At 52.7% G+C, this 57671-nt stretch carries 47 protein-coding genes and 2 riboswitches (1 of these 49 only partly in view); of the genes, 19 read left to right on the top strand and 28 right to left on the bottom strand.

The annotated features are described in order from the left end of the window. Positions 1-438: 438 nt before the first annotated feature. Both gatA and IQ268_RS07405 read left to right on the top strand, forming a co-directional pair. On the top strand, positions 439-1899 hold the full coding sequence (gatA, locus tag IQ268_RS07410; RefSeq protein ID WP_193877066.1) for an Asp-tRNA(Asn)/Glu-tRNA(Gln) amidotransferase subunit GatA: 1461 nt from the start codon (positions 439-441) through the stop codon (positions 1897-1899). A 72-nt stretch (positions 1900-1971) separates the two neighbouring features. Next, entirely contained in the window at positions 1972-2871 is a 900-nt protein-coding gene (locus tag IQ268_RS07405; RefSeq protein WP_193877064.1) for an alpha/beta hydrolase, read from the top strand. On the opposite strand, the gene IQ268_RS07400 is transcribed toward IQ268_RS07405, so the two are convergent. The 4 genes from IQ268_RS07400 to IQ268_RS07385 form a co-directional block, all read right to left on the bottom strand. After that, positions 2857-3336 (bottom strand): hypothetical protein, encoded by a 480-nt coding sequence (locus IQ268_RS07400; protein ID WP_193877062.1) that lies wholly within the window; start codon positions 3334-3336, stop codon positions 2857-2859. The two genes, IQ268_RS07405 and IQ268_RS07400, sit on opposite strands and share 15 nt — an antisense overlap. Before the next feature lie 70 nt (positions 3337-3406). Beyond that, positions 3407-4957 carry a SagB/ThcOx family dehydrogenase gene (locus IQ268_RS07395; protein ID WP_193877230.1) on the bottom strand — a complete coding sequence of 517 codons (1551 nt, stop codon included), beginning with the start codon at positions 4955-4957 and terminating at the stop codon, positions 3407-3409. A 181-nt stretch (positions 4958-5138) separates the two neighbouring features. Continuing rightward, on the bottom strand, positions 5139-5699 hold the full coding sequence (locus tag IQ268_RS07390) for an NUDIX hydrolase (RefSeq protein ID WP_193877060.1): 561 nt from the start codon (positions 5697-5699) through the stop codon (positions 5139-5141). Between the two features lie 11 nt (positions 5700-5710). Then, positions 5711-6904 (bottom strand): GDSL-type esterase/lipase family protein, encoded by a 1194-nt coding sequence (locus IQ268_RS07385; RefSeq protein WP_193877058.1) that lies wholly within the window; start codon positions 6902-6904, stop codon positions 5711-5713. A gap of 268 nt (positions 6905-7172) precedes the next feature. Here IQ268_RS07385 and IQ268_RS07380 point away from each other — a divergent pair, with 268 nt between their 5' ends. Together IQ268_RS07380 and IQ268_RS07375 are read left to right on the top strand one after the other, a co-directional pair. Next, entirely contained in the window at positions 7173-7685 is a 513-nt protein-coding gene (locus tag IQ268_RS07380; protein ID WP_193877056.1) for a hypothetical protein, read from the top strand. 78 nt (positions 7686-7763) lie between these two features. Further along, positions 7764-8165 carry a BON domain-containing protein gene (locus IQ268_RS07375; protein ID WP_193877054.1) on the top strand — a complete coding sequence of 134 codons (402 nt, stop codon included), beginning with the start codon at positions 7764-7766 and terminating at the stop codon, positions 8163-8165. A gap of 39 nt (positions 8166-8204) precedes the next feature. Here the strand turns inward: IQ268_RS07375 and kaiC are convergent, their stop codons facing one another. The 3 genes from kaiC to IQ268_RS07360 all read right to left on the bottom strand — a co-directional run bounded on the left by kaiC (position 8205) and on the right by IQ268_RS07360 (position 11528). Then, positions 8205-9770 (bottom strand): circadian clock protein KaiC, encoded by a 1566-nt coding sequence (kaiC, locus tag IQ268_RS07370; protein WP_193877052.1) that lies wholly within the window; start codon positions 9768-9770, stop codon positions 8205-8207. 457 nt (positions 9771-10227) lie between these two features. Continuing rightward, the gene (gene kaiB, locus IQ268_RS07365; protein ID WP_193877051.1) at positions 10228-10542 is read right to left on the bottom strand and encodes a circadian clock protein KaiB; all 315 of its coding nucleotides are present in this window, start codon (positions 10540-10542) and stop codon (positions 10228-10230) included. 95 nt (positions 10543-10637) lie between these two features. After that, entirely contained in the window at positions 10638-11528 is an 891-nt protein-coding gene (locus IQ268_RS07360) for a circadian clock protein KaiA (RefSeq protein WP_193877050.1), read from the bottom strand. A gap of 362 nt (positions 11529-11890) precedes the next feature. On the opposite strand from IQ268_RS07360, the gene IQ268_RS07355 reads away from it, so the two are divergent. Next, positions 11891-15103: a hybrid sensor histidine kinase/response regulator gene (locus tag IQ268_RS07355; protein WP_193877049.1), complete on the top strand. Its 3213-nt coding sequence runs from the start codon at positions 11891-11893 to the stop codon at positions 15101-15103. 30 nt (positions 15104-15133) lie between these two features. Here the strand turns inward: IQ268_RS07355 and IQ268_RS07350 are convergent, their stop codons facing one another. Next, positions 15134-16927 (bottom strand): glycosyltransferase family 39 protein, encoded by a 1794-nt coding sequence (locus IQ268_RS07350; protein ID WP_193877048.1) that lies wholly within the window; start codon positions 16925-16927, stop codon positions 15134-15136. 285 nt (positions 16928-17212) lie between these two features. Beyond that, on the bottom strand, positions 17213-17809 hold the full coding sequence (locus IQ268_RS07345; protein ID WP_193877047.1) for a hypothetical protein: 597 nt from the start codon (positions 17807-17809) through the stop codon (positions 17213-17215). 240 nt (positions 17810-18049) lie between these two features. Here IQ268_RS07345 and IQ268_RS07340 point away from each other — a divergent pair, with 240 nt between their 5' ends. Together IQ268_RS07340 and IQ268_RS07335 are read left to right on the top strand one after the other, a co-directional pair. Continuing rightward, positions 18050-18403, top strand: coding sequence for a DUF565 domain-containing protein (locus IQ268_RS07340; RefSeq protein WP_193877046.1), 354 nt, complete (start codon positions 18050-18052; stop codon positions 18401-18403). A gap of 26 nt (positions 18404-18429) precedes the next feature. Next, on the top strand, positions 18430-19482 hold the full coding sequence (locus IQ268_RS07335) for a glycerate kinase (RefSeq protein WP_193877044.1): 1053 nt from the start codon (positions 18430-18432) through the stop codon (positions 19480-19482). Between the two features lie 10 nt (positions 19483-19492). On the opposite strand, the gene ftsY is transcribed toward IQ268_RS07335, so the two are convergent. The 4 genes from ftsY to IQ268_RS07315 all read right to left on the bottom strand — a co-directional run bounded on the left by ftsY (position 19493) and on the right by IQ268_RS07315 (position 24401). Then, a complete protein-coding gene (gene ftsY, locus IQ268_RS07330; RefSeq protein ID WP_193877042.1) occupies positions 19493-21241 on the bottom strand; it encodes a signal recognition particle-docking protein FtsY in 1749 nt (582 codons plus the stop codon). Positions 21242-21401: 160 nt separating this feature from the next. Continuing rightward, complete coding sequence (nusB, locus tag IQ268_RS07325) at positions 21402-22028, bottom strand: transcription antitermination factor NusB (RefSeq protein ID WP_193877040.1); 627 nt, start codon at positions 22026-22028, stop codon at positions 21402-21404. Between the two features lie 152 nt (positions 22029-22180). Then, positions 22181-22921, bottom strand: coding sequence for a DUF502 domain-containing protein (locus tag IQ268_RS07320; protein ID WP_193877028.1), 741 nt, complete (start codon positions 22919-22921; stop codon positions 22181-22183). A gap of 595 nt (positions 22922-23516) precedes the next feature. After that, complete coding sequence (locus IQ268_RS07315; protein ID WP_193877027.1) at positions 23517-24401, bottom strand: glycosyltransferase family 2 protein; 885 nt, start codon at positions 24399-24401, stop codon at positions 23517-23519. Between the two features lie 247 nt (positions 24402-24648). On the opposite strand from IQ268_RS07315, the gene IQ268_RS07310 reads away from it, so the two are divergent. Continuing rightward, positions 24649-25536 carry a ChaN family lipoprotein gene (locus tag IQ268_RS07310; RefSeq protein ID WP_193877026.1) on the top strand — a complete coding sequence of 296 codons (888 nt, stop codon included), beginning with the start codon at positions 24649-24651 and terminating at the stop codon, positions 25534-25536. Positions 25537-25589: 53 nt separating this feature from the next. Further along, entirely contained in the window at positions 25590-26258 is a 669-nt protein-coding gene (locus tag IQ268_RS07305) for a cadmium resistance transporter (RefSeq protein WP_193877025.1), read from the top strand. Positions 26259-26326: 68 nt separating this feature from the next. Here IQ268_RS07305 and IQ268_RS07300 read toward each other — a convergent pair whose 3' ends face one another. The 3 genes from IQ268_RS07300 to IQ268_RS07290 form a co-directional block, all read right to left on the bottom strand. Then, on the bottom strand, positions 26327-27061 hold the full coding sequence (locus IQ268_RS07300; RefSeq protein WP_193877024.1) for a gamma-glutamyl-gamma-aminobutyrate hydrolase family protein: 735 nt from the start codon (positions 27059-27061) through the stop codon (positions 26327-26329). Positions 27062-27128: 67 nt separating this feature from the next. After that, positions 27129-30140 (bottom strand): UPF0182 family protein, encoded by a 3012-nt coding sequence (locus IQ268_RS07295; protein ID WP_193877022.1) that lies wholly within the window; start codon positions 30138-30140, stop codon positions 27129-27131. Positions 30141-30365: 225 nt separating this feature from the next. Next, complete coding sequence (locus tag IQ268_RS07290; RefSeq protein WP_193877020.1) at positions 30366-33512, bottom strand: MFS transporter; 3147 nt, start codon at positions 33510-33512, stop codon at positions 30366-30368. 837 nt (positions 33513-34349) lie between these two features. Between IQ268_RS07290 and IQ268_RS07285 the strand changes: the two genes are divergently transcribed. After that, positions 34350-36245, top strand: a complete 1896-nt coding sequence (locus tag IQ268_RS07285; protein WP_193877018.1) for an NAD-binding protein — start codon at positions 34350-34352, stop codon at positions 36243-36245. 247 nt (positions 36246-36492) lie between these two features. On the opposite strand, the gene IQ268_RS07280 is transcribed toward IQ268_RS07285, so the two are convergent. Further along, on the bottom strand, positions 36493-37080 hold the full coding sequence (locus IQ268_RS07280) for a hypothetical protein (protein WP_193877016.1): 588 nt from the start codon (positions 37078-37080) through the stop codon (positions 36493-36495). 127 nt (positions 37081-37207) lie between these two features. Then, the gene (thiC, locus tag IQ268_RS07275) at positions 37208-38581 is read right to left on the bottom strand and encodes a phosphomethylpyrimidine synthase (RefSeq protein WP_193877014.1); all 1374 of its coding nucleotides are present in this window, start codon (positions 38579-38581) and stop codon (positions 37208-37210) included. 7 nt (positions 38582-38588) lie between these two features. Further along, positions 38589-38690: riboswitch (TPP riboswitch) on the bottom strand. Between the two features lie 165 nt (positions 38691-38855). Between thiC and IQ268_RS07270 the strand changes: the two genes are divergently transcribed. From IQ268_RS07270 to IQ268_RS07260, 3 genes are all read left to right on the top strand, one after another. Then, the gene (locus IQ268_RS07270) at positions 38856-39299 is read left to right on the top strand and encodes a cupin domain-containing protein (protein WP_193877012.1); all 444 of its coding nucleotides are present in this window, start codon (positions 38856-38858) and stop codon (positions 39297-39299) included. Between the two features lie 87 nt (positions 39300-39386). Further along, positions 39387-39731: a hypothetical protein gene (locus IQ268_RS07265; protein WP_193877010.1), complete on the top strand. Its 345-nt coding sequence runs from the start codon at positions 39387-39389 to the stop codon at positions 39729-39731. 202 nt (positions 39732-39933) lie between these two features. Beyond that, positions 39934-41034: a DUF4394 domain-containing protein gene (locus IQ268_RS07260; RefSeq protein WP_193877008.1), complete on the top strand. Its 1101-nt coding sequence runs from the start codon at positions 39934-39936 to the stop codon at positions 41032-41034. 122 nt (positions 41035-41156) lie between these two features. Here the strand turns inward: IQ268_RS07260 and IQ268_RS07255 are convergent, their stop codons facing one another. From IQ268_RS07255 to IQ268_RS07245, 3 genes are all read right to left on the bottom strand, one after another. Continuing rightward, on the bottom strand, positions 41157-41807 hold the full coding sequence (locus IQ268_RS07255; RefSeq protein WP_193877006.1) for a Uma2 family endonuclease: 651 nt from the start codon (positions 41805-41807) through the stop codon (positions 41157-41159). Between the two features lie 77 nt (positions 41808-41884). Next, positions 41885-43387 (bottom strand): Na+/proline symporter, encoded by a 1503-nt coding sequence (locus tag IQ268_RS07250; protein ID WP_193877004.1) that lies wholly within the window; start codon positions 43385-43387, stop codon positions 41885-41887. Positions 43388-43603: 216 nt separating this feature from the next. After that, positions 43604-43700, bottom strand: a riboswitch (TPP riboswitch). A gap of 62 nt (positions 43701-43762) precedes the next feature. Continuing rightward, on the bottom strand, positions 43763-44287 hold the full coding sequence (locus tag IQ268_RS07245; RefSeq protein WP_193877002.1) for a hypothetical protein: 525 nt from the start codon (positions 44285-44287) through the stop codon (positions 43763-43765). Positions 44288-44617: 330 nt separating this feature from the next. On the opposite strand from IQ268_RS07245, the gene IQ268_RS07240 reads away from it, so the two are divergent. Both IQ268_RS07240 and IQ268_RS07235 read left to right on the top strand, forming a co-directional pair. After that, the gene (locus IQ268_RS07240; RefSeq protein ID WP_193877000.1) at positions 44618-45667 is read left to right on the top strand and encodes a catalase family protein; all 1050 of its coding nucleotides are present in this window, start codon (positions 44618-44620) and stop codon (positions 45665-45667) included. 197 nt (positions 45668-45864) lie between these two features. Further along, positions 45865-46872, top strand: a complete 1008-nt coding sequence (locus tag IQ268_RS07235) for a DUF389 domain-containing protein (RefSeq protein ID WP_193877228.1) — start codon at positions 45865-45867, stop codon at positions 46870-46872. Positions 46873-46887: 15 nt separating this feature from the next. On the opposite strand, the gene IQ268_RS07230 is transcribed toward IQ268_RS07235, so the two are convergent. Both IQ268_RS07230 and IQ268_RS07225 read right to left on the bottom strand, forming a co-directional pair. Beyond that, positions 46888-48147, bottom strand: coding sequence for a competence/damage-inducible protein A (locus IQ268_RS07230; RefSeq protein ID WP_193876998.1), 1260 nt, complete (start codon positions 48145-48147; stop codon positions 46888-46890). A gap of 49 nt (positions 48148-48196) precedes the next feature. Beyond that, positions 48197-49240 carry a glycosyltransferase family 4 protein gene (locus tag IQ268_RS07225; protein WP_193876996.1) on the bottom strand — a complete coding sequence of 348 codons (1044 nt, stop codon included), beginning with the start codon at positions 49238-49240 and terminating at the stop codon, positions 48197-48199. A gap of 206 nt (positions 49241-49446) precedes the next feature. On the opposite strand from IQ268_RS07225, the gene IQ268_RS07220 reads away from it, so the two are divergent. The 3 genes from IQ268_RS07220 to IQ268_RS07210 all read left to right on the top strand — a co-directional run bounded on the left by IQ268_RS07220 (position 49447) and on the right by IQ268_RS07210 (position 51567). Then, positions 49447-49833 (top strand): DUF2358 domain-containing protein, encoded by a 387-nt coding sequence (locus IQ268_RS07220; protein ID WP_193876994.1) that lies wholly within the window; start codon positions 49447-49449, stop codon positions 49831-49833. Positions 49834-49923: 90 nt separating this feature from the next. Beyond that, on the top strand, positions 49924-51111 hold the full coding sequence (locus IQ268_RS07215) for a TRC40/GET3/ArsA family transport-energizing ATPase (RefSeq protein WP_193876992.1): 1188 nt from the start codon (positions 49924-49926) through the stop codon (positions 51109-51111). A gap of 96 nt (positions 51112-51207) precedes the next feature. Then, positions 51208-51567: a helix-turn-helix transcriptional regulator gene (locus tag IQ268_RS07210; protein WP_193876991.1), complete on the top strand. Its 360-nt coding sequence runs from the start codon at positions 51208-51210 to the stop codon at positions 51565-51567. 34 nt (positions 51568-51601) lie between these two features. On the opposite strand, the gene IQ268_RS07205 is transcribed toward IQ268_RS07210, so the two are convergent. The 5 genes from IQ268_RS07205 to IQ268_RS07185 all read right to left on the bottom strand — a co-directional run bounded on the left by IQ268_RS07205 (position 51602) and on the right by IQ268_RS07185 (position 56861). After that, complete coding sequence (locus IQ268_RS07205; RefSeq protein WP_228035164.1) at positions 51602-52270, bottom strand: GerMN domain-containing protein; 669 nt, start codon at positions 52268-52270, stop codon at positions 51602-51604. 377 nt (positions 52271-52647) lie between these two features. Then, complete coding sequence (locus tag IQ268_RS07200) at positions 52648-53454, bottom strand: DUF2993 domain-containing protein (RefSeq protein ID WP_193876989.1); 807 nt, start codon at positions 53452-53454, stop codon at positions 52648-52650. Positions 53455-53482: 28 nt separating this feature from the next. Further along, the gene (locus IQ268_RS07195) at positions 53483-55288 is read right to left on the bottom strand and encodes a proline--tRNA ligase (RefSeq protein ID WP_193876987.1); all 1806 of its coding nucleotides are present in this window, start codon (positions 55286-55288) and stop codon (positions 53483-53485) included. Positions 55289-55367: 79 nt separating this feature from the next. After that, positions 55368-56180 carry a 16S rRNA (guanine(527)-N(7))-methyltransferase RsmG gene (rsmG, locus tag IQ268_RS07190; RefSeq protein WP_193876985.1) on the bottom strand — a complete coding sequence of 271 codons (813 nt, stop codon included), beginning with the start codon at positions 56178-56180 and terminating at the stop codon, positions 55368-55370. Positions 56181-56183: 3 nt separating this feature from the next. Beyond that, a complete protein-coding gene (locus IQ268_RS07185; protein WP_193876983.1) occupies positions 56184-56861 on the bottom strand; it encodes an ABC transporter ATP-binding protein in 678 nt (225 codons plus the stop codon). Positions 56862-57436: 575 nt separating this feature from the next. On the opposite strand from IQ268_RS07185, the gene IQ268_RS07180 reads away from it, so the two are divergent. After that, on the top strand, positions 57437-57671 hold the beginning of the coding sequence (locus IQ268_RS07180; RefSeq protein ID WP_228035163.1) for a Sll0314/Alr1548 family TPR repeat-containing protein. 716 nt of this gene lie beyond the right edge of the window; only the first 235 of its 951 coding nucleotides appear in the window; it begins with the start codon at positions 57437-57439; its stop codon lies beyond the right edge, outside the window.

Here is a 57671-nt window from a genome sequence, read left to right as displayed (position 1 = left end):
CTTGCGATAGACCACGCGATAGACCGCCAGATCGGCTAAAGAATTCTCCAGGCGATCGCTCGTCTATCGCCAGATGAAAATAGGCCAGGTCTTAATCTTGCGATCGCTCGTTGGGATGCTTTAAACGTCTCAGTTGTAGCCTTACCCCGTAAGGTATGGCATTTCGGCAATCCGTTTGAGTTTATTTAAGGGCAATCTGCCGAATGCTCCCCCCTAACAGGAGACTTTTAATCTGTTTCAAACAGCCCCGTTAGTCTTGATCTAATGCGCTAAAAAATCTACTAGAGTAGTGAGACTTAGACTCGACTGTTTGAGGAAGCGAGTCCAGCGCTACCGCCATCACGCTGATTCGTCGCAGTGGCCAGCGCTAACGGTGAGTTGCAGCGATCGGCTCAACGTTTCATCCCGTACTGTTCTAGACCATTAAGAGGTGATTGAATGGCATCCATTCGCGAGTTGCACCGCCAGCTCATTAACAAAGAACGCTCTGCTGTGGAAATTGCACAGGAAACCTTGGAGCGAATTCAGGCGTTGGAGCCGAAACTGCACAGCTTTTTGCATGTCACCGCCGAGCGGGCGTTAGAGCAGGCGCAACAGGTTGATGCCAAAATTGCGGCGGGCGAAGCAATTGGCATGTTAGCCGGAATTCCCATCGGCATTAAAGACAATCTGTGTACCCAGGGAATTCCAACCACCTGCGGCTCTCGCATGTTAGAAAATTTTGTGCCCCCTTATGAATCGACCGTGACTCAGCGACTGCTTGAGGCCGGAGCGGTGACGGTGGGCAAAACCAATCTGGATGAGTTTGCGATGGGCGGCTCTACCGAAAATTCTGCCTTTCATCTCACGGCAAACCCCTGGGATTTGGAACGGGTGCCCGGTGGCTCTAGTGGCGGTTCGGCGGCGGCAGTGGCGGCTGAAGAATGTGTGGTTGCCCTCGGTTCCGATACGGGTGGCTCCATCCGGCAGCCCGCCTCTTTATGCGGCGTGGTGGGGATGAAGCCCACCTATGGTCTGGTGTCGCGCTATGGCCTGGTGGCGTTTGCGTCATCGTTGGATCAAATTGGCCCGTTTGGTCGATCGGTTGAAGATGCGGCAATCCTGTTGGGGGCGATCGCAGGGCACGATCCCAAAGATTCCACCAGCCTTGACGTAGCGATTCCAAACTATGTCAGCAAGCTGAAGCCCGACTTAAAGCCGCGCAAAAAACTGACAATAGGCGTGATTAAGGAAACCTTTGGAGAAGGGTTAAATCCGCAGGTAGAAGCCACCGTTACCAAGGCGATCGAACAGCTACAGGAACTGGGTGCTGAAATTCAAGTCGTGTCGTGCCCTCAGTTTCGCTATGGAGTGCCAACCTATTACATCATCGCGCCATCGGAAGCATCTGCCAATTTGGCACGCTACGATGGCGTGCGCTACGGTTTCCGCACCGACGATCCAGACAATCTGCTGGCAATGTATACCCAAACCCGCGCTGCTGGCTTTGGGGCAGAGGTGAAGCGTCGAATTATGATTGGCACCTATGCGCTGTCGGCTGGCTATTACGATGCCTACTACCTCAAAGCGCAAAAAGTACGGACGTTAATTAAGCAGGATTTTGAGCGGGCCTTTGCTCAGGTGGATATTTTGGTGTGCCCAACCAGCCCAACCACAGCATTCAAAGCGGGAGCGAATGCAGACGACCCGTTGAGCATGTACCTGCTCGACCTGATGACGATTCCGGCCAACCTGGCGGGGTTGCCTGCCATCAGCTTGCCCTGTGGGTTTGATGACAAGGGGCTGCCCATTGGCATCCAGATGATTGCCAATGTTTTACGAGAAGACTTGCTGTTTGAAGCAGCTTACGCCTACGAGCAAGCTACCTCGTGGCACCACCAGAAACCACCATTGCGGTAAATTCTGATGGGCTAAGCTGGTTTGGCTTGCGGGTTATGATCTGACGAACGATACGAACGGCAACTCATCACAATGCTAAGAAGTGCGCTGGTTACAAAATTGCCGCTCACTGTTATTGGAGTGGGGGCGATCGCTTATTTTGGGATTTGTCTGCTGCTGTTTCTGCGCCAGACGCGCCTCATTTTCTTTCCTTCTGCGGCAATTACCACCACGCCTGCCGACCTCAGCCTGGCCTATGAGGATGTTTGGCTACCCATATCCAGCGGCGATCGCGTTGAACGGTTGCACGGTTGGTGGATTCCCGCGCAGCCAGAGGCGGGTGTGGTGCTATACCTGCACGGCAATGGAGTCAATATTGGTGCCAATGCTTACCATGCCAGTCGATTTCACCAGATGGGCTTCTCGGTGCTGTTGATTGATTATCGAGGCTACGGGCAAAGTGAAGGCCGCTTTCCGAGCGAACAGGCGGTTTATCAGGATGCCGAAGCCGCCTGGACTTACTTAACCCGCGATCGCCAGATTCCAGCAGAGCGAATCTTAATCTACGGGCATTCCCTGGGCGGTGCGATCGCCATAGACCTGGCGCTAAAAGCCCCAAACGCGGCTGGATTGATTGTACAAAGCTCGTTTACATCCATCCGCGACATGGTCAATCGGGTGAAGCTGTATCGGCTGTTTCCGGCTGATGTGCTGCTGCATCAACGGTTTGACTCGATTCGCAAAGTGCGATCGCTGCAACTGCCCGTGCTGTTTATTCACGGCACGCAAGATGTGGACGTGCCCCATACCATGAGCGAAGCACTTTATGAGGCCACCCCTTCACCCAAACAGCTTCACCTGGCACCCGGAGCCGGACACAACGATGTTGCAGACGTAATGGGGGATGACTACTTACGGTTAATTGAAGCCTTTGCGGCTCAAACGAGCCTTAGCAGCGTTGCGCCCAACAAAATTGGGTCATCGTCGCATTAAGGATCGCCCCGGTTTCGTCAGCATCAACCGACCGCGCTCGTTCACTTCATACCGCTCGTCGATGTAATCCGTGCGGTCATAGAGAATTTGGTGAACATGCAGATCTAACCTGGCTTCATCTGTAAATTGAGGGCGGTAAAAGTCCTTGAGCCGTCGCACCACCCCCATCTGAATGATGCGCTCGTGGACGACTTCGTTGTTGCTGCCAAAGTAAGCTCTGCGGGCGCTGCCATCCTGTAGGAAGTGCAAAATGATGGATGACGGCACGCCAGCCACGATTAACCGACCCGAGAAAAAAAGAATCACAATAATACCCAATGCCACCACGACAGATAGGTATAGCCCAATCACCGTGCGTTGAAAATAAACGCGTTCGGGAGAACGTTGAACCGGGGGCTGCGGTTTCAGCGCGGGATAACGAGGAGAACTCGATCGCCTCATGATGACTCGTACTAACAGCGTCAACAACTCGATAAACGTAACGGGTGTGAATCTACCATGCTGTCCGTTGGGGTAGAAACCAATATCACTGCTATCACTTTCTGGGTCGCCCCAGAGTTGTGATATACAAAACGGCTTCGTCGGTAGGGATACCTAGCACTTCGTTCACTTCATCATCATAAAATCCAGCAATGCCACTCACACCTAGACCCAGGTGGATGGCTGCCAGATTCAGCCGTTGTCCTAAATGCCCTGCATCCATGTGCAGGTAACGGTAGACTCGATCGCCATATTGCATCACGGCTTGCTGTAAGTCTGCCGTATGAAACAGTACGGCTCCAGCGTCACGACCCAAATTTTGACCCAAACAGAGCCGATGCAACTCACGACGAAAATTCTTGAACCGAATTTGTCGCAGTTCTTGTGCCCTAGGAGCGTAATAATAACATCCTTCTTCCAACCCATCCACCCCAGAGACGGCAATAAACGTTTCAATCAAATTGAGATCAAAGTAATCTGGAGTGGGGTCAAGCCCCTGGTCAATGTAGTGTTGCGGCTGATAGGTGAAGTCGAGCAGGGCCTTGAGTTCATCTAACGCGAGATTGGCTCCACTATAGGCACGAGTCGAGCGGCGTTTGAGGATGGTGTTCTCCAAGCCAATCAGATTTTCGCCCCAATTAATCTCAGCCGTTGCCATCGACACTTTGAGGCAAAAGGGAAAGTTGTATTTGTCTTCTAACGGTTGAGCGGTTGACGCAACAATTTCTTGCTTGAGCAAATCCTGAATTGAGGCAGATTCGTTGACCACCTCAATGTGGGTTGATGCGTGCAAATAGGCCAGCAGTTCGCCATCGGCTAACGAGGGATAGCTGGTGCGGGTACTGGAGGGTAAAGCAGTGGGTGCCAGCGGCAAATTTTGCTGAATGTCGAGCAGGTCGGCCAGTGCCACTACGGCGATCGACCCTTCCTGGGTAGAGTCAAGATAAAGCAGTTTGTTGAGAGCCGTATCAACAAAGCCCCCAATCAAGTGGGGACGATAATCGCTGATAGCACAGGCTAATTCAATATTGCCCAGCAAATGCCCGGTATCTAGAAAAATTCGACGGTATGCCCGGTCTTGGTAGCGCCAGGCCGAGCGGAAGAATATGGCAGTGGTGGCGATCGCCAGTTGCGTATGATCGAGGCTGGGGTGCCAGAAGCAGGCGCTTTGTAAAGCCGACCACACCTCATCATCCCAAAAGCGCAGTAGCGCATGAGCCTGGGGCTGGTAGTGATATAGCCCTGCCGGCAACAGCGGTGTGCCCCTCGAAATTAAATAGACTTCAGCCGGATAAAGCCCTCCGGCAGATGGAGATGCTCTCAGGTAGATAGGATCGCCATTCTGCGTCAACATCCTCACGGTTAAGCCGTAGCTGCAAAACAGCAAGCGTGAGAGCCGTTGCCAATCCAGGTTGGTGTCGTCTTTGCCCTCAAACTTGCTGGTGAGGTAAGGTTTGAGGTCAAAGGCAGTCCCTAGCTTATACTCCTTGAAGGGAGCAGGTGGATGATTCCAGTCGGGTTCATGGGTTTTGTTGGCGATCGTTTTTGGATCGTACTTAGTTCGCTCGTGGTAATGCTGAGCGATCGAAAGTTGCAGATCTGACATACAGGGTCGGGCAGTTTGGATGCTTCCTTGATCTTGGCACTCCTCTCCCGGAATGACCAAGGGAAGACAGCCCATGTTGCCAGTCTTAAACGAAAAATCACGAGATCTGGTGCGGTTAGAGCCGACCGGACACCAAGGAGGCACCAACGGGCACGGCTGGCCTGCTCCGCTGCACCCACGGCTACAGAGCGGCTTGAGTTGCCAGGTAGTTCAACCCCAAAAACGTAGCGGCAACGCTGCCAGACACGCTAACGGTGCCGTTCATCACCTGGGCGATCGCCGCTGCTGCTGGAATCAGGACAATTTCAATCTCCTCAGTCATATCCAACTGCTGCTCGTTTACCTTAAAGGCATTTTCGGCCAGAAATAAGTGGATTTTGTTGGTTTCTTTCACTGGATTATCGTAAAGCACCGCCAGGGGAATGAGGCGATCGGCAGTATAGCCTGTTTCTTCCTGGAGTTCGCGTAGCGCAGCAGCTTCGGCGCTTTCCTGGTTCGGGTCAAACGTGCCCGCTGGCAGCTCTAGCAAGATTTCGCCTGCTCCATGCCGATACTGGCGCACAAACACAATGTCCTGGCTGGAGGTGATTGGAAAAACCAAGGCCACATCCGGTCGAATGCTCAAAAAGTAGTCATCAATAACGGTTCCATTCGGCAGCTCCACCGTGTCTTGGCGAACGGTGTACCAGCGATGATGGAACGCCAATTTGGATTGCAGCACCGTCCATTTAGCCAGGTTCATTGCCAGTTCCATCAAGAATTAAGTTGCATCGCCCATTGCCAAACCGCGTACCCGTTTGGGTTGAGGTGAAGCCCGTCGGTGGTTAAGTCTTGCCGCAAGTTGCCCTGGGAGTCGGTAAAATAGGTTTGCAAATCAAAAAAGTCTACCCGTTCCTGTTGAGCCATGCTGGCGATCTGGTGGTTGAGCGATCGAATCCGTTCTGCCGGAATGGCAACCAGCCGGGTGGGCAAAATGGAGTACATCAACACCTGGGTATTGGGATGGCTCTGGCGCAGTTGGCGCATAATTTGACGCATATTGTTGAGCATCGCTTCATCGCTGATGCCCTGACGCAAATCATTGATGCCAATCATGACATGGATCGAGTCGGGAGTGGTGTCGGCAAAGGCAGACAAACGACGCAGCACGCCCGTGGTAGTATCTCCTGAAATACCCTGGTTAAGCCAGAAGCGATCGCTCGGCAACTGTTCAATGGGCAGCCACAGGCTCAAAGAATCGCCCAACAACACGGTGAGACGGTTGGAACCTTGTGCGCTTGCCATTACGCTGGCTTCTTGCGCCAGCAACTGCTGCCATTGCTGATAGGTGGGCTGGTCGGCGGCATCAATCCAACGATCTCGATAGCTATTAGCAGGCAGGCGAGTGTACAGCCGTCCGGCTTGCAAGGCCGCCCAGCGCTGATGATAGAGCTGGCTTCCGGTGGTGGGGCCACCGCTGTGCTGACGCGGATAGACTGGCGGCAACACCACCGACGTTTCGGAGGCTGGCTCATTGGGGAGCAGTGGTGGGGATGGCAACGGTGCAGGAACGCCTGGAACGGTTGGCGGCACTCTCTCTATCGCAGGTTGTGGCCTTGGCGGGTCTACTTCTGGATGCGGTACGGCAGTGAGTGGGCTGGACGGCGCTTCCTGGGTGGGGCGGTCATCGGAGGGTGCGTCATTAGACGGGTGAAGGTTCGGCTGGCTACTGCGAGCCGCTCCAGCGTTCCGCAGTTTAGAAGGAACGGTTTGCTTGGAGCGACTAAATTCTGGCTGATGAACTTCAACGGTGGCGATCGAGTGCTTCACCACAGTAGCGCAGGGTGGTTCGTGGGTTTCTAGCGTACCTGAAACTTCAGAGGGAGCCGATCGCGGCACAGCAGTTTGCCAGCCCGACAGTTTTTCCTGCGCGATGAGGCTGGCCGCCAGCAGACAAAAATCACCCATGAACGTTCCTTATGGTTCTAATTCCCTGTCTATCTTTGACAGCGATCGGCTCCACATTCAGGAAACCCTGGATGAAAATTAGTAATTGCCAGTCCCAAACTGGCTCATCTGCCCTGTAAAACGTTTCTCTTGCCTCATTCGTTCACCCCAACGGCATAGACCTTCCTTATATCTTTGTCGCTTTAGTATGAGGATTTGTCTGCCCCAAACTAGTCACGATCAAGTGAATAAATAGGACCAAATTGCTCCGCTTTGGAGAACGAGCCGTATGACATATCAAGGGTCAACTCAATATCGACGCGCAGTCGGTAGCTTCGACTCACAACAAGCCGCAGAAGCCGCCCAAACCCAACTGCAATCGGCAGGGTTTTCACCAGATCATCTCTCTTTAACGACACAGGCGATCGACCCTAACCCCTCCTCTAACCAAACTCAGTCTGGTAGAAGTGCTGGTGGTGGGGCGATCGCTGGCACACTTTTAGGAGCAATGGCTGGACTGCTGCTTAGCCTTGCTGGACAAGACTTTCCCGGGTTAACGCCTGCCTCCTTTATGCAGCCATCGGGCTTCTTCATTGGGGTAATGCTGCTGGCCAGTGGGGTGGGTGCAGCGGCAGGCGCGGCTCTAGGTGGATTCTCCGGGCTAAATGCTCCTGCTTCCAGGCAAGACCCAGACCGCACCCGCCTCTCTCATAAGTACCTGTTGGCGATCGAAGGGACAGAACCCGACGTCCATAAAGCGGAGGAAATTGTGCGGCAACAGGGGGGTCTCATCCAGGAATAAGCCTGATACAGCTTCGACACGCGGACAGGCGGTTGGGGAGTGCGGTGCTTCGGTTCTCAATAGGGAGGATGACACACGATGAGTTGGCTAGACAGAATTGCAGCAGATCCAGCCGTTGAAGGGTCTCACAAAGGCGGAGCCGGAATGGGGCCGGGGTTAACTGGCAACTACGACCAGGATTTGCGCGAGAAAGCGGGACTGCACAACCCACCGCCACCACCGGAGTGCATGGGTGTAGAAGGCGAGTACGACGCGGGCGGTTTGGTCAAACGAGTGGCGATCGCCCTGGACAGTGACCCAAACACGTCTACCATCGACAGCATCTCGCTGGTGCAGCAGGGTAGCGTTATCGCCCTACAGGGGCAGATAACCGACCAAAAAGTGCTTGACCAAATTGTTCATATTGTTAGCCAGGTTGATGGAACACGAGCCGTAGACACGGATGCCGTTGCCGTTAGCCATCCTGGCCCAGCTCAGTAACGCAGACCAGCCGTCTGTGCCTGGAGACGCGCCTGATCGTTAGATCGCTTCGTCTGTGTTTGACTCCTGGAAGCCTCGCATAATCCGGGACAGTTCACTTTTCTCGTCCATTGCCACGCGGCTGGGTGAACCGCTGATGATGCCTTCAAAGTTGCGGAAGGAATCTTTAATCTCTGGCCCCTGTTCGCTGATGGTATATTCACGGATGCCTTTGTCGTGCCAGGAGCCGCGCATTTTGAAGACGTTAATAGCACGCGCCATTTCACCTCGAATTTCCACATACTGCAACAGCAAAATGCTGTCGGTAATTGTAGAAATATGAGAGTCGGTGATGGAGTTTGACCCCATAAACTGATCGCTGGTGTTGGTAAAAAAGCCAGTGATTTCTTCCTGTTTGGCAAAACCAGTCACCCCAATCACAAACTGACGAAAGGCATTGTTGCTCACGCCTCTAGCCAGAGCCGATAGGGAGTCGATCGCAATGCGAGACGGTTTGAATTCTGAAATTTCAGATTTGATGATTTGCAGGTGGTCTTCTAAGCCAGCAGATTCGGGGTAAGCACAGATAATCTTCAGTAAGCCTTTCTGCTCTAGCTCCTCAAAATCAATGCCCCAGGAATAGGCGTTGCGCGAGAGCTGCGCCCGCGACTCTTCGTAAGCAAACAGCAAGGCGCGTTCGTTTACGCGGCAACCATCCTGCAAAAATTTGCTCACGAGCAGCGTTTTACCGGTTCCGGTCGCTCCGGTTGCCAGGATGATGGAATCTTTGAAGAAACCGCCCCCACACATCTCATCCAGCGTTTTGACTCCAGAGGACACCCGCACATTGGACGATCGCTGCGTTAACCGCATTGCGCCCAGCGGAAAGATGTTAACGCCGTGGTTGGTAATGGTAAACGGATATTCTCCTTTCATGTGGGTGGTGCCCCGCAGCTTGAGAATTTCGATCGTGCGCCGTCGCCGTTCGCCCTCCAGGGCATTGCGGACAATAACGACATTATCTGAAACAAATTCTTCAACGCCAAAGCGAGCAACGGGGCCATACTCCTCCACCCGTTCCGTTGTCATAATCGTCGTGGCACCCACTTGTTTCAGCCGTGCAACCAAGCGAAAGATCTCGCGCCGCACTACAGAGGCAGCATCATACTGCTGAAAGACCGCTGTCACTGAGTCAATGGACACGCGTCGGGCTTTATATTTACGAATGGCGTACTGAATGCGCTCAATCAGGGCAGACAGATCGAAACTGCCCACCACCTCTTGCCCTTCCGGGTCGGGTGAAGCATCTAAAATAAACAGCTTGCCCTCGTCAATCAGGCGTTGTAAGTCCCACCCAAAGCTAAACGCATTTTTGATAATGTCAGCCGGTGATTCTTCGAAGGTGACAAAAATGCCCGCTTCATCAAAATTGACGATGCCGTTGTAGAGGAATTGCACCGCAAATAGCGTTTTCCCGGTCCCAGAAGTACCACTGACCAGGGTTGTACGACCGATGGGCAAGCCACCGTTGCTGATGTCGTCAAAGCCTTCGATCATGGTGCGAATCTTTTGCACTCCCGTCAACCGAGATTCACTTTGTTGTCCCGTCTGATTCGTTTGAGTCATTACGTTTCTCGTAGCGTTATTAAGCGTATAGATTAAAGACGGTGCAATTGCTCAGCTCGTTGGAGGCCGTTCATTGATCAGGCTTAACAACTGCGATCGCCATTTTTTGAAGTGTATTCAGTCACGTTTGGATTCAAGAGCATGGCTGAGATGCATTAAGCCCAACTCGAATCGTCCCAATCCCCACGGTGTGGGGACTTCCGAGCCAATTCTGTCTTAACGTCCCCCAGAGCAGGAGATTTAGGGGGCTAATGCAAACTGTTGCATCCTTCTCAGACATTCTCCAAGCACCGGAGGTTAAGCCAACCTATTTTCATACACTGTGCAATAAAATCCTAACTAAGTAAGAAGCGGTACGCGACCAGGTTTGCCCAACCGGGGGCAGGAGCCACCTCCTAGAGAGCGATATCTTCAGCTAAGGCATCTGCTTAATACTTTAACCAGATTGGCATCAGGCTTACCCCTCTGCTTCGTCTTCGAGTAGCTCGTCATAGAGCAAATCCAGACCGATTAGCACCTTCTCGCGATCGGACAAATCACCAATGATTTTACGCACTGGCGGTGGCAAAATTTTAGCCAACGTTGGCGTAGCCAAAATCTTGTCTTCTTCCGCTAGCTGTGGATTTTTGAGTACATCGATTACCTTGAGCGCATAAACGCCCTGAAACTCTTTTTCCAAGATGTTGTTCAGGGTTTTAAGTGCCCGCACCGAGTTTGGAGTATTCCCAGCAACATAAAGCTTTAGGATGTAGGTCTTTTTGAGAGGACTCATGGATTTTGATTAATGGCTGTTCTACCACCAGACGCGATGAGTTTTCTGGTACTTAAGGTTAGTTCAAGCGGCGCACTGTGACAGACACCCACAGGTCAGGTTTCCCTGGGAATCGATCGCCGATACATCTCACACAGATGCGCGATCGTATCGATTAATGTGAGGCGATAGTCCAACAGAACTTCATCACTCCGTCCCTCTAGCTTCAATTGTTTCGCAAATTCGTCAATTAACTCCATATGAATTTCCACGAGCTGAGGCACCGAGATGTCGGCAAAAAATGCCATGTTGACAAAATTATCGATCCGTTCGTTTAACTTTGGATCATTTGAAAAATAGTGCAGAACAATGTCTCGGTAGTCAGCCTTGAGCTGTCTCAATAGTTCCTGTTTTTGAGACTGAGTCAGGTGACGAAAGAAGTTTTGTGGATTCCGCTTGTAGTACACACCGAGATATCCCAGTCTCTCCTCTAATTTCTCAGCCAACCGCCGCTGCTGTTGCATCAGAGAATTGTGGGTGGCTAATGCCTTGAGTGGATCGACCGCCTCGGCGGGGTCGGTGGGGGACAGGTTGAGAAAGTCGTCAATTGCTTTGTGAATCAAGCGATCGATCTGACCAAGCTGAATCGCAGGTAAGTGCAACGTTGCCCCATGATAAAGGGTTGCAGCCGTTAAAGCAGACTCGGAACGAGCCGCCGCCTTCGCCCCACTGTTGGGGTTAGCCGCAGACGGAGCGCCTGAATCCAGGATAGCGGCGGGCAGAAAAACGGCACTTTGTTTAAGCTGCTTCAGTAAAGACACCAAATCAGCGTCGTACTCTAGCAGCAGGCAGTCAATCTGCCGCTTTTCCTTCATCACGAAATCGAGAAATTCAGGCTCGGAGGTACATTCCACCCAAGCGTATGGCTTGTCTCTCAGATGCTGCCGGAGAGACTGGGCTAATGCATCTGATTGAACCAACGAGCAAAGCGACAGTTGAGAACGCAAAATTTATGGACGCGCGAAACGATAGAACTGGACTACCATTTTTGTAGGAGTGTTAATAAGCATTAGAATAATTAACATTTATTGTAGTTGAAAACGCTGTTTCCTTGGAATCGTGCAGCGATAATTAAGCTAGAGTCAGAGAAATAGAAAGCAACCGCTTATCGTTCAGTCAGTAAGCAGCATTGGAGGGGTTACTGAGGCGATCGCGTTGGTGCTTAGAGGCCGCTTAAGTAATGGGTTGGGTTTCCGACCGGGTATAACGGCTGAGCAATGGTTGATGGGCTGTGAGCCGTGAACAAGATTGACAGTAGACATCTCCTGCCATTGAGTTCTGTCTAGCTGTTTTACGTACTACGCACCGAATGTCTGCCCTTTGTTTAAGAGAATTTATTGCTCCAGTTCCGGTTTGTACTGAAACTGCCAGTTTGGCGACAGTGCTGGAATTGCTGCGGCAAACGGGCAGCGACCATGCTGTGATGTTGAACGACGCGCATCATCCAGTTGGCATGATTGGGTTGCAGAAATTACTGTTCTATCTCTTTGAAGACCATGCCTCGATCGATTCAGGTCGAAGCACTACTGCCGATCCCAGATTGCAACAGCGGCTGAAGTGTCTGGCGACCGAAATGGGGCAGCCGCTGCTTGATCCGGTTGGGGTGTTGCCAGCCCATTGGACACTCAGTCAGTTTTATCCCTATTTGCGGCAGGTTGAGCAGGAGCAGTGGGCAGTGGTCGATGCCGCTGGTGGATTTCTGGGCCTGTTGAATCGTCTGCGGCTGCTGCGGTTTTTAGCAGCTCATCCCGACCCTGCCGAGGGGCAAGATGGCGTAGCGCCGTCAGGCGAACTGAACCAGGCCAGTGCTGCCGCTGCGTTTCACCTGGAACCACTGATTGCCCTTTTGGAACGCTTGCCGTTGCCGATTATGCTGCAAACCCATTCAGGACGGGCGATCGCCCAAAACCTGGCATGGCGGCAGCAAGTTGGCGAGATGCAAGATCCGGTACAAATTCGCCAGGAAGCAGCTCAGCTACTGGGGACAATGGCTCCTGCAACGTTTCAACCTGATTCGCAGCCCGCTAGAGAGGGCGATCGCGATGGCGTATCAGGAGCAGCCTTACAATCCGTTTTACCGCCTCCCGCCATGTTGGAGCCAGAAGCCACTTCGTTGGGGTGGTGCCAGCCGGGGCAAGATGCCGATAGCTGTGTGTGCATTTGCCCCATGAAAAATGGCTCCGATCGCGTCTGGCAACTTGTCAAAATTCCACTGGAAGCTATTGTTTCGTTACCAACCCAGTCATCACCCGTGAGGCGTGGCCTCCAATCCGCCTCATCCCAGGCTCATTTTCAACTGGCGACGCTGGGGTTTAGCGCCGACCCAACCTGGACGATGGCGAATCAGTCCGTAGACCAGTCCGTAGACCAAACAGAATCGCTGTGGCTTGTGGTGGCGCAAGACACCACTGAACCACAGCAGGTGGCAAAAGAGTTGGCGGCAAAGAATGCCGATTTGGTGCAGCTTAATCGGCTCAAGGACGAGTTTTTGGCCTGTATTAGCCACGAGCTTAAAACACCGCTAACCGCTATTTTAGGGCTGTCCAGTTTGCTAAGAGAGCAGACATTAGGGGCATTGAACGATCGCCAAAAGCGATATGCCGATCTGATTCACCAGAGCGGTCGCCATCTAGTCCTGATTGTTAATGATATTCTCGACCTGACTCGAATTGAAACCGGGGAGATGGAGCTGACGCTGGAACCGGTTCAAATTGAAGACATTTGTCAGCAGGCATACCACCAAGCACTACAGCTACAGCCGCTAGATCCGGAGGGGCAGATTCAGAAAATAGGTTGGCAGGCGATCGACTTTCACGTCAAGCGCCAACCCGGGCTAGAGACGCTCATGGCCGACGAAATGCGGCTGCGGCAAATGCTGGTCAATCTGTTGTCCAATGCGCTCAAGTTTACAGAACCCAGCGGTAAGATTGGCCTGACGGTTGAAGCCTGGGAAGGTTGGTTAGCCTTTACCGTCTGGGATACCGGCATTGGCATTCCAACCGATCGGCAACACCTGATTTTCCAGAAGGGCGAGCCGTTAGCCAATCCGCTCACCCGGCATTTTGAAGGGACAGGGCTGGGGCTGGTTTTAACCCAACGGCTAGCGTGGCTGCATGGTGGGGATGTAACGTTTACCTCGGTGGAGGGAGAAGGGAGCCACTTTACGTTGCTACTGCCGCCCCACCCACCCGCTACGTCTGCCAGGTTCAAGGCTAAAACCATTCATCTTATGCCGCCAACGTCCACCCCGATCCGCAATCGGCTGGCGATCGTGGCGGAAGCCGTGCCGCCCTTTTGTCAGGCGCTGACTCGCCATTTAACCGAGCTGGGCTATCGGGTGGCGATCGCCCGTTCAGGCACAGAGGCGATTGAAAAAATTCGGCGGCTACAGCCAGGAGTGGTTTTCCTGAATCCGCTATTGCCGCTGCTGTCTGGTTGGGATGTTTTAACCCTGCTGAAAACCGATGACGACACTTGCTCTATTCCCATCCTGGTGACGGCCAGCCCGGTCGAAAAGGTGCAGGCACTTCGCAATGGAGCCAGTGGCTTTTTAAGTTTGCCCATCCAAGCTGAGGCGCTTCAGCTCTGTCTGGAGCAGCTCACCGCTCCACCAGAACCAGGCCAGCCGCTGGATGCTGTTTTGAATATTACGGTGCTGCATCTGCGGGTAGCAAGCCCGGAACCGTTAACCGATGCGCTTTCTCCACCCATTGCCGATTTAAATGAGGTGTTGTTTCCCTATCGCTGTCGGGTGTTAGAGGTGGATGATCTTGACCAAGCCGACCTGCTGACACGAGTCTGGAAGCCAGACCTGGTTTTATTTGATAGCACCCTTGCCGATCCGCTGAGTTACCTGAAGCAACTCAGCCAGTATCCTTTCCTGGCCGCTGTTCCGCTGGTTACCCTGACGGCTGAAACGACTCAGGCTGCCAATCAGGTGGTCGGTTTGTCAGTGTTTCCCTGTTTGGCACGCACGTCTGCCCCTCCTGGTAGCAGCACTCAGCCCGATCCGTCTGCGTTGCTTCAGGTCATGGAAGTGGCAGCAGGGTTGAGCTGGTCGCCTCATGTTTTGATCGTTGAAGCCAGCATGATTCAGGCGGATTGGGCGATCGCAATGAATCCCTCGGTGCCCACCGCTTACCCAGCCAAGACGGCAGAATGGCTGCAAGCCTGTGCCCAGTATGTGCAGGCCGCTGGTTTACGCAGTTCCATTGGCTATTCCTGGTCTGAGGTGTTACAGCAGTTGCAGCATCAGAGCGTTGATGGGCTGTTAATTTGCCTGGGGCAGTCGGCTCCTCATCCATCGGCGCTATCCGCGCTGCCTCCACTGGAGCAGCTTTCTCCTAAACCTCCTATTTTGCTGTGGCAATCTCATGCCCAGGAATCAGCGGGTGATGACAGTATTCCACTGATGTGGCAACGGTTGGGGGCGATCGCTACACGCATTCTGCCGCCTTCGGTGTCAATGAGCGGCGTGGTAAACGAACTGGATCGGCTCTTAACCATTGGCTCTAAGCAGTAGAGAGTAGAGCGCCCCTTCCCCTGGCTCCCCCTACTCCACTGGGAGCGGCACTCGAATCACAGCATAGGCTCCTGCGGCGGCGATCGCGCTGTATTGAGCAGGCTGTAGTTCTAGATCGTCTAATTTCTCTGGATAACCTATCACTAGAACCGCCGTTAAGTCGGGCTGGTCGGCTTGAATGGAGTTCAACGCTCCCTTCGATCGCGACAAATACAGCACGGGCTGTCTGGCATAAAATACCAGACTTGGCTTTTGAAAGCCAACCATCACCAGGGCTTCATCAGGCTGCTTTGCCTGTACCATGAGGGCGGCCAACTGGCGCAGCGGCAACTGCCGTTGCACATCCAGCACAAACCCGGCCGGGATCACGGTAAAGGCCACAAAAGCCATCAATCCAGCCAGCACCGTACTCCACACCCAGCGCCCCTGCCGGCGCACCAGCAGAATTGCCGTTCCAACGGCAGCCAGCAGCCAAATGGCACAGCCCACCTTGAGGATGCCAGTCTGCCGCATCGCCTGGGGCAAACCGGGCATTGCCGGATCGTCGCCCATCCAGTTTGGGCTATACAGCATGGCTCCTGCCAGGATAACCATCACCCCAACGCTAATCACACTGCTGATGAGAATACCCCGATCGAGCCGCGATCGCCCCATCTGGTCACTCCACATCAGCGCCACCAGTACAGCAGCGGCGGGCAGCAGCGGCAGCACATAGCTGGGCAGCTTGGTAACGGCGATCGTAAAAAAGGCAAAGATGACGACAAACCAGACGGCTGCAAACAGCCCCAGGTGGGCAGAGCGTGGCTGCTGCCGCCAGTGAGCCAGTTGCCAAAACCGCAGACGGGCGATCGCCACGGGCAGAAACAGCGACCACGGCAAGAAGCCCACCAGCACAACGACAAAATAAAAATACCAGGGTGCGGCATGGTGGTTCACCACGCTGGTAAACCGCTCAAAGTTGTGATAGCCAAAGAAGGCATCAATATAGTCCTGGCCGTTCGCCAAAATTACCAAAATATACCAGGGCAGCGTTATAGCCAGAAACAACAGGCCACCCCGCAGAGGATACATCTCAGCCAGCACGGGGCGAAGGTTGCCCACATACAGCAGAAATGTGCCAATCACCAACACGGGTAAGATAATGCCAACCGGGCCTTTGGTGAGGACAGCCAGAGCAGACAAACCGTAGAAAGCCAGATACCACCGAGTTTGCTGCTGGCGCTGGTGGGGCTGGGCATAGCCGCAGAAAAAGGCAAAGAGCGCCCCTCCCATACAGCCACTCAGCAGCATATCTGAAACTCCAGTTCTACCCCAGACGATCGTTTGCGGGTTCAGCGCAATTAAAGCAGCGCCAATCCAGGCCGCCAACCACCGCTGCTGTTGTTGTTGCCGTGTGCTGTTCTCATCCAATTCGACCGCTTGAGCGGCAGCCGGGGTCGGAAAGCCAAAATAGCGGAGTGTATAAAACCCCATCGCGGTGAGGGCGATCGCAGCCAGAGCCGACGGCAACCGAGCAGCCCACTCGTTTACCCCAATAGTTTGATAGCCGATCGCCATTAACCAGTAAACCAACGGCGGCTTATCAAACCGCGTGGTTCCATTAAAGTACGGAGTAATCCAGTCTCCGGTGACGGTCATCTGGCGAGCCGCTTCGGCAAACAGCGGCTCGGTTTCATCCACCAGGCCAATGCTGCCCAGGTGCCAGCCAAAGGCCAGCCAACCAATGAAGCCCACCCACATCATGGATAGTATCCAAGCGACAATTGGCTGCTTTTCCCACTGCTCCGACAGATACTTGATCGGGCGATCGATCCTCAAGTTCATGGAATTCTGGTAGGGGTAATCACTCACTGACAGATGACACGTTGATGGACTTTATGGTCATACGTGGCAGTCATACAAACAGACGCGATGGACGCTAAGCTCTGAACGATAAACAGCCGATCGTGCATCTTCATGTTGGATCTCAATCGCTTACTGTTGACCGTTTAGGCAGCTTGCTGTGTCCCAATGTATCCAGACCCTACTTTACTGGAAATTGCGTTGTTGCGAACCCTAAGTAAGTTGAATGACGATGTGCAGGGCGATCGCAGTTCCGCAGGCGTAGGGTTATGGTTGCAACAGCAGTTGCCACTCTGTTGTATCGGCATTCCAGGTGGGCATTGCCGTTTGCCCCAATACATAGGGTCCCCAGTAGCGGCGAGAGCCATCTTGGGCAAAGATCACAACGATGTCGCCCGTTTTAAGCTGTAACTCCCCATCAGGCAACGACAAAATTAACCCCTTCTGGCTACCTTCACCCGGAGCAAAATCCCAATGGACAGGTTCGCCATAGGAAGACTCAGCGGCACTAGCTTGAGGCAAGAGGGCAACGCGAACCGGATGGTTCGTGGTGTTGCTCACTCGCAGTTTTCCTTGCCGGGTGGCGGTTGAAGTGGAACCGAGCGCGGTATCCTGGTCTGCGGGCGTTGCTGTGGGGGATGGCGGCACACTGGGCGTTGCGGCGGGTGTGGTGGCAACAGAGGGTGCTGCCGTGGGCGATCGCTGAAGAGAAGGCTCGACGGCAGACGGTCTGGGGGCATCGATCGCAGGGTCGTTTGGTAGAGTCCCTGGTTCAACCACTGTGAATTCTAAGCGCGACGCGAGGAAGGCAACGGCACCTAGCGTCAACACCCCAATCACAGCAGGATATAATTTCAGCCTCATATCCTTGGTCAATCTACCCTGCTCCCACATACGTCTGTATGTCTACTCTAGACAGTGAATGCAATCTTGGGTTTCCATTTCAACTGAAATTTAAGCGCTTTTATAGCAGAATCACTCACCTATTCCAGGCTTGCGATATGTTTCATTCTAGGGGGAAACGAGCTTTGCTAAGAGCGGATATCTTCTCAAATTCATTTCGCCCCAAACATCCTGAACACTATTGATAACGCGGTTTGAATCATGCAAAATACCCGTTTGAATGGCCTGGTCGATGTGACGTTGGATCAGTCTACACGCTGGATGCGAAATCCGTGGCGGCGGCTCTCAATTATCATTATCGGCCTCCTGTTTGGCAATTTTCTGGCAACCGCCGTTTCTACCACAGCAGGACAAACGGCAGATTGGGACATCCTGGTATCCATCATCCTGGTGTTTCTCACCGAATGCACCAGTTGGGTGGTTTACCGTCGGCGGCAACCAGGAACAGACGCAACCCCCGGACGAGCGCGATCGCTATTGCTAGAAACCATTAATGCCATCAAACTGGGGCTAATCTATGGCATGTTTGTCGAAGCTTTCAAAATTGGTAGCTAGGGCAATTGATTGTGTCTGGCTCAACTATGCCATCGTTAGAACAGATTCTAGAGCAGATCGCCGCAGGGCAACCGCTAACGCCGTCGGTGCAGCAGTGGTTAGCCGAACGACTGCTGGCTGATACATCAACGGTGCAGGCATTTGGCCTCACGCCCGACACGATCGCCGCAGAACTGGACGAGCGATCGCGCCTTTTGCAGCAGATTTACCCCGATTTCATTCAACTGTGTCAGCACATGGGCTGGCATCATTACCCCTTACCCACTCTCTGGAAGATCTGGCTACCGCTGGCGTGTCAGTTGGTGCGGTGGCAGCACCCGTTGCAGCGACCGATGATTCAAGGAATCTTGGGAGGGCAGGGCACCGGAAAGACAACGCTGGCTCAAATTTTGTCGCTCATTCTCCGCCATCTGGGGCTACGGATTTGTTCTCTGTCGATAGACGATTTATACAAGACCTATACCGAGCGGCTTCAGCTTCAGCAGGTTGACCCACGCTTCTGCTGGCGAGGCCCTCCAGGAACGCATGATGTGGCTCTGGGACTCTCGGTATTACACCAACTGCGGCAAGCCGATCGCCTCGACCCGGTAGCACTTCCCCGCTTCGACAAATCAGCCTGGGGCGGAGCAGGCGATCGCACCCAACCGGAACTCGTCCAGGGTGCCGATATCGTGCTGTTTGAAGGCTGGTTTGTTGGCGTGCGTCCGGTTGATCCGGCCGTGTTTGCCACCGCCCCCCCTCCCATTCAAACCGAGGCCGATCGCGCCTTCGCTCGAACGGTCAACGCCAACTTACAAGACTATCAACCGTTGTGGCACCTGCTCGATCGGCTGATTGTGCTGCATCCGGTAGACTATCGTCTTAGCCAGCAATGGCGCAACCAGGCAGAACAACAGATGATGGCATCGGGACGGGCAGGAATGAGTGAGGCCGAAGTCGATCGGTTTGTGGAATACTTTTGGCGATCGCTCCATCCTGAGTTGTTCATTGCCCCGATGCTGCACGATGCGGCTCATGTGAATCTAGTGATTGAGATTCAACCCGACCATACCCCCGGTGCAGTGTATCGCCCTGGCTGAACCAGGCATTCTACCCGTTCAGCAAGGCTTCAACAAACTCGTAACTGGAGAACGGACGCAAATCTTCGATGCCCTCTCCGGCTCCAATAAAGCGGATGGGTAACCCAAGCTGTTGTACGACCGCAAGCGCAATGCCACCTTTGGCCGTGCCGTCTAACTTGGTGAGCACCACCCCACTCAACTGAGCCGCTTCCGAGAAGACCTCCGCCTGCCGCAATCCGTTTTGCCCCAGGGTGGCATCCAGCACCAGCAACGACTCTACCTTCGCATCGGGCGCTTTTTTGTCGATAATGCGGCGAATTTTGCTCAGCTCATCCATCAAGTTTTTCTTGTTTTGCAATCGTCCTGCTGTGTCAACCAGCAAGAGTTGCGTACCGCGCGATTGGGCTGCCGCGATCGCATCAAACACCACCGCCGCAGGGTCAGTATTCTTGCCCGGATTGGCAATGACCTCAATGTTGCTCCGCTGTCCCCAAATTTTGACCTGTTCCACGGCAGCGGCGCGAAACGTATCAGCCGCAGCGATCAGGCAGGTATAGTCCGATTTTTTGGCAATGTGGGCAATTTTGCCGATAGTGGTGGTTTTTCCTGCACCATTCACCCCGGTCATTAGCCAGATATTGAGGGTGTCTTTTTCGGGGGTAAAAGTGGGACTGTAGGTTTCTAGCGGTTTGTCGAGCATTCCGCGCAAAATCTGCTTGAGGTAGGCGATCGCCTCAGAGGGCGGTAGCGCTTCTTGGCGCAGCTTGGCCTGCAAGGATTCAATAATGAAGTCGGTCGCCGCAATGCCCACGTCTGCTTGCAGCAACAACGATTCGATCTCGGTCACGGCATCTTGATTGAGCGGCCCCTGTCCTACGATCGATCGCAGTTGGTTAACCAGATTGCGTCGGGTTTTGTCTAAGCCCTGGCGCAACCGCTTCAGCCAGGTAATTTCTTCTACCGAAACATCCTCAGGCCGCCGCCCTTGAGCCGCCAGCACCTCTGCTGACCACAGGAAGTTTTCGTCAAACTCAATCCCGGTTAAATCGGGGGCTGTTTCTAGTTCAGCCGTCGCAGGGCGAACGACCTCTGGTTCAACCGCTTCGATCGCCTCGGCGCGAATGCGCTCTAGCCGTTCTTGTCGTTCGGCTTCGGCTCGTGCCCAAAAGGGCAGCGGTGCGGCAGGTTCAGCGGCCTCTAGCGTTTCCTCAATCGCTGCAACTGGTGCAACATCGGGTTCTGGAACGGCTTCCGCTGGCTCGGTCAGTTCGGGTACTGCTTCCGCTTCTGTAGCCGTCTCATCCACGGTGACTGGCTCAGATAGATCTTCTGGTTCAGATACTTCTGGTTCAGGTAAAGGTTCCTCTATCGCCGGTGGGGCGATCGCCTCATCTGATTCCACGGGGGCTTCCACCGCTGCATGAGCCGCTTCTACTGGACTGATGGCCGCCACTGGGGTGGGTTCTGGTTCCGTCAGCGTTTCGCCCACCTCAACCGCCGCCTCAACTGCCGCCTCAACGGGAGAGTCGGTTGCAGGTGCTTCAGGTGCTTCTGCTTCAGGTGCGACCACCTCTTGCTGCTGTCGCTTCTGGATGTTTTGGTACGCAGCCTTTGCCCAGGTCAGGTAATCTTCGGCGATCGCTGGAGGCTGTTCGGCAGGCTCGGTCGATTCAGCAGGGGTAACATCAGGCTCTACCTGGGGCTCTTGATTAGAGTCTACTTCAGGCTCTTTAGCCGGCTCGTTGTGTTTGCGGTTGAACCAATTAAAGGGAGACATACACCTTACCTAAGACTGCGATCGAAAAACTCTAGCTCACGTACTGTCTACACTTTAGAGAAAAATTGGCACAGACCGTTAGCTCTGTTCGTCAGAGTTTGGGGCTGAACAACACAACCTGTCTGTTTTGCCATCAACACCCGCACGGGGAAAGAGCGGGTTAGGCCAGCGACTCAGCTTTCAGCTTGTCGTTCACTCGACGCAGCACCCCGTTGATAAACCGATGGCCTTCGTCGTCACTATATCGTTTGGCAAGTTCGATCGCTTCGTTAATTGCCATGCGGGAATCCAGCCCAAGGTACATCATTTCCGCCGAGGCAAGCCGCAAAATGTCCTGGTCGATACGAGCCAGTCGATGCATCTGCCAATCGACCATTGCCTGGTTTAACACCTGATCCAGTTCGGTGCGACGCTGCTGCACCAGCGACAACAGTTCCAGCGCATAGTTGCGTACTTCTTGCTGATTTGAGAGTTGTACCACTTCGGGCAACTCCAGCGCTGCACCCAGTCGATTGATCGCGGTCTGGGTCAGTTCGATCGCGTCCTGTACCATAGCTCTGGCGCTCTGGATATCCGCCGCCCGAGTTTGACTGGTCAAGAGGCGATCGCTCCCTCGGTTTAGCTCCGCCGATGCGGTTTCTATCGTGTCCTGAACTTCAGCAGTCAAAGTTCGAATCGAGGCTAAAACCAAATTCTGTAGTTGCTGTGCTTGCAGCTTTTCCTGATTAGCAGGAAGTTGGCTAAGGCTTAAAAGAGCCAGTTCACGGGCAATTCGGCGAGCTTTCATGGCAGATTAAATTGGCGAGGTTCAGAGCAATCCTGGTGATCCTAGCAGTCTGTTTATCGGAATGACAAACCGCTTTAGAAACAGCGTCAACCGTTTGAAAACAGAGTGGGCAGCGGGATCACTATCTCAACGAGGCTTATGGGGCTAAATATCTAGTCTTCTTCGGCTGGGACGACCGAATAGGACTGTCGTTTCACGTCGGGCAATGGTTTGTCCAGGGCGGGTTCTAGTTTGCGATCGAGGTTCACGCTGCTGGCAGCGCTACTCCCAGTCGGGCCAACAATCCCACCGGAAATAATCACCTTGAAGGCATCTTCCACCGAAATGGAAAGATTGACGACTTCCTCTTCTGGAATAATGGCATACCAGCCCGTTGTGGGATTGGGCGTGGTGGGCACAAAAATGCTGAGCATACTCCCCGTCATGGCTGCCTGAATTTGAGGGTTCAGCGTACCGGTCACAAAGGCAACTGCCCAAATGCCTTTGCGCGGATATTCAATTAACACCACGCGGCGAAACTTGCTGTTCGAGTCCTTAAGCAAGGTTTCAAGCAGTTGTTTTAGCGTTTTGTAGACTGACCCAGCCAACGGAATGGCTTGCAGTAACCGCTCACCCACATCCAGCAACCATCGCCCTGCAATGTTTCGCGCCATCAAGCCGATGAGCAAAATACACAGCAGCGGCACAGCCAGACCAACGGCCAGGTTTAGTAAATTACCCAGAATGGGATTCAGGTCGTTGAACGGATTGAGCTGCTTGGGAATTTTGGTTAAAAACCGAATCACCCAACTGGCGATCGTGATCGTCAGCCAGATGGTTGTTGCTAGCGGAATCACCACTAACAAGCCTGCAATTAAGTCATTTTTGAGGTCTTGCTTAAAGCGTTGGAGCACAGATAGCTTACTCTCCTGTAATTGCCGTAGGGAAAAGAACGCCGTCTCTGGCCAGGTAGCCTTCTAGTCAGCACTGATAAGCGCCGTAAAGGCATCAGTGGCACCATCCAGAAAGGTGAGCCGATCGACATAAATGGGACGTTACTGCACTTTGGAGGAGCATCTTTTACCCTGACTGAGGAACAACGACAGCCCAAAAATAATATCTCTATGCTTTTCCTTAGTTTTAAATCTTGTAAAGAAATGTTTCAAGATAATAACTCACCTGGAGGGACAAGGTGAAGTGATTCGCTGGGGCAAATTATGCAGATTGCCTCCGCTCAAGTTTAAACGAGCTTAGTAATTAGTATCGCACTTGACATTCGAATTTGACATGCCGTCGCGTTGAGCGCTCAACGCGACGGCACTCCTGCCAGCAGGAAGCGATTTACTCTGATTCGAGCTAAGAGACTCTTTGCAACGGAGCAAATGGGCTGCATTCGCCCCCAACTCTTCCAATTCTGGGAGACTTTAAACTAGAACTGGCTCGGAAGCCCCCAACACTGAGTGCTTAGCCCTTGCGGCCAGCCAGAAAAGGGAACCGTTTGAGGGTCAATTAGCCCCTTTTGCGTCTCATAGAAACGGCCTGCTCTGGATAGGCAAAGGGAGCTACCTCTACGGTGGCTGAAGGTCTATGCCGAATCTCCCAGACCTTGAGAAGAATCAGATACTCGTAAAATGCCTGTAATGTACACCAGGCAAAGCCAGCCTGCCCGTCTAGCCAGCCTCCTAGCAAAACATACATGTAGAAAAATCGCACCAGTGGGCGAAACGGCAGCCGCAAGGAGAGATCTTTCAAGGCTCTACGACGCTCGACCTCAGATGCTCCAAAAAACAGGTTGTACCAATTCACCGAGCCGTTTTCTAGCTGTTTGAGGGTTTCGATCGCCTCATCGGTTGAATAGCGATTGTGTTTTTCCAGCCAGCGGCTTAACCCTTTGCTACAGGTGTAGTGGGGATAGGTTTCGCTTAAAAAGCCCGTTTCGCCCTCGCAGACTTCCCGTTCGGTGTGCCCATAGTCGTTAAACCAGACCTTGCCATGTTGCAACAACCGCAGTTGATAGCGAGGATACTGAGTGCTGCGGCGAATCCAGGTGTTCATGAAGATGACGCGTTCTGCAACATAGTAACCTACGTAGCGATCGCTCTGGATGGCGTTCAGGCTTTCCTGGAACAGGGATGGAGTCATGCGCTCGTCGGCTTCTAAAATGTAAACCCAATCGTGTTTGGGCGGCACATTCTCTAACATCCAGGTGCGCTGCCGTCCGTGGCTTTCGAACGGGTGCTGCACGACGCGAATCGGATAACGGCTGGCAATTTCAACGGTGCGATCGACACTGCATGAATCAACCACAACCACATCATCAGACAACATTGCCGATTCGATGCAAGCTGCAATATCAATCTCTTCGTTGTACGTGAGGATATAGATCGAAAACATGACAAATTGCGATCGGGATAAGAACAAAGTACCCCGATCGCAATACTAGCTCTACATTCTGCATGGGGTCACGAGGTTCTTCAAGGTTTCGCACAACCATAAAGATGCGGTTAGCGCAAGACATGATATAAACCGTTTGCGTCACATTTAGCCCCTTATAACCCTCCTCTGGTGCCATCTGGTCAGGAGTTATATTCAACAAACAGCAGGGGGTAGTATTTCCCAATTGACACTTCATAATAAGGGCATGAAACAAACACTAAAGCTATGTGCCTGGTCGATCGGGCTGTTGCTGTTTTGGGCATCTTCCGCCTGTGCCCAAGTCATCGTCAGTCCACAGGACTCGCAACCACAGGATGTGCAGACCGTCTTAGACGGCTTAGCCCGGATGGATGTGGTGTACCTGGGGGAAACGCACGATCGCCAGGCAGATCATGACGCACAGCTTGAAATCATCCGGCAGTTGCACCAACAAAATCCGCAGTTGGCGATCGCAATGGAGATGTTTCAGCGACCCTATCAGGACGCGATCGATCAATACTTAGCCGGAACTATCACCGCCACAGAACTGCGCCAACGCAGCGAGTACGATCAGCGCTGGGGCTTTTCCTGGGACTATTACCTGCCGATTCTAGAATTTGCTAAACAGAACCAGTTACCCGTCATTGCTCTCAACACCCCAACAGAGGTAACGCGTCGGGTGGCACGGGAAGGGCTGGAAAGCCTGACTGAGGCCGATCGCCAATGGGTGCCTGCTGCCACCGAGATTCGCACCGACCCCAGCGAATATCGGCAGATGCTACAAGACATCTTCGAGAGCCATGCGGGTCACGGCAACAGCGGCAACTTTGAAAACTTTTTTGCCGCACAAGTGCTGTGGGATGAAACGATGGCAGCAGGCGTTGCCGAGTTTCTCCAGGCAAATTCTGGCTATCAAGTCGTGGTTTTAGCCGGACAGGGGCATATTGTTTACGACTACGGTATTCCCAACCGGGTTGAGCGGCGCATGGCAAATGATGAAGACTTTAACCAGCGATCGATTTTGCTGAACCCAGATGAAGCCGTGCAGTCCGAGCGATCGCTCACGGATTCGGGAGAGGCGATCGCAGATTACTTCTGGATCACAACCGACTGACCTGCAATAATCGGCACAGCAGATAACGTTGCGCTGCCGCTGTCATTACCATCGTGATTGAGCTATTCAAGGATGGAATCACCGGAATCACGGCCTTTGTCGCCACTAACCTGGATGACATTGTGATTCTGCTGCTGTTTTTTTCTCAAGCCAGCCACTCATTTCGCCGTCGCCACGTTTTTGCGGGTCAATATTTGGGTTTCACGGCCATTGTGTTACTCAGCTTGCCCGGTTTTTTTGGCCGCCTGCTGATTCCACAAAGCTGGATTGGGTTCGTTGGGCTATTGCCGATTGCGATCGGCCTTTATCAACTGTTTCGACTCGATCGAGACGATGAAGATGAGGTGCAAACCGTTACAGAGACAGGACGGCAACAGTTTGCCCACCTGCCCGGTTTAGGCTTTTTGATGAGCTTGCTCAACCCCAACACCTATCAAGTGGCGGCTGTCACCGTTGCCAACGGTGGCGATAACATTGGCATCTACTTGCCGCTGTTTGCCAGCAGTGATGTTAGCAGCCTTGGCATCATCTTAATCACGTTCTATTTGATGATGGGAGTGCTATGTTTAGCCGCCGATCGCCTGATTCGTCAGCCGCAACTGGCAAAGATGCTCACCCAGTATGGCAATGCCGTGGTTCCGTTTGTTCTAATTGGTTTAGGTATTTATATCCTGATCGAAAATGAGACGTACTGGTTTGTGTTAGGGCTGTTGGCAGATTAGAATTCGGCCAGCATGGAATCCGGCCAGCATAGAAGCTAAGGCAGCGGGTTTGGGCTGGTCAGCCTGGGTCAATCCTGGGTAGGCGCGATCGCCAGATCACGCGATCGCGCCGCCGCAATGAAGGCATGAAAGATCCGCTGTTGCAGCGGATCGTAGCTGGCAGACATTTCAGGGTGCCACTGAAGGGCGATCGCCCAGGGATGATGGATGTGTTCCAGGGCTTCAATTAAGCCATCGGCAGCGTAGGCAGCGGCTTGCCAGCCGGGGGGGGCGCTTTCTACAGCCTGGTGGTGCCACGACACAATTTCCATCGTTGTCACGCCGACGATCCTGGCGATGCGGCTATCGGGCAGAACGTTCACCCAATGATGGGTGTGTTGAGACTGCGCGACTCGATGCACCACATCATTCCCAAACACATCAACCACATGGGGAATTAGCCTGCCGCCGCTGGCGACACTTAACACCTGCGCCCCTCGACAAATGCCAAGCAGCGGCAGATCGTGTTGTAGGGCGGCTGTTGCTAAAGCCAGTTCAAAGCGATCGCGCTCGGCATCCAGCTTGTAAAGGGTGGGGTGAACCTCGCCGCCGTAGTGGGTCGGGTCAATATCGCCACCACCCGCAAAAATTAAGCCATCCACCCGCGACAACACCTGGTCTAGATGCGGCTCACCGGGCGGCAAGAGTAGGGGAATTCCCCCGGCAGACCGCACCGCGTCAATATAAGTGCCCCAGAGGCAAAATTCGCCTGCCTCATTGCGACCATAGGTAGTAATGCCAATCACTGGTGCAGCGTGCGTCATCCTGTGCAATCAATTAAATGACTCCTCGCATTATGGCGCGATCGCCCAATGAAAACAGTTGAAGCCGTTACTCTAGCGACTCAACTGGCTCTTGCTCCAGAGAACGAATAATCGCAGGTGTGGCAGAATCCTCCGGCAGGAAGACCGCTTCTAGCGCCTGTTCCAATGTTTCGGCCATGACGATGCGATCGCCATAGGCCACAATCACCCGTGCCAGAATCGGTAGCTGGTTCTGATCGGCTTCTAAATACAGCGGTTCAACGTAAAGCAACGATTGCTGCACCGGAATCACCAACAAGTTGCCCTGAATGGCACTGGCTCCCCGGCGGTTCCACAGCGAGATTTGTTGAGAAATCACCGGGTCCTGGTTAATCCGAGCTTCAATCTGCTCGGGGCCAAAGACCAGCTCCTGCTTGGGAAAGTTATACAGCAGCATGTTGCCGTATTGCTCCCCATCGGAACGAGCCGACAACCAGGCAATCATGTTGTTGCGCTGCACTGGAGTAAACGGACGCAAGAGAATAAATTCTTCGTTGGGTTCATCGGGCAGGCTCAAGATCAAATAATACGGCTCCACCTGCCGTGGCTCACCCGCATAAATTTCATTAGGCGCACGCCATTGATCTTCACGGTTATAGAAGACCTGCGGCTCGGTCATGTGATAGACCATGAGCTGTTGAGATTGTGTCAGGTAAAAGTCGGGCGGGTAGCGGATGTGGGTTCGCAGCGTCTCAGGCATGTCATTGAGCGATCGAAACATCCCCGGAAAGATGCGGCTCCAGGTGGCAATGACCGGATCGCGTTCGTCTGCAACATAAAACCAGACCGTGCCGTTATAGGCATCGACCACCACCTTGACCGAGTTGCGGATGTAGTTAAAGTCGTTGCCTAATGGATCAGAGTAGGGGTAACGATTGCTGGTGGTATAAGCATCAATGATCCAATACAGATAGCTGGGTGATGCCAGACCGCCTTCTAGCTCCTCGCCCGTATTAGCAACCACCAGATACGGGTCGCGATCGAAGCGTAAAAAGGGAGCGATCGATCGCACCCGTTGCCCAATATTGCGACGAAACAGCACCCGCGTATCGGAGGTGAAGTTTTCGGCCAACAGCATCCGCCAGTCGCGCAAATGTTTTGCAAACAGCAACCGCTGCCACCACGGTGCAACCCTGATGCCGCCCTGCCCGTCGTAGGAGTTGTAGACGTTGTCGCTGCCACTGGGGTAATCCAGCTCTCGCACCGTGGTCTGGGTCATGACATAGGTGTTGGTCAATTCGCCATAGTAAATGCGAGGTGAGGCAATGGGAATGCTGGCCTGGATTTGAGGATCGCTGGGGATTTGTTCAATGCCCTGAACGAAGTAATCGGGTAGTCCCCCTTCACCCGCCACATTCACCGGGCTGAGGGTAAATCCGTAGCCATGCGTATAGATCAAATGCTTGTTGACCCAGGTTTGGGCTTCCGCCGGAATGGAGTTGTAGTCCAGTTCTCGGGCTGCAATTAAAACCTGCCGTAGTTCGGTGCCGCCATCTGCGGTAGCCAGCGTGTAGCGATCGAGATCGGCATCGGGAAACTCGTAGTAAAGCCGAATGCGCTGAAGCTGTCGGTTTGTTTCTAGCAGAGGCCGCTTATCCCAGACGCGAATGTTGTTAACGGTTAGCTCATTCGCCAGGATATCGTCGTAGGTGAGGTCGTATTGTGGGTCAAACGTTTGCACGTCGATTTTTTCCAGGTCAAACGCCTGTCGGGTGAGGGCGATCGTTCGAGTAATGTAAGGCTGTTCCAGCTCCAGTTCATTGGGTTGCACAATTAACCGCTGAACCGTTCCAGGCAAGACCAATCCGCCGATGATGACCGTCAACAGATAGAGACCCAACAGGGTAGGCAGCATAGGAAACGCCCACTTGCGAGCCACGGAGGAGCGATCGCCTCGACGCTTCAGCCCCTTGCGACGCCACGCCATTGTGCGCCACAGCATCGCTAACCCAAGCACCAGTGCCGCAATGCTGAGGAAGGTATAAACAGGCAGTTGGGTTAATACATTGGTAAAGCTGGCTCCGTAGGATACCCCCTGCCTGGAAAACAGCAACGCGTAGCGATCGAGCCAATAGCTGAGGGCGATCGCCAGCATCACCATCCCACCCAGCCCAAACAGGTGCCGCTGCTGAGGCGATGAAAACCCCAGAAACCGTCCCTGGCTGAGGCTATTGCCGGACAACAAGTAGATTAAGCTCACCGACAGCAACGTGAGGACAAACAGCCCCACCATCCAAAATTCCAGCAATTCCCACAGGGGTAAGCGAAACACATAAAAGCCGATGTCTTGCTCGAACAGCGGCTCGGCCAGGTTGAACGAGGTGGGGAAGAAGTAGGGTAAAATCTCGGTCCAATGTTCAGACAGCACCAGCCCAAACCCCAGGCTCATTAGAAGGGCGATCGCACCCAGCATCACCTGCGGAAAAAACAGGATTGCGATCGCCAACAGAATTAGCACACCCAATTGCACCAGGGGAGACACCAGCCAGCGTCCTAACTGCAACATCGAATAGGTGACGTTGTCGTTCCGCAACGGAACCGCCTCAGGGGATGAGACAAACTGTTGCGCGATCTGCCAAATGGCCTGAGGCCGAAACCGTAAGGGTAGGGGCGTACTGGCTGAGTTGTAAAGCGACAGATTGGGATGCCAATGGCTGACGGCGATTTGCCCGTGGTAGATCAGCATCATGCCAATGGTGAAGCTGAGTAAAAAAGTTAATGGCAGCAGCAGCCTCAAGCTCATCCGTCCTGGCGAGAAGGGGCGATCGCCATCCGCAGGAGGCTCGCCGTGGGAATGCTGCCGAGCCAGCACTAAATTACTGAGCAAAAAGCCAAAACTGGTAAAGCAGCCAAATAAACCCAGGCCACCCTGGGTTCGTAGCCGCACTGCAAACACCTGTAAATAATCCAGTTCTTGAAACCACTGCCGCTCTGCCAACAGAAATGTAACCAGATCAAACAGCAGCAGTGCCCCAACAAGGACGGTAATCCACTGCAAAACGTTAAACCGTCGTTGGGGTGGGCGATCGGTGCTGACCATGTCATCCTGCTAGTAACGATTCCCTCCCGCTTCAGGCTGATGAGAGCCATTGCCTCAAGGCATCTTTTACGGGGGGTGCATCTATTTTAATGAACCAGGGGCAAGACTATACGCCATCTGGCAATCACCAGATTTGAGGTTTGGTTAACGCAACGACAAAAAACCTCCCAGGTGATCAGACCTGGGAGGAAGGTTCAAGGACTAAAGCTCAGGGATTCCGCCTCGTTAAGCCAAAGCCGAGAGCGCTCCAGCGATCGCTGAAGTAGTTGCCGAAACCAGAGCCGTTGCAAACAGCCACCAAGACGCTGCTGCTGCCGCTTTACGGGTTTCTTCGGCCTGCCGTTGTGCCTGCCGTTTTACCTCTTCTACTCGACGCTGCGCTTCCGTTTGAATCCGCTCTGCCCGTTGCAGAACGCTGTTTCTAGCGCCCTCAATCTGGTTAATCATGCGATTAGCATCGGCTTCGGAAATATCAGGACGCGAGCTGATGACCGCAACTAGAGTATCCCGATCGAACTGAGACAGGCGCGATCGCAGTGCTTCAAATCCGGCTTGAGGATCGTCAAACAGCGTGCGAATGTCGCGTTTAATACCTTCGTAGTTCAGTTCGGGGCGTTCCAGCGAGTTCAAGTAGTCGCGGATGCGATCGAAGACGCTATCGATCGCTCCCTGAATACGATATTGCACCTGGCGGAACTGATCCAAAATTTGGTCGCGTACCGACTCAAACTGAGCCACGGCATGTTCAGCCTCTTCTGGCGACATATCTGGACGTTGAGCCAGCAGCGCTACCACCGTAGAACGATCGACCTGTGAAAGGCGATCGCCCAGGTTGCCCATCCCTGCTTTCGGGTTCTGCATCAGCAGTTGCAGGTCACGCTTGATCCCTTCTGGGTTCAGCTCAGCCTTGTTGGTATTCCGCAGATACTCTTCCAGGCTAGATTCAAAATCGACAACGGCTTGTTTCGTTCGCAGAGCCATGCGGCGCGGCGCTTTCACAATTTGACGAATGGCATCTTCGAGCTGGTCGATGTAGCGGTTAATTTGATCTTCTGTCAAATCGCCTCGCTGGCTCAACAGCCGTACCAGGGTCTCACGATCGACATGGGATAACCGTCGCCGCAGGGCAATAGTGCCTTCCTTCGGGTCGTCTAACAACACTCTTAGATCGCGCTGAATTCCAGCCGGATTCAACTCTTCCAGGTTGGTGCGGCGCAGATAATCGGCGATCGCCGTTGTGGTTTGGTCATACCGCTCTTTCGCCATTGATGCCAGAATCTGAGGCGAATTCGAGACTGCGTTCCAGTTCGACTGCACCTGATCCACCAGCCGATTTGCTTCCTCGTCGCTGGTGTCGCCTCGCTGCTTCAGCAGTTGCACAAACGTTTCCCGGTCAAAGTTAGAAGCACGATACCGCAGGGCAGCCAGCCCGGTTTGCGGATCGGATAGCATCATTTGCAGGTCGCGCTTGATGCCTTCGGGGTTGAGTTCATCTTTACCCGTACTCCGCAGATAGCCTTCCACCCGCTGCTGTAAGTCATCTGCCCGCTGTTTCAACTGCTGGTCAAGCGCCTGAGACTCATGCAGCACCTGATTACGAGTGGCTTCTAGCGCATTGAGAATAGTCTCTGCTTCTGTAGGGGTTAGGTCTTGCCGTTGGGCAAGCACCTGACGCAATGATTCGCGATCGTATGTGGTTAACCGCAAGCTCATCGTGTCGTAGTCAACATCCTGATTTTCCAACAGCGCTTTGAACCCACTCAGGGTGCCGTCTGTTTGCGTGGTCAGCAGTTGCTCTTTAGGAGTGAGGGTTAGGTAGGTTTCAACACGACGACGCAAATCAAATGCGGCTTCTCGCTCTTCGGCACCACGTGCAACCGCCAATACATCCCGACGAATCTTTTCCATCTGGTCAGCCAGTCGGTTGATTTCGTCCTGGGTAAACAGCCCCCGCGATGTCAGAATATCCACAAAGTCAGCGCGATTGATTTCCATCAACTGCCGATGAACGGAGGCCGGATCTGCTTCCGCATCGTACAACACGTTTTGAAACTCTCGATCGAGGCTTTGAGGAGTCATCTGCCAGGAATAGGCGTTGAGCAAATAGTTCTCAATATCAGCCCGAACGGTGCTATACGATTGGCGGGGTTCTTCACCTTTAGCCGCACTCAGGTATTTATCGGCTTGCCCGGAAACGACCCCTTGCGCCATTTTAATGCGCTCTAAAATGCGCTCTATATTGACATCGGATAGATCGCTGCGCCCCATCAACAAACTGGTCAGGGTAAGCAAACCCGATTGCACTGTGCTTTGCATACCTCCGCCCGACTCTGACTGATCGGCCTGCTTGGTTTGCGTTTCGCGCAGACGGCGGTTTTCTTCAATGACGCGATCGAGTTTGGCGTTGAGTTCGTCGTAGCGAACCTGTCCCGGCTGTGCCGATCGCAAGTAGTCGATTAGCTCAGAGGTCTGGTCTTTGGTCTTACGGCGACCCAGTGTTTGCCGCCAGGTGTTTTCTAGCAGCGAGGCCAGCCGATTGACTTCTTCTCTAGAAAAATCGGTGCGACGGCTCACCAAATCCACAAAGGTCTGGCGATCGATATTTTGCAGCCCGTCATTGTCAGCCAGGGCTGCCACTTCTGGATCGTTGAGCAAATTCTCAAAGTCGCGACGAATGCGCGAAAAGTCCAGCTCTGGCAACCGGAACCGCTGAATATAATCTTCAACCGATTCTCGAATACTGCCAGGATCAATCCCTGTACCCAGTTCATGCCGTACTGCCGCTGCCGCTGCTTCCGCTGTAGCAACCACCTCACGATTGACCGCTCTTGCTCCAAAAGCAGCCGCAGCCGTGCCCACGATCGATTGAAACCCTGCGGTTGCCGTGTTGACGACCGAGCCAATTAGAGAGCCAACCGTGGTTGAACTAAACCAAACTAACAGCGAAAAATAGGCAGCCCAGATAACTAATCCTGTGATTGCACCCAACCCTGGAGAGACCAACAAGCTAAGTTGAATCGCCAGGAAGCAAGCCACAAATAAAGCGATACTGACGGTGATCAGTGTCCAAACACCAACACCAACACCAATTTTACGGATCGTTTCTCCAAAGCCGTCGGAACTGCTGTCGCTATTGGAATCTCCAGAGGAGCGTCCCAGATAGGAAATGCCAGCGGCAACGGAAAGATTGGTTAACAAAAACTGAATTGCAAACGCTAACAGTACTCCAGAAATGAGCGCAATCAGAAACTGAGGTCCTGAAAACACGATTGACGCCTCCTCAGGACTAGCCACGGTTGGCGCTACTGGAACCTGCGCCAACTCAAACCGCCCGAGCCACAGCCTCGCTATTCCTGATGTCGTTTCAAACATGACTCGTCCCCTTTAAGATTGAAAAGTTCACACAAGCCCTCCTGAGTTGTGCGAACTGCAACACAAAGATTTCGAAAGCTAAATGCTGCTACAGATAGGTTCCTCTTCGGAAGACTGACTTGCATCTTCCTGAGGTCAGAAAAGCCAGAAATTAGGCTTGAAATGGAGCTTCAGAGGGATGGGGCGATCGCCAATGTCACCAGTTCATCACTAAATATGCCGGATGCGGCTTGCTATTCCTTCTCCAGAGCGAAATTAGCAACAGAATCAGCATTCTATGTAACTGTCTGCCAAAGGTTAAAATTCAACCAACTGATTTTTTACTCCAGTGGTTAGAACGTGACGCATGCCAGAAGAGGCGCTCGAGGTTTTCTTGTTTGCATGATGCAAAGCCTGTAACCCGCTGAGACGATCGGGATGTTGCATTTGTAGATATTATTCAGGGCATTCATGCTGCTCAACGTTTCATTGCGCGATCGTTGCCCCCCACTGGAAACCGATGCATTGCGTGGGGGCGAAGCATTCGGCAGATACCTCTAAAATGTGGCAAACCATGTTGCCCGAATGCTTCGCCCCTAAAGGTGTATCGGGCAAATCGGTGTTTTTCAAGCATCTTGCATTAATTGCCAATATCTAGCTGCAAGTTGGCAGGTTGGCGATCGCCCCTCAGCACGTTCTATCCGCATCATCAACCGCCACATTTCAGCCAGACCGAGTATTACAAAGCTTCAACAATTCGCTGTACTGCGTGGAAACAACACCTCTGCCGGGAATACTTTATTACACCCTCTTGGAAGGTGAAATCACCGTCACAGCCGCACAGGAATTGGTATCGACATGGATAGACTGGCCGTTGCAGATCGATTGCGCTACAAGTTTGACAACTTCATGTCCAGAGGCACCATTGCTCTTGTAAGCGGGTTGGCACTAGCATCTCTGGCATTTATTGTATTGATGGGTCTTCTGGTGAGTGTGGCTGGCATTGCACCAGACGGCAGCGATCGCCTCAATCCGCTTGAAGCGATTTGGGGAGTGCTGATGCGAACTCTGGATGCCGGAACTATGGGCGGTGATGCAGGTTGGTCATTTCGCATCGCCATGCTCTTAGTCACCTTTGGCGGCATCTTTGTGATTAGCACCCTGATTGGTGTCCTTAGCAGCGGCATTGATACCAAACTAGACGACCTGCGGAAAGGCCGCTCTCGCGTCATTGAAACCGATCACATCGTCATTTTGGGCTGGTCACTTCAGGTCTTCACGTTGATTTCAGAGCTAGCCCTCGCCAATGCCAATCGATCGGATACCTGCATCGTCATCCTGAGCGAAGAAGATAAAGTGCAGATGGAAATGGCATTGATTGACGCGCTAGGTAAGCGTCCTCGCGTACGCTTAGTTTGCCGCACAGGTAGCCCCAGCAACATGGCCGACTTGGGCATGGTCAACATTCAAGCGGCACGCTCCATCATCGTCTTGGCTCCATCACATGGACGGGCAGATGCTCAACTGGTCAAAACCCTGCTCGCCATCACCAATATTGCGCGATCGGTTCCCCAGCCCTATCACATCGTCGCTCAAGTACAGAACTCCAAAAGCCTTGATATTATCGAGCTGATTGGTCATGACGAAGTCGAGGTCTTGCTAACCAGTGATTTAATTTCACGCATTGTCGTTCAAACCTGCCGTCAGTCCGGCTTGTCGCTTGTTTACATGGATTTGCTAGACTTCAGCGGCAATGAAATTTACTTCAAAGCAGAACCCGCTTTACAAGGAAAATCATATGGTCATGCCCTGCTGTCGTATAACACTTCCACGGTCATTGGCATCAAATATTCAGACGGTGCAATTCAACTCAATCCGCCTATCGACACAGAACTGAAAGCAGGCGAACAACTGATTGTGATCAGTGAGGATGATGATACAATTCGCCTCTCAAATGAGGCAGATCCTCCCATTGATTATCAAGCCATTCAGCTTCAAGAAAGAGGGGTTGCCAACGCAGAACACACGTTGATTTTGGGTTGGAACGATCGCGTCTCTGACATCATTCAGCAACTGGATCAATATGTTGCGCCTGCGTCCACTGTGACAGTCGTTGCTCAATTTCCAGAAACCGAGGTTGATTTATCGAAAGAAACGCTTGAGCTAAAACAACAAACAGTGCGCTATCGACAGGGAGATCCAACCGATCGAAATCTGATCAACGATCTGAACTTAACTCAATATAATCATGTGGTTGTCTTGTGCGACCTCAACCTTGAACCGGAGCAGTCTGATGCCCAAACCCTGGTGACATTGCTGTATTTGCGGGATGTTGCCAATCGCAGCCATCACGACTTTCAAATCGTTACCGAGATTTTAGATGTGCGGAACCAGGCGTTAGCTCAAGTGGCGCGCCCGGATGATTTTGTGATCAGTGAACAAATTATTAGCCGCATGTTGGCACAGGTCGCTGAACAAAAAAGTCTGAATGCGGTGTTTACAGATTTGTTTAATGCAGACGGGTCAGAAATTTACCTCAAGCCTGTCAAAGACTATGTTGAAATCGATCGCCCCGTTACTTTTTACACCGTCGTCGAAGCGGCCAGACAACGGGGAGAATCGGCTATTGGCTATCGTCGTAAGGCGGACGCTAGCAATATGGCACGATCCTACGGCGTTGTAATTAACCCCCAGAAAGATCAGCTCATTACGTTCGCGCCTCAAGATGTCGTGATCTTATTGGCCGAAAACTAAATGTCATAAAACTTGATGGGAGATAGCAGCGTCTCCCATCAGATTTACAGCAATAACTGGCAACCGATGCATTGCGTAGGGGCGAAGCATTCGGCAGATAGCTCTCAAACAGGGCAAACCATGTTGCCCGAATGCTTCGCCCCTACTCGCTCAAGAGGGTACCTGCAAAACGTTTCGCCTTAGCCCCACATCCCAAGTTTGGGGATGTGGGGCAGTTTGATTGCATTTAGCCCGTTTCAGTCAGTCTTTAACCGCGAGCGCGCTCCAGCAGAATCATCATCAGTAGACTTAATAACGCCTGTGTTTCTTCCCGCGACGAAAGGTGATCGACGGGCTTAATGGTAAATTTACGAGAGATGAATGATGGCCGCTTTTCCAAACGCATCACCACCGTACCGTCGCTGCGCTTCACTAAATATTTGGGATTGAAGACATAACCGCTCAATGCCCCAACAATGGGAATTTCTTGAAACAGAGAATCCAGCACCTTCACCCAGGGATTCTCTTCTTGAATATGAAGGGTGCTACTGGTTTCATTATCAAAAATATCGTAGTGAGCACGCCAGATCGATCGCATTCCCTTGCGTTTCACGGCACCCACACTGCTGCCACTGCTGTCCATAAAGTTGTAGCGGGCAGAAAAATCAATGATGCGATCGGCCTTGATGTCATAAAGCCGCTTTGTTTGGGCTTCATCGGCAAAGACACCGATCGCCTCTTTCAACTTAAATAACTTCTGTTTAACGAAGAAAACGAGATTGCCTTGAGCATCTGTTACGACCAGTTTGGGCGCTAACGTCCAAACTTTAAACGTGACTTCGAGGGGGTATTGCATACAGTACGACCAATAAGGAGAAGGTTGTACTTTAGTAATTCCCATTCAATCCTTCTACATCAGCACCAAAAAGGTTGAAGCATCTGCGGATGCTCCAACCCCAGGCACTTTATTCTATTCAGAACTATTAACTTTGCTGTATCGGTTCTCTTGCCAAGAACTTTTCCAGTTCGGTGAGCGCATCTGCATCCACCTTGGTCTGCATTGGGCAGAACTTAGGGCCACACATCGAGCAAAACTCGGCGGTTTTGTAAATATCGGCTGGCAGCGTTTCGTCGTGATATTCCCTGGCGCGATCGGGGTCTAGCGACAGCTCAAACTGGCGGTTCCAGTCAAAGTTGTAGCGAGCGCGGGAGAGGTCATCGTCGCGATCGCGTGCCCCCGGTCGGTGTCTGGCAATATCCGCCGCATGAGCCGCAATCTTGTAGGCAATCAGGCCAGCCCGCACATCTTCAGCATTGGGTAAGCCAAGGTGTTCCTTGGGCGTGACATAACACAGCATTGCCGTGCCGTACCATCCCGCCATTGCCGCCCCGATCGCCGAGGTAATGTGGTCATATCCCGGCGCAATATCCGTCACCAGTGGCCCCAGCACATAGAAGGGTGCTTCGGAACACTCCTCCATCTGCTTACGAACATTGAACTCAATTTGATCCATCGGTACATGTCCTGGCCCTTCTACCATCACCTGCACATCCTGCTCCCAGGCTTTGCGCGTCAGTTGCCCCAGGGTTTTCAGTTCCGCTAACTGTGCCGCATCCGAGGCATCGTGCTGGCAACCGGGACGCAGTGAGTCCCCCAGACTAAACGAGACATCATATCTTTTAAAGATTTCAATGATGTCTCCATAGTGCGTATAAAGCGGGTTCTGCTTGTGGTGATGCAACATCCAGCGGGCGAGAATGCCGCCACCGCGCGAGACAATCCCCGTGAGGCGATCGCGCACCAACGGCAAATGCTCAATCAGAATTCCGGCATGGATGGTCATATAGTCCACCCCCTGCTCAGCATGTTTCTCGATGATGTGCAGAAAGTCATCTGGCGTTAGCGTTTCAATATTGCCATGAACGCTCTCCAACGCCTGATACACCGGAACCGTCCCAATCGGCACAGGGGAGGCGTTAATGATAGCCGTGCGGATGGTATCCAGTTCACCACCTCCCGTAGACAGATCCATCACCGTATCTGCCCCATATTTCACAGCCAGCCGCAGTTTGTCTAATTCCTCCTCGATATCAGAAGAGTTGGGCGAGGCTCCAATATTGGCGTTGACCTTACACCTTGAAGCAATGCCAATACACATTGGCTCCAGGTTCGTGTGATTGATATTAGCCGGAATAATCATTCGCCCACGCGCCACCTCTTCCCGAATTAGATCGGCAGGCAGGTTCTCACGCCGCGCCACATAATCCATTTCCTCAGTGATCACGCCTTGACGGGCATAATGCATTTGAGACACGTTGAGCTGTCCGCGTCGCTTGGCGACCCAGTCTGTACGCATATTAAAGTCCTCAAATAAACAGCTTCCCTCCGCCGGTGCTAACCAGACTCAGGTTCTAAGGGTGTAATCTCAGCCTGGAAATAAATCGCAGGCACCCCTAGCTTGTTGGTCATCATAACACTGTGCAGGAAACGAGCAAGAGCGGCTGCAAAAAGTTGACGTTTTGTAGCAGTTCACAATGTTCCGCCGTAGACGGTGTAGAACACAAAATATAGGGCACGATAGTTATTTCCCTGATGACCTGATTAATTTCACTGTACACAGGACGTGAACCATGACCGACCACTCCACCCTTAACCATCCTTCCGACGAAATCATCACGGTCCATCCCACCACCGAAATCATGACGCGTCAGCGTCTCCCTTACTTCTTCGGAATCTCTCAATCAACCGCAGGCAGCACGGGTATTTCAATGAACCTGGTCATTATTCCACCGGGTGGCAAAGCAGAACCTCACTTTCATAAAGACTTTGAAACGGCAATTTATTTGCTGAAAGGTCGAGTTGAAACGCGTTACGGCAAAGGCTTGAAGAAATCGATTATCAATGAAGCCGGGGATTTTCTCTACATTCCGGCGGGGGTACCGCATCAGCCCCACAATTTGAGTGAGACAGAAGCAGCAGAGGCGATCGTGGCTCGTAACGATCCAAACGACCAGGAGAATGTGGTGCCTTACAATCCAATAACGGCAGTTGATGACCTGCAAGAGCATCAATAGGCTGCGAGTGTTGGCACTGTTTTAATCCTGTCTTAATGCAGAGCTATCGTTAAGGCACTCATGTCCACTGCAAACCGTTTAAAGCACATGACACAAAACTCCATTTGGATCGTGACCAATGATGCTGAACCAGTAACTGGGGAAGGACAGCGAGGATGGAGCGAAGAGGTACGACGCAGAATCGCTGGCTTCAAAGAGGTCAAGCTCCCGGTTGCAGAACTGGAGCAAAAGATGGGCGACTTTTTACAGGTCGTGAGTCGGCTGTTCAAACAAGCAGAGCAGCAGATCGACCCTGCCTCGGAAATGCGGCTAGAGGAAGTCGAGCTATTAGTTGAAATTAGCGCCAAAGGGGAGGTGAAGCTCGTTGCAGGCGGAGAAGCAGCCGGGAAAGGAGCCATTACGCTGAAATTTAAGCGGAGCGACTCCAGATAGCAATTTTACGTCTATACCGTCGCCTACTGTTTTGCCTACCGTTTATATAGACTGGCTCCATTGTGCTGTGCGGCAGTTCAATCGACAGTTACCCCATAGAAACAGGATGAACCGATCCGTCACCGTCGATTGCCACCATGCATCCAATTCGACATGCCATTCGTACTAGCCTTGTTCAAGCTATCCCAATGGGGGTGCAGCAATGGCTAATGGTCTAGACAACAACTTCAATCGAGCGGGAAACCTTGGCTTACTAAGAGGCGTACGAGCTGTTTCTGACTCAGTTGGAGCCAACGACAAAATTGACTTTTACCGTTTCAGGGTCAATGCTCGAAGCAGCTTTCAAGGAGCCATCAAACAGCTTAAAAGCAATGTTGACTTTTTTCTGTTTGATGGAAACCGCAAGCGAATTGGCGCTTCCACCAAGCCAGGTAAGCAGAATGAGTCAATCAACACGATTCTCGATCCGGGCACTTACTTTGTCCGGATCAATCGCAAGAGCGGTTCAACCAATTACAGGCTAAGGTTAGCAACTAGCGAGCTGGCGGCTCCCGATCCGGCGACTGCCAAGTTTGCTGGATTGACCGACAACAACACGTTAGCCTTCTTCAACTCCGATCGGCTGAACAACGTCACCAAAGTTGGCGTAACAGGCTTGCAAGCCAATGAGAACCTGGTAGGCATTGATTTTCGTCCCAATACTGGGCAACTGTTTGGCATCGGCAGCACCAACCGACTCTATGCGATCGATGCTACTACCGGAGCTGCAACTCAAGTGGGAACCGGCACATTCGCCGTGTCGCTGAATGGAACTAGCTTTGGTGTTGACTTCAACCCCACGGTCGATCGCATTCGCGTCGTTAGCGATTTGGGTCAAAACCTACGTTTGAACCCAGATACAGGTGCCGTTGTTGATGCTGATCTGGTAACGGCAGGGGTGCAGGCAGACGGCAACCTCAACGGGGCAACCAGTTCAATTGGCGCAACCGCTTACACCAATAAGTTTAGCGGTGCAACAACAACAATTCAGTACGGCATTGACGCAACGACCGATCAGCTATTTATTCAGAATCCTCCCAATGCGGGTACACAAACCCTGGTGGGCGCTCTTGGCGTGGATTTCACTGCCAATAGTGGATTCAACATCGTCACCCGCAATGGTGTAAACAGCGGATTTGCGGTTTCAGGCTCATCGCTGTACACGATTGACTTGAATACAGGAGCAGCCACCATCGTTGGCACCGTTCGAGATAAAAATCCGTCTGCTCAAGTCAACCTCTTTGGATTAGCCGTCAGGCCATAGCCAAGCCGTTTGATCTACTGACCCCGTAGATCCTTTCTCCCAGGTTCTCTGTCGATCGGTGTTGCTCTGTCATGGAGCAACATTGAATCACGGGAATTTGGGAGAATTCATAAAGGCATACTTTAAGCGTTAAGCTGCTGAAATTTCGTTAATAGCCACGCACTAACTTTGCCGTGATTCATTTGACGGGTCAGTTGTAACGCCTCTTGCAACAGCGATAGTTGTAGACCCGGCAAAACTTGGGACTGAGTAATTCTGCGGCTGCCCCCATTCTCAACCGCAAACGCAATCACTTGAACATTTTTTACATCAACAATCCAATATTCAGACACCCCCAAATCTTCGTAGAGCAAGCGCTTGTCGCCTTTATCATCAGCGAGTGATGTGTTGGCAACTTCAATCACCAGGGTTGGTGGGGGATAACTATTCAAATCAATAATTTTGGTGCCATAGGGAACAGCTTCTGCTGTTTCACCGATGTAGAAAGAAGAGTCGGGTTGAGCTTCATCCACCTCTGGTTTGCGGTAGGTGCAATTGTCATGCCCATCTAAATCAATACCACGGATCGCTGCAAACAGATGAACCGCGTAGCTTACAATCGAGTGGTCACGGGAGTGATCGTTACCAACTGGAGACATTTCTATTCTCATCTTGCCATTGTGATAATATCCCTTGGCCGCCTCGAAGGTTTTGTTCGCAAGGGTTTCAAGGTATTCGGCCCAGGTGGCGTTTACCCAGGTATCGGTTGAAAGTTGGGTTTGAGATAGGGTCATGGCCAACCTCGATCGCAACATCTAAACAGCAAGTTGATGCTCTTGATTCTAGTATGGCTCCGTTGAGCCGTGCAGATTCACTCCTTAATGTGGGCGATCGCCGCCTCATCCAACCCGTCATAGGAATGAATCTCGGTTCGCAGGCGATCGAAGTCAAAATAGTGAACCGTTCCGATACGGGCAGCAACCAGATTCCAACCCAAAATAATAGCCGTAGACACCACCACAGGCGCAACAAAGCTCACCAGCAAATCGCCGCCAAAGGGAATGCCAAGCCAGGGGCTATAGTCCGTTTTTGGAAAGAAGAGCGCGCCAGAGGCAATTCCCACTAACGAACTGATCACGGCAACCCTTCCAGTTAAACGGCGAGAGTATAGCCCATACAGAATGGGGACAAACACTCCGGCACATACCAGATCGGCCAGTAGAAACAGGTAAAGCACGTTGTAGCCCTGAGCCGCAATCAAAACGGCTGGAATGCCGATCGCCACTGTGATCACGCGAGAGGCGCGCAGCAATCCTGCCGTTTGCATGGAGGGAAACAGGCGCGTCAAATCCAGGGTAAAGACGCTGGCAATGCCGTTGAGTAAGGTATCCAGGCTGCTCATCACCAGCGCTAGCGCCAGCACTAACACCACAATGGTGAACCAGACGGGTAACGCAAGCTGCTGAATCAACGAGAAAAAGGCGCGATCGTCCGCAAAGCCAAACTGGCTGGCTAGCACCCCCAGCAAACCGGCCACAAACAGCATCGGCAAGATGGCGATCGCCGACCCCAAAAACGCCCGCTTAACCGTACCGTTTGTGCGACAAGCATACACCCGTTGCCAATTGCTCTGGTTAAAGATTTCGGCGACTAAAACCGCAATGACCAGCGTTGCCCCAAACTTGATGCCAGGGCCATTGCTAAACGACAACAGTTCAGGAGCGTTCAAACGAACAGGAGCCAACGCGCTGCTAATGCCCCCCAGAGCCATCACAGCAACCCCAAGGCTAATTAACAACAGCGGCACAATGACGGTGAACTGAATTGCGTCTGTAAAGATAGTGGCACCCAGCCCGCCGTAGGTGGTGTAGATAAAGGTAGCTGTAATGACCACTAATGCAGTCCACCCTAGCGGCACATCTGCCATGAGCTGCACCGCTTTGGCGATCGCAGTCAGCTCGGCGGCCAGGTAAATGAACATGTAGAAGACGATAATTGTCAGCGTTAGTACATACATGGCGTTGCCAAAACGGTGCAGCACATACTCATTTAGGGAATGGCCGTTGGGCATCAGGTAGCGAATGCGAGAACCAATTTTGGCAAACACGGCAGAAGGTGCGGCTTGCCCAATGCAATAGCCCACAATACCAGCAATGCCACTGGTGGCACCGACTTCTGGCAGGCTAAACAAAATCCAGGCTCCCAGTGCCGATGCCACAATCGTTGAAAACGCCATCCAACTGCCGTAGCGATTACGGCTCACCACGTATTCTTCTAAGTTGATGGTGCGCTTACTGGTGTGGAGAAACCCCAGCAGGGCAAATACCCCTGCTGTTACCAGTGTGACTAAGAGAGCGATCGCCCCAATTGACATTATTCTGAACCTACCTCTAGACAAGACAAAACGGTGCGGCTAGAGGCCATGCTGGAACTGAGAATAGGGAATACCAGAAATAAGGATCTGACACGGCATAGAGGAACGGCATCTTGCTCCGTCAGCCTTTAGCTGTCACCTTACTTCAACACACCATCACCAAGAGAAAGCTTTATAGAGCCTTCTGGTGGCGATCGCTCGTCGTTGTGGCGCAAAGAACCTCAATCAACGCTTCCCTCCGCTGGCATAACCCAGTCTCAGGTTCCAAGGGTGTAATCTCAGCCTGATTGCTCAGGCACCCCTAGCTTGACTGCTTATCATATCACTGAGGCAGAAAGCGCGATCGGTTGATTCTTGAATTTAGAGCAGGTCAGATCAGGAGTTGTTTCGGGTTGATGTTTCCAGGTTGGTCATGCGCCTTTCAAGCATCAGGATAGACTGCCCCTGTCGATCTACTAGTGTAGGAATAGTGCTTCCTTTTCGCAGCAATTGCTCCAGGTGGGCAAGGCGCTCCTCTAGTGCTGCAATTCTCCCTTCATGCTGTCCTTTCGTTCCTCGGGTAATCTGTGGTTGCCCCATCCGATCTTCTAGTGCGGTCAGCCGATCTTCTAGTGCGGTTACAGACGGATTGGCCTGCTGAACCTGCTGATCGACCTGCTCCATGAAACGGTTGACCTGGCCTAAGTACTTTTCCAACGCACTACGAGGATCGCTGAGGTGAAGCTCCGAAACCGTCTTCTGCACCTCTTCCTGCAACTCTTGCCACGGTTTCAAACCCTGCTGCACTAGTTTGACCGTCCAATAGGTCATATTGACGAACTCGCCTTCCAGCACCGATCGCAGAACATTAGAAGACAGTTCTAAGTTGTTGAAATTACTCTGGTGCATATTGTGAGCCACAGGATTCATTCCTAGCGTTGTTCAGCATTGGCTGATCCAGACAATCGACATGAGCCAGGTGTCACTAGCGCTGTAGGAGTCTGGCCTACCAGTTTCACTCTAAGCAGGGAATGCCGGATATCCGTCCGTCTTAAGTGAGAAATGAAGGGTCGCTATTTTCCTGAAGCCCCACCTTCCACGTATCGGGGGATGACACGATTTACCGTCTTCATGACGACAGAGCAGATTCTAAGATTTCTTGGAGGATTCCTCTATCCACTCCAAGTAAGCCATTAAAGTAAGAGTCAATTCACAAACCAGATATCATTTTTGCCGTGCCAGGAGAAACCTATGCAAAACCCAACGGGCGTGCTGGAACTGGGTAAAGAGTATCCCCCACCAGGTGAAGACGCTGTGATTGCAGAGCTGGAACGAATTAGCGTTGAGCTGCTAAAGCGAGACTACCCGGCGAACGTTCGTCCCGCCCGCCGCGACGCTCATGCCAAGCATCATGGCTGTGTTAAAGGTAAACTGAGCATTGAAGCCGATTTACCGATCGCCCTCAAGGTTGGCATCTTCAAAGAGCCACGCCACTATCCGGCGTTGATTCGCTTTTCCAACGGCGACAGGCACGCCCAGGATGATACAAAAGGCGATACACGGGGCATTGCCATCAAACTACTGGGGGTGGAAGGCGAGAAGGTTCTGGAATCGGAAAAGCATGAGCAAACGCAAGACTTTACGCTAGTGAACCATCCAGTGTTTGCCATTCGCGATGCTCAAGATTATCTGGAATTATTTCAACTGCTGATTAAGGGAGGGAATAAACTCAAGTTTTTCTTTCCTGGCATCAATCCGCGTCAATGGCGGCTGCATGAGTTTAAAATTGCGACGACCATCAACCGCAAGAAGATCATCAGTCCTCTGGAAATTCAATATTGGAGCATGACCCCTTACCAATTGGGTACTGGAGCGGCTAAGTTTTCAGTTAAGCCACAGGTGGTTGGCGTTGCGCCTAAAGCCATTCCCAAATCGCCCCATTATTTGCACACAGCAATGGTTAACCACCTGGCAACGCAGGAAGCCCGGTTTGATTTTTTGGTGCAACTGCAAACCGATCCGTACAGAATGCCGATCGAAGATCCAACGATTGCCTGGGATGAAGCTGTCTCGCCGTACCAAAAAGTTGCCACGCTGACCATTCCGCCCCAGGCGTTTGACTCCCCCGAACAAATGGCGTTTTGCGAGAATCTCTCTTACTCGCCGTGGCATTCCCTGCCAGAACATAAGCCGTTGGGTGGCATCAACCGCGTCCGCAAACATATTTACGAGTCGATCGCCCGACTGCGGCACGAAATGAACAATGTTCCCTACCAGGAACCGACAGACAGCACCATATAAACAACGAGACTGGTTTTTGTAGCTATGCGATGGCATGGAAGCACTGCATTCACAACCCTGGTCTGGTGCTGAATTGACCTTACTCCAACCATGACGCTAACAGCTCACCACACCAAGAACAACATTGAGGTTATGAAACTGATTGACAGCAAAATCAATCATGATGACTAAGTTGTTTAAAGAGGCGAGAGCGCATGATGCTAAACAAGCTGCGTCAGTTAAATCGTCAATATTTTTTAGGAAGACGGGTTTCACCGCAGCAGCTAACGTACATGCGGGACAGCCTGATGGAAGAATCCATCCCAGATTTAAACTACGTTGTGCTGCTCTTGGGATCTTGCGCGATCGCCACCTTTGGGCTGTTATCCAACAGTGCGGCTGTCATTATTGGAGCCATGATTGTGGCACCGTTAATGCTGCCGATTCGGGGGATTGCCTTTGGCGCATTAGAGGGCGATTTAGAGCTGTTCCGCAAAGGTTTAATTGCCGTCAGCGTTGGCACCATCGTTTCGGTGCTTCTCTCTGTGCTAATTGGCATGATGATCGGCTTATCAACCTATGGGACTGAGGTTCTGGCGCGATCGCGTCCTACCCTACTCGATCTCGGCGTTGCCGTTGCAGCAGGCGGCATCAGCGGCTTTGCCAAGGTGCAGCCTAAGGTGTCCAATGCGTTGGCCGGAACCGCGATCGCTGTGGCACTGATGCCGCCCATTTGTGTCGTTGGACTGGGGGTCGCACAACTGAACTGGCGGTTGAGTTTGGGTGCAGGTATCCTTTATCTCACGAACTTATTTGGCATTACCCTGTCGTGCATGATGATCTTTCTGGCGGCAGGCTACACGCCACTGGCACGGGCACGAAAACCAGTGGCGCTAACCACCCTAATGACCAGCCTGTTACTGATTCCACTGGGCATTAGCCTGGTGAGGCTGGTCAACCAGGTACAGCTAGAAACCAGCCTGAGACAGGCGCTGCTCGGACGAACCATCACCTTTCAGCGGGTGCAGCTTTTGTCCAGCGAAACCAACTGGCTCAGCACCCCGCCAGAAGTCCGGCTGTTTGTCAGCACGCAAGAAGCGATCACGCCTTACCAGGTCGGACTGTTGGAAGATTTTATTGCTCAAGAAATGGGGCGATCGTTTACGCTTATTTTTGAAATCACCGAGCTTCAGGAAGTCCGCCGGGAAGAACCACCTGCGGAATAGCCCAGTAAAGCCGCATTAAGCTAATAATCGCCGCCGCAACCCATCCAGCGCGTTGCAAATGCTCAACCAGCGGATTAACTCTCGGCCTCGAATCGAGTTGAACTGATGTTTAACGGCTTCCAACTGTCCATCTGGCCCGGCAAAACCAACATAAACCAACCCTACAGGCTTGGCCTCGCTACCGCCACCTGGCCCCGCCACGCCAGTAATGCTCAGCCCCCAGGTTGTACCAAGGCGATTGCGCACACCTGCCGCCATTTGCCTGGCAACCTCTTCGCTCACTGCCCCATGTTGCTGCAACTCGTCAGGATTTACGCCAAGCAGGTTCACCTTTACCCGGTTATCGTAGGAAATTACACCACCCCAAAAATAAGCAGAGCTACCGGGTACCGTCGTCAAAAATTGTCCCAATCCGCCTCCCGTGCAGGATTCAGCAACGGATAACGTGGCTTGATCGGCTTGCAGCAACTGCCCCACCACCGAAGCAAGGGTATCGTCATCGGCTCCGTAACAGTCCAGTCCGGCAATCTCGCGCAACTGTCGTTCAACGGGTTCAATTTGCAATGCTGCTTCTGCCTCCGTTGCCGCTTTGGCAGAGATGCGTAGCCTAACTTCACCCTTAGCGGCATAGGGTGCCACCGTCGGACTTTGCAAATCAAAAAAGGAGACAACCTTTTCTGCCAAAACAGACTCCGACACGCCCCAGAACCGTAGCGTCCGGCTGTAGATGGTTTCCTGCCCCCATCCCTGACTGCGAAGAAACGGCACCGCTGTTTGCTGCCACATCGCCTGCATTTCGCTGGGCACCCCCGGAAACGTCAGGATGATCAGCCCCGGACGCGGTTGCCAGATGATTCCCGGAGCGCTGCCGACCGGGTTGGGCAATACCTCTGCTCCGTCTGGCAGTAAGGCTTGCTTGCGATTGCTTGGCGACATGGTACGACCGCTTTGGGCGTACTTCTGAGCAATATCGGCGATAATCTCCGATCGCTCTATCAGCGGCGTTTGAAAAAAATCGGCCAGCGTTTCGGTCGTCAAATCGTCAGGTGTTGGCCCCAAGCCCCCGGTGAAAATAAGCAGACGCGATCGCTCACAGGCAATGGCGATCGCCCGCTGAATCCGCAACGGATTGTCACCAACAACGGTTTGGTAATAGTGAGCAATGCCCAACTGCGCCAACTGTTGCGCCAAATAGTGAGCATTGCTGTTCAAAATCTCGCCTAGCAGCAGTTCTGTGCCCACGCAGATAATTTCTGCACTCTGACGTTCATTCATGAGAAACGTGAAGAATAGGGGACATTAGGAAACGTGCCAATCGTTCCCCTCACTGACGCGCGTGCCGCCGCACTTGCCAGGTGGTGTAGGTTAGTAAGCCCGTTGCGGCGATCGCATAACCAACCCCACTCGGCAGCCCCGAAAAAGCCAGCGCCAAACTGCCAACCCACAGCGTCAACGAATAGATGAAGATCACCGTTAACCGATGGGAAAGCCCCGCCTGCAACAGGCGATGGTGCAGATGGCGCTTGTCGGCCACAAAGGGCGACTTGCCGCTGCGAAGGCGATCGAGGATCACCGCTGACATGTCTAGAATGGGCACCGCCAAGATGAGATACGGCAACACCACCGCCACCGTGGTAACACCTTTCACTAAACCAATCACACCAATCCCAGCCAGCGTGAACCCCATAAAATAGGCTCCGCCATCTCCCATAAAAATTTGAGCCGGGTTGAAGTTGTACTTCAAAAACCCCAACGCGCCACCCGCCAGCGCTGCCGCAATTAACGCTGCCGCTGGCTGGTTCATAAACAAGCTGACGATCAGCATTACAACCGCCGCAATACCAGATACGCCCGCAGCCAGCCCGTCCAACCCATCAATCCAGTTAATAGCATTGGCCATGCCCACCAACCAAATCACCGTGATTGGCAAACTAATCCAGGCAGGCAAGGACGTTAGCCCAATAAACGGAATCGTTAAAAACGCAATTTGGACACCAACCCACCAGGCACAGGCGGCAACGGCAGATTGCAGCAACAGCCGCACCACCGCAGACAGTCCAAACAAATCGTCCGCTAATCCGATCAGAAAAAAGGCAACTCCACCCAGGGTGACGCCCCAAATTTCATACTCCTGGTCGGGCGGCAAGATGCCAAACCCGCCCGTTTGCCAAACGCCAAGCAATGCAACCAGGGTTCCGAGAAAAATGGATACCCCACCCAAACGAACCATTGGGCGTTGATGAACTTTCCGTCCGCCAGGAAGATCAACCCGTCCGCTCTTAAGACCGAGCTTTTTCACCACTGGCGTACTAAGAAGAACAACCACGGCAGAAATGAGAAATGCAGCCAGGTGGTACTGAGGAGTCATCTGAAGATCGATGGGTGCAAGATGAAACGAGTGTCAGGCAGAGTCTACATGAACTGTTGACTTGACGCCAGAGCATAAGCAGGTTTTTTAGCTACTTCAACAGTGAGCCAAATCTAACCGCCTGTTAAAAAATGGACTTAACTTAGATATATATACTCGAATTTTGCAGCAAGACAGCTTTACTTTTGCTCAAACGACTCGAACTCATGACAGATATCCTTGAAATTTTACGGGAAGATTATCGAAAATTTCCCCACGACCAGACCTACAGCATCTACGCTGACGATGTTTATTTCAAAGATCCGCTCAACGAATTTCGGGGACGCGATCGCTATCGCACCATGATTGGGTTTATCAAAACCTGGTTCATCAATCCCCGTATGGATGTTCACACCCTGGAACGCCACGGCAACACGGTCAAAACCGAGTGGACGCTCCACTGGAATACACCCCTACCCTGGAAGCCCAACATTGCGATTCCGGGCTGGAGTGAACTGCTGGTGAATGAGGACGGCCTGATAACCTCTCACGTTGATTACTGGCGCTGTTCACGGATAGACGTGGTGAAGCAGCATTTCTCGTTGGGCAAGTAGACCACCGGAAACATCCCCCGTCCCCACACCCCACCCTTTGATTCATAAAGTAAAATAATGTAAATGTTTCTCATTTAGTATCTAACATCCATGCGCGTAATTTTGATGACAGGCAAAGGGGGCGTCGGAAAAACATCCGTTGCTGCCGCAACCGGGTTACGATGCGCCGAACTGGGATACAACACCCTGGTTCTCAGCACCGATCCGGCTCACTCCCTGGCCGATAGCTTTGACATGGAGCTAGGGCACGTCCCCCGGCAGGTGCGCCCCAATCTCTGGGGAGCCGAGCTAGATGCGCTGATGGAGTTAGAGGGAAACTGGGGAGCCGTCAAACGGTACATCAGTCAGGTGTTGCAGGCGCAAGGGCTAGAAGGGGTAGAAGCAGAAGAGTTGGCGATTCTGCCGGGAATGGACGAAATCTTTAGCCTGGTACGGATGAAGCGCCATTACGACGAAAACGAGTTTGATGTTTTAATCATCGACTCTGCCCCTACTGGAACCGCTCTACGGCTATTGAGCTTGCCGGAAGTGGCCGGGTGGTACATGCGCCGATTCTACAAGCCATTTCAGGCCGTGTCGGTGGCATTGCGACCGTTAGTCGAGCCGTTGTTTCGCCCGATCGCCGGATTCTCGCTGCCCAACAAGCAGGTGATGGACGCACCCTACGAGTTTTATGAGCAAATCGAAGCGCTTGAAAAAGTGTTAACCGACAACACCAAAACTTCGGTGCGGCTAGTCACCAATCCCGAAAAGATGGTGATTAAGGAGTCACTGCGTGCCCATGCCTATTTGAGCCTGTATAACGTTGCAACCGACCTGGTCGTCGCTAACCGCATCATTCCAGATGCCGTCACCGATCCGTTTTTTCAGCGGTGGAAAGAAAACCAGCAGAAGTATCGTGGCGAAATTCACGACAACTTCCACCCTATCCCCGTCAAGGAAGTGCCGCTCTATTCTGAAGAGATGTGTGGGCTTGAGGCACTAGAGCGTTTGAAAGAAACCCTCTATGCCGATGAAGACCCCGCTCAGGTTTATTATAAGGAAACAACGTTGCGGGTGGTGCAGGACAACAACCAGTACAGCTTAGAGGTATACCTACCCGGAATTGCCAAGGACAAGGTTGAGCTGAGCAAATCAGGCGATGAGCTAAACATCCGCATTGGCAACCATCGGCGCAATCTGGTACTGCCCCAGGCACTTGCCGCCTTGCAGCCCGCCGGAGCCAAGATGGAAGATGACTATTTGAAGATCCGGTTTCAGACGCCAGTCACTGCATAATGACTGTTAGAGACGATTGTTGTGTTCCATTACTCTATTGGCATAGATAAGTTGACTGCTAGAATTTGGGGATCAGACCTTCGTAACTAGATGGGCATGAAAGCAGCAGAGCCTGTATCTTCGGAAGTTGTGCAACAAGTTGCTGAGTACTTTGGTGTACTGAGCGAACCGATGCGCCTTCGCATCCTAAACCTGCTACGGGATGGGGAAAAGTGCGTGCAAGACTTAGTTGAGGCAACGGCGACCAGCCAAGCCAATGTCTCAAAGCATCTAAAAGTCATGCTGCAAGCGGGAATCCTGCATCGGCGTAGTGAAGGAACGTCGGCCTATTACAGTGTTAAGGATGACCTGACCTTTGAACTGTGCAACCTGGTGTGCGATCGCCTTGCCACCCGTATTGAACAACAAGCCCAGCATTTTAGAGCCTTCAGCTTAGCGAGTAGCAACAAAAGCTGAAGGCTTTAATTTAAGGCTGTTTTAGAGACGATCCTTAAAGGGCAAAGTTTTGGTCAAAATCAGCCCGAGTCATCGGCTGATCGACGATTAACCCTTCACCCCCCAGGGTTTCCAGCGGTTCTCCATCCACCGAGAGCCAAACGCGGGCATTGGCATCCAGACTAGAGGCAGTGTAGATCACCTGTCCTAACCGTCCTGTCATTGCCGTGCTGCCGCCACCCTGAATGAACTCTTGCGACAGATCGACGTGAACGCCATCACTCTCGATGCTGAGGCTCCGCAGGTTCGTTCCTTCGGGGATAGTAGATGCTACGTCAGTGGCACTGGGGCCTTGAAGCAGTTGCTCAAAAGCGGCCTCTAATACCGATTCGGGTTGACTCGCTGTGTCTACAGTGACCTGGCTCGGCACCAGTTCAAAGCGGTTGTTTACGTCTTTCAACCAATACACCTGAGCCGTCTGCTCGACAGGTGCCTGGCTTGTGGGCGTTGGTACTGTCTGGGGTTGAACGGGTTGGGTGGTTGAGGTGTTGGGCTGTGCAATGGGTTGAGTGGAAGACGTGACCGATCGCCATGCCCACCAGGCTCCACTACCGCCTGCCAGTACCAGAACAACAGAAAGTATCCCCACCAGCCCTAGCCGCATTCGACGGTGGGAGGGTTCTGGTACGGGTTGCAAATCGTGAACGGGTTGATTATCTTGCATCGAAAGGGTCCTCTAAAATCGGCAACAGGTTGCGGAAACCCGAATGACTCAGTTGTTCATGAGAATAAACGTTGGTCGTTAAACTCGACAGGCATGAATGGCTTGACTGGAAGAGTGTGACTAGCCCTATGGTCATAGACTTCTACAACAAATCGATTGTTGCAAACCCATCGTCAAGACTTGTTGAGCCACAAGTGGCGGTTCGTTAAAAGCAAGTTGGGGCGATCGCCAACCGAGTTAGTCTGCGTTTAACCCTGGCATAGCGTTGCAAAAAGCGGTTGTTTGGCGGTTGTCTGGTCAATAGTGGGGGGAGCCAGGGTTGCCAGCGATTGTTTTACTGCGACGTTCTCTAAAAGAGTAACTACAGCAGCGTGTGGCTAGTTTCCGGAAAGTGAAGCAGAACCTGGCTCCACTCGCACAAAGCCCGCCAACGCCAATTCATCCGGGTTCAGTTCCAGTTGTAGAATTCGCGCCAGGACACCAGATGATTCCAGCCGCGACAGGTCGAGCCGTTGACCAATGCCTGAAACCAAAAGGTTGATAAACTGCGGCGGAATGGGGCTACCGTTCACTGTAACGGCTGGATCAACCAGTTGCAGTTGCCGTCCGCCATCGATCGCAATTCCCGATTCGGCAATAATCAGCAACTGCTCGTCGCTACCAGCCTCTTGTAGAGTGACCTGAAACTGGATGCGATCGCTCTCCAAAAAATCGACAAAGGGCTGGGTAAAGGCATACCGCCGCAGTCCCTCGGCTGACGCACCCAATGCACCGATGCTCACATCTTGCAGCCGTTGTTGCACCAATGGAGACTGTAGCGCCTGATTGATATCGGCTTCGGTTAGCACCAGGCGAACCCCGGCTTGCAGCGGTTGGTCTAAAGCTGGAGCTGAGCCGTTGCCGTTGTTCAGGGCTGCCAGGTTGAGGTCGATCGGGTCGGTTTCCACCTCTAGCACGTCAATTCGAATCCCCTGGCGAGGGAACAGCCCCCGTCCGGCAATGCGAACGCGATCGACCCGACCAGACAGCAACTGATAGCTCGGCGTATTGTCTACCCGAACCTCTAGCTCTTCTGCAAATTCCAGGCGATCGCGAATTGCGTCTTCGGCAAGGCTATCTACAACCAGGCCAGCCGGAGACACTGCCCCCAGCAACACAGACAAGAGAATTGTGATCAGTTCCATAGCACCTGTTTAAGACAGCCGTTCGGCGCTAAGACAGCGCATCTGCCACCCACTGTTTCACCGTTGCCACCACCTCGTCGATCGCAATCTCTTGCGACTCGCGGCTGGCTCGCTTCACGACTTCTACCTTGCCTTGCTGGAGCGATCGCCCGGTGACAATGCGATAGGGAATGCCAACCAGATCGGCATCTTTAAATTTGACCCCTGCCCGCTCGGTGCGATCGTCTAGCAGGGTTTCAACTCCAGCCTGGTTAAGTTCGGCGTAGAGCCTTTCCGCTGCCGCCACCTGATCGGCATCGCTAACATTGGGAATGACCACAATAGCGTGATAGGGGGCGATCGCCACAGGCCAGATAATGCCGTCCTTATCGTAGGATTGCTCTACCGCTGCCTGAGCCATCCGCGACACGCCAACCCCGTAGCAGCCCATCACCAGCGGCACATCTTCCCCTTGCTCGTTGGTATAGGTTGCCCCCATTGCGATCGAGTACTTGGTACCCAGTTGGAAAATGTGGCCAATTTCAATTCCTCTGGCGCTTTGCAAGAGTTGAGTTGGGTCATGAATGGCGCGATCGCCCTTTCTGGCGGTTCGCACGTCCACCACCGTTTGGGGCAGCGTAAACGGGTCGCCCCAGTTTGCGCCAACAACGTGGCGGTCAGATTCATTGGAGCCGGTGACAAAATTCGTTAACTCCACCGCTGTTTGATCCACCAACCGATAAAACTTGGGCGCTAACGTTTTGGAAGACTGGATATAGTCATCGCTCAAATCAGGGGCAATGTAGCCCAACGGTAACGGTTTGGTTGCCCATTTCTTTTGCGCGTCTTCGTTGGGCACCTCCAGGGCAATGACCGCCTTGCCGCCGTACTGGTCGGCTACTCGTACCAGTTCATTCTGCAACTTGACCTCGTTCACATCCTGGTCGCCCCGAATGCTAACCAGCACCAGCACATTCATGCCGTTGTCGTAGGTTACCTGGTAGAGCACGTTTTTCAGAATCTGCGTTGGAGAGCATTTCAGGAATTGGCACAGCGAGTCGATGGTGGGCGTTTGCGGTGTATCTCGCTTTTCATAGGTTTGGAAGGGCGACGGTTCCGCGTCTAATGGCAAGGAAACGGCTTTCTCAACGTTGGCCGCATACTGACCGTCTTCGGTGTACAGCACCTCATCCTCACCCGCTTCGGCTAGCACCATAAATTCTTGTGAGCCGGAGCCACCGATCGCCCCAGAGTCGGCATCCACGGCTCGAAACGCTAGACCCGCTCGCCGCAAGATGTTGCAGTAGGCATCGTGCATTTTGTGGTACGTCTGTTTTAGCCCTGCCTCATCCACGTCAAACGAGTAGGCATCTTTCATGATGAACTCACGACCGCGCATCAAGCCAAAACGAGGGCGAATTTCATCCCGAAACTTGGTTTGAATTTGGTAGAGGTTGAGAGGAAGCTGTCGATAGGAGCGGATCATGTCACGGGCGATCGTTGTAATCACCTCTTCGTGGGTTGGCCCTAAACCCAGTTCCCGATTCTGCCGATCGACCAGGGCAAACATAATGCCCTCTGCTTTGGTGTAGGTGTCCCACCGTCCAGACTCGCGCCACAGTTCGGCAGGCTGTAGTTGAGTCAGCATACATTCCTGCGCCCCAGTGGCATCCATTTCCTCGCGCACAATCTGCGAGATTTTTTTCAGCACACGCCACATCAGCGGCAAATAAGCATAAATGCCGCTACCAATCCGCCGAATGTAGCCTGCCCGCAGCAGCAGTTTGTGGCTGGGAATTTCTGCCTCTGCCGGGTCTTCGCGCAGCGTGACAAAGAGCATCTGTGACAGTCGCATTCTATTCCCCTGGTCAAATAATCACATTTTCCCAGTCTAGAGCATCTGCTAACCCATGTTCTCCAGTGCTTCAGCAAGTTCACACAAGCGGCTGTTGCACAGAGCCGCCTGAGCGAGGAAACCGGGGAGAGGTAGGTGCCACCTTCCGCAACTGAAGGCAATGACGTATGCCCTGGGTCGTGGGTGTTGTAAATGGGTCAATGGTGGCGATCGCGCCCCCCAACTGCTCCACAGCGGCAGCAAATGGCTCTGCTTCCGCCTCAGTCCACTGTCCGCGATACAGCACGGCCAACCCGCCAATTTTGAGCAAGGGCAAGGCGTATTCTGCACAAACAGCGGCAGAGCCAACGGCGCGAATGAGCGCTAAATCATACTGTTCTCGGTGCCGGGGAATGCGCCCCACTTGCTCGGCGCGACCCACCAGGGTATGAGCATTTTGCAGCGCCAAGGCCAGCAACAGCGAGTCGAGGAATGCTATTTTTTTGCGGGTCGAGTCGAGGAGCGTCAGCGTCCAATCGGGACGGGCGATCGCAATTGGAACTCCTGGGAACCCTGCACCCGTACCAATATCAATCACTTTGAATGGCGAAGCGGTTGTTTCTAGCGGCGGTTCAGCATTCTGGCTCGGCTCGTCCTGGCTCGGCTCATCCTGGCTCGGCTCGTCCTGGTTCACAAATAGAGGGGCAACTCCTCGCAACGAATCCCAGAGATGCTTTTCCCAAAACTCCTCTGGCTCGGTGATGCGGGTCAGGTTCAACTGACGGTTGCCTTCGAGGATGAGTTCGTAAAGGTGCTGAAACTGGGTTTGTTGAGCGGGAGTAGGCTGCCAGTTCAGTGTCTCTTGCCACAGTGAAGCGAGTTCGGACAGCGTTGGGGTATTGGGGTTCATCATCTCCTATCCCTGAGCAACCGAGGGAGAGGGACGCACTCCCCGCAGGCTATCAGGATCGGCAGGAAGCAATTCCCCGTGATTCAGCGTCCAGCAGCGATCGGCAATCTCTAACAACTCCCCGGCATCGTGAGACACCACCAACAAACTCCAGTCTCGCTTTAGCTTAGCGAGCAGGCTAACGAGTTGCTGCCGCATTGACCAATCCAGGCCAGCCGTTGGTTCATCTAACAACAAAAGGTAGGGTTGCCGAATTAACTGCACTGCCAGCGCCAATCGACGTTGCTGCCCACCACTGAGCGATCGCGGCGGCGTTTGCAGCGACAGGTGAGACAACCCTACTGCCTGGAGCGCCTGATCAATTCGCTCTTTTCCCAGTTCTGGATGGCCTAGCCGCAGTTCCTCCAGAATGGTGTGACCGCAAAAATGCCGCTCTGGAAACTGAAACACCAAACCGCCCAACTGCTGCAACTGTTCAGGAGACAGTTCTTGCTCTCGCCAATGCAACCCTCCAGATGTTTTTTGGGCTAACCCCGCCAAAATTTCTAACAGAGTGCTTTTTCCAGAACCGCTGGGGCCAATAATTAGCCCCATTTGCTGAGGTGCCAGTTCCATGTTGATCGATTTGAGAATGGCGGTTGGGGTAGCGGCAGGATGATAAACCAGATTTCGGAGATAGAGCATTAATGGCGATCGGCAAGTAGGTTGAATTCGGCGCAATACCTGAACTGTATCAGGTCATATCCATAGTAATGGACGAAACTGATGGATGCTTTTGGAGGGCTAACGCCAGCGGAACTTGATGAATGCGATCGCGTCATAGCTGGTAGCCGATGTTACCCTGAGCTGACTTTCGCCTCACCTTGTTGCTCTATTTTGTAATTTTTGTAACTTAGCGCACCATAACGTTACGATTCATCAAATTCCGTCCTTCTGGCGATCGGCTCGCAAATCCATTCCTATCGCCTGCCATCCGCCTATGTTTCGGAAAGCACATGCTGTCTTAGGTTTAGAATCATAAACTACGGATTGCAGACTAGAGAGACAATGGGCTACCACAGACAATGAACCAGGGACTATCTACGTTCAGCACTCAGCTTAAACTCTGCAACCCCTGATCTCTGTTTGGGCGGTAGGGGAACACTGACCCCAACACTCAACCTGGCGGCTAGTTGTCTACATCTGCCCCAGTTCAGTGAGCCATACTGCCACTTTTACCCACCCTTTTTGCCAACCCTTGAGATCTCATGATGACGGATATGCCTATAGCATCAGCACCTCTGGTTAAACCAACCTCACAGCAACAGCGATGGGCAGGGCTGAAGCGAGTCACGGCTGTCGTAATGGGCGCAGTGACGATCGCCATTAGCCTGTTACCCCCCCCGGCGATCGCAGGCGATCCCTTCCGCGCTAGCGATTCCCGCAACATTGACAGCCAAACGGAAGCGGCCTTTAAAGCAATTTTTGAGCAGGGTAACTATCGCGAAGCAGCCC

Source organism: Oculatella sp. LEGE 06141, assembly GCF_015207605.1.
Lineage (GTDB): Bacteria > Cyanobacteriota > Cyanobacteriia > Elainellales > Elainellaceae > Oculatella.
This window is presented reverse-complemented; position numbering and strand designations above follow the sequence as displayed.

Bases quoted from the DNA above. Each gene is read 5' to 3' on its own strand.
- IQ268_RS07295 (WP_193877022.1), bottom strand. From the start codon at position 30,140: ATGGTCAGCACCGATCGCCCACCCCAACGACGGTTTAACGTTTTGCAG.
- IQ268_RS07335 (WP_193877044.1), top strand. From the start codon at position 18,430: ATGCCATCGTTAGAACAGATTCTAGAGCAGATCGCCGCAGGGCAACCG.
- nusB (WP_193877040.1), bottom strand. From the start codon at position 22,028: ATGAAAGCTCGCCGAATTGCCCGTGAACTGGCTCTTTTAAGCCTTAGC.
- IQ268_RS07310 (WP_193877026.1), top strand. From the start codon at position 24,649: ATGAAACAAACACTAAAGCTATGTGCCTGGTCGATCGGGCTGTTGCTG.
- ftsY (WP_193877042.1), bottom strand. From the start codon at position 21,241: ATGTCTCCCTTTAATTGGTTCAACCGCAAACACAACGAGCCGGCTAAA.
- IQ268_RS07390 (WP_193877060.1), bottom strand. From the start codon at position 5,699: ATGAACCTGGCTAAATGGACGGTGCTGCAATCCAAATTGGCGTTCCAT.
- IQ268_RS07395 (WP_193877230.1), bottom strand. From the start codon at position 4,957: ATGTCAGATCTGCAACTTTCGATCGCTCAGCATTACCACGAGCGAACT.
- IQ268_RS07345 (WP_193877047.1), bottom strand. From the start codon at position 17,809: ATGAGGCTGAAATTATATCCTGCTGTGATTGGGGTGTTGACGCTAGGT.
- gatA (WP_193877066.1), top strand. From the start codon at position 439: ATGGCATCCATTCGCGAGTTGCACCGCCAGCTCATTAACAAAGAACGC.
- IQ268_RS07350 (WP_193877048.1), bottom strand. From the start codon at position 16,927: ATGAACTTGAGGATCGATCGCCCGATCAAGTATCTGTCGGAGCAGTGG.
- IQ268_RS07285 (WP_193877018.1), top strand. From the start codon at position 34,350: ATGGATAGACTGGCCGTTGCAGATCGATTGCGCTACAAGTTTGACAAC.
- IQ268_RS07385 (WP_193877058.1), bottom strand. From the start codon at position 6,904: ATGGGTGATTTTTGTCTGCTGGCGGCCAGCCTCATCGCGCAGGAAAAA.
- IQ268_RS07280 (WP_193877016.1), bottom strand. From the start codon at position 37,080: ATGCAATACCCCCTCGAAGTCACGTTTAAAGTTTGGACGTTAGCGCCC.
- IQ268_RS07300 (WP_193877024.1), bottom strand. From the start codon at position 27,061: ATGACGCACGCTGCACCAGTGATTGGCATTACTACCTATGGTCGCAAT.
- IQ268_RS07405 (WP_193877064.1), top strand. From the start codon at position 1,972: ATGCTAAGAAGTGCGCTGGTTACAAAATTGCCGCTCACTGTTATTGGA.
- IQ268_RS07195 (WP_193876987.1), bottom strand. From the start codon at position 55,288: ATGCGACTGTCACAGATGCTCTTTGTCACGCTGCGCGAAGACCCGGCA.
- IQ268_RS07220 (WP_193876994.1), top strand. From the start codon at position 49,447: ATGACAGATATCCTTGAAATTTTACGGGAAGATTATCGAAAATTTCCC.
- IQ268_RS07235 (WP_193877228.1), top strand. From the start codon at position 45,865: ATGCTAAACAAGCTGCGTCAGTTAAATCGTCAATATTTTTTAGGAAGA.
- IQ268_RS07200 (WP_193876989.1), bottom strand. From the start codon at position 53,454: ATGGAACTGATCACAATTCTCTTGTCTGTGTTGCTGGGGGCAGTGTCT.
- kaiC (WP_193877052.1), bottom strand. From the start codon at position 9,770: ATGACTCAAACGAATCAGACGGGACAACAAAGTGAATCTCGGTTGACG.
- IQ268_RS07260 (WP_193877008.1), top strand. From the start codon at position 39,934: ATGGCTAATGGTCTAGACAACAACTTCAATCGAGCGGGAAACCTTGGC.
- IQ268_RS07185 (WP_193876983.1), bottom strand. From the start codon at position 56,861: ATGCTCTATCTCCGAAATCTGGTTTATCATCCTGCCGCTACCCCAACC.
- IQ268_RS07375 (WP_193877054.1), top strand. From the start codon at position 7,764: ATGAGTTGGCTAGACAGAATTGCAGCAGATCCAGCCGTTGAAGGGTCT.
- IQ268_RS07225 (WP_193876996.1), bottom strand. From the start codon at position 49,240: ATGACTCCTCAGTACCACCTGGCTGCATTTCTCATTTCTGCCGTGGTT.
- IQ268_RS07250 (WP_193877004.1), bottom strand. From the start codon at position 43,387: ATGTCAATTGGGGCGATCGCTCTCTTAGTCACACTGGTAACAGCAGGG.
- IQ268_RS07230 (WP_193876998.1), bottom strand. From the start codon at position 48,147: ATGAATGAACGTCAGAGTGCAGAAATTATCTGCGTGGGCACAGAACTG.
- thiC (WP_193877014.1), bottom strand. From the start codon at position 38,581: ATGCGTACAGACTGGGTCGCCAAGCGACGCGGACAGCTCAACGTGTCT.
- IQ268_RS07315 (WP_193877027.1), bottom strand. From the start codon at position 24,401: ATGTTTTCGATCTATATCCTCACGTACAACGAAGAGATTGATATTGCA.
- IQ268_RS07270 (WP_193877012.1), top strand. From the start codon at position 38,856: ATGACCGACCACTCCACCCTTAACCATCCTTCCGACGAAATCATCACG.
- IQ268_RS07210 (WP_193876991.1), top strand. From the start codon at position 51,208: ATGAAAGCAGCAGAGCCTGTATCTTCGGAAGTTGTGCAACAAGTTGCT.
- IQ268_RS07205 (WP_228035164.1), bottom strand. From the start codon at position 52,270: ATGCAAGATAATCAACCCGTTCACGATTTGCAACCCGTACCAGAACCC.
- IQ268_RS07290 (WP_193877020.1), bottom strand. From the start codon at position 33,512: ATGTTTGAAACGACATCAGGAATAGCGAGGCTGTGGCTCGGGCGGTTT.
- IQ268_RS07380 (WP_193877056.1), top strand. From the start codon at position 7,173: ATGACATATCAAGGGTCAACTCAATATCGACGCGCAGTCGGTAGCTTC.
- IQ268_RS07215 (WP_193876992.1), top strand. From the start codon at position 49,924: ATGCGCGTAATTTTGATGACAGGCAAAGGGGGCGTCGGAAAAACATCC.
- IQ268_RS07255 (WP_193877006.1), bottom strand. From the start codon at position 41,807: ATGACCCTATCTCAAACCCAACTTTCAACCGATACCTGGGTAAACGCC.
- IQ268_RS07355 (WP_193877049.1), top strand. From the start codon at position 11,891: ATGTCTGCCCTTTGTTTAAGAGAATTTATTGCTCCAGTTCCGGTTTGT.
- IQ268_RS07340 (WP_193877046.1), top strand. From the start codon at position 18,050: ATGCAAAATACCCGTTTGAATGGCCTGGTCGATGTGACGTTGGATCAG.
- kaiB (WP_193877051.1), bottom strand. From the start codon at position 10,542: ATGAGTCCTCTCAAAAAGACCTACATCCTAAAGCTTTATGTTGCTGGG.
- rsmG (WP_193876985.1), bottom strand. From the start codon at position 56,180: ATGATGAACCCCAATACCCCAACGCTGTCCGAACTCGCTTCACTGTGG.
- IQ268_RS07240 (WP_193877000.1), top strand. From the start codon at position 44,618: ATGCAAAACCCAACGGGCGTGCTGGAACTGGGTAAAGAGTATCCCCCA.
- IQ268_RS07265 (WP_193877010.1), top strand. From the start codon at position 39,387: ATGACACAAAACTCCATTTGGATCGTGACCAATGATGCTGAACCAGTA.